The sequence below is a fragment of the Caballeronia sp. TF1N1 genome (genome assembly GCF_022878925.1).
Lineage (GTDB): Bacteria > Pseudomonadota > Gammaproteobacteria > Burkholderiales > Burkholderiaceae > Caballeronia.
In genome coordinates, this window is record NZ_CP084628.1 from 1142416 (window position 1) to 1196012 (window position 53597).

Sequence of the window (53597 nt, forward strand, 5' to 3'; positions counted from 1 at the left end):
CCGGTCGCGCCTGTCAGAAAAATACGCATGGTCAAAGCTCCCTGGTCGTGACCCGCTTACTATCCGATCGTTTCTTATCCCGTTAAAGTAGTGACTTCATCATGGTAAAGCGACTAACAGGGTCTTTATGTCAGTCAACACGGCACGATCGCTGGGCGATTTCCTGAGGAGCCGTCGCTCGCGGCTCGACCCGGCGGGCTTCGGGTATTCCGGGCGCAGACGAACGCCCGGCCTGCGCCGGGAAGAGGTCGCGCAGCGCGCGCATATCAGCCCGACCTGGTACACGTGGCTCGAACAAGGGCGGGGCGGCGCGCCATCGGCGGAAGTGCTCGACCGCATCTCCGGCGCATTGATGCTGACGGATACCGAACGCGAGCATCTCTTCATGTTGGGCCTCGGGCGGCCGCCCGAAGTGCGCTACAAATCGGTCGAAGGCGTTCACCCCCGCTTGCAACACCTGCTCGATTCGCTCGAAGCGAGTCCGGCAATCATCAAGACCGCCATCTGGGATGTGGTCGCGTGGAACCGCGCCGCCGCTGTCGTGCTGACCGACTACGGCACGCTGCCGCCCGGCGAGCGCAATATCCTGCAGTTCCTGTTCCGCAATCCCACCGTCAGGGCCAAGCAGCACGATTGGGAAAGCGTCGCGCGGTTCGTCGTGGGCGCGTTCAGAGCGGATGTGGCGCGTGCCGGACTCGCTTCCGAGGTGAGCGAACTCGTGGACGAACTCTGCGGCGCGAGCCCGGAATTCGAGGCGTTATGGCGCGACAACGATGTGCTGAACCACGGCGACAGCAATGGCATCAAGCGCCTGCTTCATCCCGTGCTCGGTCAGATCGAGTTGGAGTATTCCGCATTCTCCGTCGATGGCCGGCCCGATCTCGGCATGATCGTCTACACGCCAATGGACCCGGTGATAGCCGCGCGCGTCAAGGTCCTCGCTGCCGCGAAGGCGTAACGATCCTATCCAAGTGAGCGCGTTGTTAATTTGCTAAGACCAAAGGCTTCGTTGGTGCGGCATGGCGCGCGTACTAGGATAAAAACGTCGCGGACGCTACGGTCCGCACGCGCATAAACGGAGACCTCCATGCGATACAAGGGATACGACGTGGCACCGTCTGCCCATGCCATGCCGAGCGGCCTGTTCGCGGCAAACCTGACTATCGAGAACAAGGTGTCGCCGCACGGCTCGTCGTTCACGTTCGATGCACTCGATTACTTCTTCGAGGCGGATCACGCGGTCGCGTATGCGTTGCGCTGGGCGCGGATGTGGATCGACCAGCGCAACAAGCGGTTTGCGGCGCTCAGGCGCTAGCAGCAATCTTCACCGCCGCGCCGCGCCATCCGCACCATCTTCTATGCAAATGAATTTTGCTTGGTTCCACTTTCCCACCATGTCTCGCATAGTCGGGATTGATGGCTATAGACGGTTGCCTTTTTGTCGGGCGACTGTCAGGTGACCAAGACGTCGAGCTTCAAACATAGAGGACTGCAACCGTGGCCGTATTCGATATCGATGACATCGTCCAGTCGCTTCAGACGGTGCGCCAGCAATGGCGGGAAGTGCAGCGGCGATCGCTCGAACCGGGCGGGCGCGAACTTCCGGCGCGCGAGGCGCTGACCGATATCGTCGGCGCGATGAAGGGCGCGCTCTTTCCAATGCGGCTCGGACCGCCCGATCTGCGTCAGGAAAGCGAGAACTTTTACGTGGGCCATGCGCTCGACTTCGCGCTGCAAGGGCTTCTCGTGCAAGCAAAGCTGGAACTGCAATATAAGGCGCGTCACGCACCACGCGACGATGCGGCCATCGACGCACGCGCGAGCACCGCGGTGAAGGCCTTCGCGAAGACGTTGCCGCGCATTCGGAGCCTTCTGGACAGCGATATTCTCGCGGCCTATCAGGGCGATCCGGCGGCAGGCAGCGTCGATGAAGTGCTGCTCTGCTATCCCGGCATTCTCGTGATGATTCATCACCGGATCGCGCATGAGTTGTACCGGCTGGAGTTGCCGTTGCTCGCGCGCATCGTCGCGGAACTCGCGCATAGCGAGACGGGCATCGATATTCATCCGGGCGCGAAGATCGGCGCGGGATTCTTCATCGATCATGGCACGGGCGTGGTGATCGGCGAGACGACGGTGATCGGCGACCGCGTGCGCATCTATCAGGCGGTGACGCTCGGCGCCAAACGCTTTCCACGCGATGCCGCAGGGAATCTGGAGAAAGGACTCGCACGGCATCCCGTGGTGGAAGACGATGTCGTCATCTACGCGGGCGCGACCATTCTGGGCCGCGTCACGCTCGGTCAAGGCGCGGTGATCGGCGGCAACGTATGGCTCACGCACGATGTCGCGCCGGGAAGCTACGTGACGCAGGCGCTTTCGCAGAGCGCGGCGGTGTCGCATGCGCAGACGCCGACCCAAACGGTCGTGCAAACGCCCAAGCGCGCGCCGCAAGCCGAACAGGTCACGCCATGAGCACGGTGGTGCGTCACTTCGGCGCGACCGTGCGCGAGTTGCGCGAGTCGTTCGGCTGGACGCAGGAACAACTCGCCGAACATGCGGGGCTCAATCGCTCCTATGTCGGCGAGATAGAACGTGGGACGTGCATCGCTTCCATCGTGACGCTCGACAAGATCGCGCAAGCGTTCAACGTGCCGGCGGGGCGTCTTTTCGGCGCATCGCGTGGAGATCTGGCGTCGCTGATATTGGAGTTCACGCCATCGGCGAAGTGACGCGGGCGCGTCGGGTTCATCGGCCGTATCGCGTGCGATGCATGCACAGACGCTTCTTTTGAAGTGTCTTCGTAAGCCTGCGGCAGCATCGCGCTTGGCGGTCCCGGCGGGCCGTTCCTCAAGACGATCTCAATTCGGAACAAAGGCCGCGCGTCGATGAATCCGCCGATGCCGTCGCCGCATGCGTGGCCATCGGGGTAGGGTGGCCGGCTCGCCAACCCACCCGAATCGGGTGGGTGGTCGTAAGAGGCCTTCGGAATGCATCGACCGGGTCCTACAATCGGGACGAATCACGGCCCCGCTTGCAGAGTCCAGCATGTCCGATCTTGGCGAAACCGCAGTCGAATCCCCCGTGTCTGTCGTGCGTGTGGCGCACAAGTTCGTACCGCCACGCGGCGCACGTCAGTTGATGCCACGAAGCGCCTTGCTGGCCCGCCTGCTCGACGCGCGGCGCCAGCGCTGCATCGTCATTCACGGGCCGGCCGGAAGCGCAAAGACCAGCACGCTCATGGCGTGGCGGCACTCCCTTCTGACGCTCGACTTCGACGTGGCATGGCTGTCGCTCGCGCCTGCGGACGACGAGGTGCGCATATTCTTCGCCGGTCTGCTCGCGAGTCTCGCCTTGGTGGACCGGTCGATCGTCGACATGGCGGAACGCCTCACCGCACGCGATGGCGACGAACTTGCCGTGGAGCATTGGGTCATCGCTCTCGTGCGGGGTGTCGCCCGCCACAAACGCGAACTCGTGCTGATGCTCGACGATGTCCACCATCTCAGGGACGCGCGCATCTTCGAGGCGTTGCGATGGCTGATCGACTACGCGCCGCCGCAACTGCATGTGGTACTGACTTCGCGGCGGCCGTTGCCGCTGTCGCTCGCGCGATTGCGCGCGCAAGGTCTGACCACGGAGTTCGATCAGCAGGACTTGCGTTTCTCCGCCGAGGAATCGGAGCGTTTTCTTCGCGAGCAGTCCGGCCGGATCGGCAAGCGCGACGCACAGGTCGTGCACGAACTCACCGACGGCTGGGCGACCGGCCTCCAGTTATTCGCGAACGACCTCAAAGCCAGACGCGGGGCTCCGCTTGCGCCAGCGAGCGTGTGCGAAGGCGCGGCGTTCGTGGGCTACTTCGAACGCGAGGTGCTGGCCCGCTTGCCCCGCGACGATGTGCTCCTGCTCACCCACGCGGCCCTCTGCGGCCGCTTCTGCGCGCCACTCTGCGCTGATCTGCTGGACCAAGCCGGCGTCGTTGGTGTCGCCATCGACGATATCGCCGCGCAACTCATTCGCCTGGAGGCCGACAATCTGTTCGTCACGTCTGTCGCCCCCGAACAGGAGCGCGATGCGTGGTACCGCCTGCATCCGTTGTTGCGCAGCGTCTTGCTGAACCGCGTGGCAAGTCTGCCAGACGAGGCGCAACGTGGGCTTCATGCAGCGGCATGGCACTGGTTCGATGCGCACGGTCACATGGACGAGGCAGTTCAACATGCCGTGCTTGCGGGAAACAGCGAGGCAGCCGCCAATATGGTCGAGGGATTCGCTCACACGCTGCTCGCGCGCGGCGAATTGCGGCAGCTCGCGAGCCTCATGCGCCGCCTTCCGCCGGGACAAGTGGCGGCGCGCTTCGATCTCCTCGTGATGCAGGCGTATCTGCAAATGTATGCCGGCGAAACCGATGCGCTGCAGCAGGGCATTCGGCAGATTGCACGGCGCAGCGAGCGGTCCGGCCCGCGCGAGCGGTATGCGCTTGCCGTGTTGCGGGGTGGGCTGGCGCTGCAGCGCGACGATACCGACTCCGTGGCCGCCTTGCTGCCGGAATTGCAGCGCGTGCCGTCCGACGCCGACGCCTTCACACGTGCCGGGCGCAGCAACATTCTCTCGTGGATGTTCATCCATCGCGGCGAGTACGCGGAGGCGCGCAAGGTGCTGGAAGAAGGTGCGTCGCGTGAAGGCGCGCCGCGCGGCATCCTGCTCGGCCGATGCATGGGCGGCATGACGCACGCCGCCGAAGGACAGGTGCTGCTCGCGGAGCGCGTTCTGCGCGAGGTGCTGACCGAGGCAGACAAGCAAGGCGCGGCCTATATCGGTATCGCGTGCATGTCGGCGGCGCTGCTGGGCGAGGCGCTTTACGAACTGAACGATGTCGAGGCCGCGCTCGCGCTGCTGGAGAACCGCATCGACCTGCTCGAACGAGTGTCAATTCCCGACACCGTACTGCGCGCGCTGATCGTGCTGGCCGGCGCTCACTGGCTGGGGGGCAGACGCGGCGAAGCGCTCGATTATCTGACGCGTCTCGAAGATTACGCGGCGCGCCGCCAGGTCGACCGGCTGCTCGCCTGCGCGCTCCACTGGCGTTCGCGCTGGCTGCTGGACGACGGCCAGGTCGACGAAGCGGATGCCGCGCTGTCGCGGCTGGAGGCGCTCGCCGTGCGTTACTCGGGCGCGGTGCGCAGCACGGCGTGGGAAATCAGCGTATGCGCCGGTCTTGCCCGTATCGCCATGTGTCTGCATCAGAACGATTTCGACGGCGCCGTCGCGCGTCTGAAGCCGCTCGCCGCGTTGTCCGAGGCGGGCGGGCGGTGGAGCCGCGTGGCGAGCCTGCGCCTGCAGCTGGCCATCGCGGAGCAAGGCCGTTGCAACGACAAACGCGCCCGCGAGCATCTGACCGAGGCGTTGCGCGTGGGCCATCGCCTCGGACTCATGCGCAGCGTGCTCGATGGCGCGGGCGACTCGCAGGCGATGCTCGACGTCGTCGTGTCGGATCCGCACTTCGATCCCGTGCTGGCGTTCTACGCGGAGCGTCTCGTGAATGCGGGGAAAGCACGCGCACGCGTCCCGGCCGGGGCGAGCGGTCCGCAGGCCTCGGGCGATCTGTTGAGCGAACGCGAGAGCGAGGTGCTGAGTCTGCTCGCGCTCGCGCTGCCGAACAAGAAAATAGCGCGCGTCATGGATGTATCGCTCGACACCGTGAAGTGGCATCTGAAAAATATTTATCGAAAGCTCGACGTAACCGGCCGCGATGGCGCTGTCGCCAGAATGCGCGATCTGAACGCCGGCTGACCATGCGCTCGCTGCCCGCTTTCCCGTGCTTTCCACCCTACGCGGGTGGGCTCGTTCCACCCGTTCCCGACGCAGAATGACCTTGTCGAAGCGGCACGCTCCCGCATGCGTGGGCCGCGACAATCCGTCATGAGGAGTGTTCGGTGGAAGTCAAGCGTAATGTCTATCGCGAGGACCATGAAATGCTGCGCGAAACCGCGCGGCGTTTTTTCGAGCGGGAATGCCTGCCCCGTCAGGCCAAATGGGACGAGGCCGGTTGCGTGGATCGTGAGACCTGGCTGAAAGCGGGCCGCGAAGGACTGCTGTGCGTGACCGTGCCGGAAGAATACGGCGGTGGCGGCGGCGACTTCGGGCACTCGGCCATCGTGGCGGAAGAACTGCATCGCGCTGGCGTGTCGGGCTTCAGCTATTCCGTGCATTCGGACATCACCGCGCCGTACATCGTGCGTCTCGGCACCGAGGCGCAGAAACGCAACTGGTTGCCGCCCATTTGTCGCGGCGAGAAGATTCTCGCCATTGCCATGACCGAGCCGGGCACGGGCTCCGACCTGAAGTCCATCCGCACCACGGCGGTCCGCGACGGCGACGAGTACATCATCAACGGCAGCAAAACCTTCATATCCAACGGCCTGAATTGCGACATGGTGGTGGCGGTCTGCAAGACCGACCCGTCCGCAGGCGCAAAAGGCGTAAGCCTCATCATGGTCGAGACCGACCGCGCGGGCTTTCGGCGTGGTCGCAAGCTGGAGAAGGTCGGTCAGGCCGCCGCCGACACGGCCGAACTCTTTTTCGACGACGTTCGCGTGCCCGTCACCAATCTGATCGGTCAGGAAAACGGTGGATTCATCCACCTGATGGAAGAACTGCCGCAGGAGCGCCTGATCATCGCGATCTACAGTGCGGCGAAACTCGAACGCCAACTGGAGCTCACGCTGCAATACGTCAAGGATCGCCGCGCGTTCAATCAGACGGTGTGGGACTTCCAGAACACGAAATTCAAGCTGGCCGATGTCAAGGCGCAAGCGGTGGCCGTACGCACGCTGGTGGACTATTACCTAAGCGAGCATATGGAGCGCAGGCTCACCTTGCAGGAAGCCGCCATCGCCAAGCTGTTCGCGACCGAAACCATGTGGAAGTGCATCGACGAGATGGTGCAGTTGCACGGCGGCTACGGCTACATGCTCGAGTATCCGATCGCGCGCGCGTTCGCCGACATGCGGGTGACGCGCATCTTCGGCGGCACCAGCGAAGTGCTGCGCGACCTGATCTCCAGAAAACTGTAAGCATCCCTACTATTGGCGGGAAACATCATGAGCGAAAAAGTGCTGGTGGCAGGCGTTGGAATGATTCAATTCGCCAAGCCGGGCGCGAGCCAGAGTTACATCGAAATGGGAGCGGAGGCGACGCGCCGCGCACTCGCCGACGCCGGCATTCCCTACGACCTCGTGCAACAGGCCTTTACCGGTTACGTCTACGGCGATTCCACCTGCGGCCAGACCGCACTGTACGAAGTCGGCATGACGGGCATCCCGATCGTCAACGTCAACAACAACTGTTCGACGGGTTCGACGGCGCTTTATCTCGCGCGTCAGGCCATTGCCACGGGCGACGCCGAGTGCGTGCTGGCGCTCGGCTTCGAACAGATGCAGGCGGGCGCGCTGAAGTCGCACTGGGACGACCGCCCGGTCACGCGCGCACGGTTCGTGCCGATCATGCATGGCCTGACGGCGGACCTCGCGCATCTTCCACAGGCGTTGCGAACCTTCGGCGGCGCGGGACGTGAACACATGAAGCGTCACGGCACGACGATGGAAACGTTCGCCGCCGTGCGCGCCAAGGCGAGCCGTCACGCCGCCAACAATCCGCTGGCGCTGTTTCGCAAGCAGGTCAGCACCGAAGACGTCATGAACGATACGGTGCTGATCCCCGGTGTGATGACGCGCCTGATGGCATGCCCGCCAACGTGCGGCGGCGCTGCCGCCATCCTCGTGTCGGAGCGTTTCGCGAAGAAGCACGGACTGCGCAACGACGTGCGGATCGTCGCGCAGGCGCTTACCACCGATCCGCCCGCTTCGTTCGATCCGCCGTCGATGCTCAATTACGTCGGCACGCATATGACGCGTTCGGCGGCCAACAAGGTCTACGAAAACGCGGGTATCGGACCGGAGGATATCGACGTATGCGAACTGCACGACTGTTTCGCGCACAACGAAGTCATCTGCTACGAGGCGCTGGGCTTCTGTCCGGAAGGCGGCGCGGAAAAATTCGTCAAGGACGGCGACAACACGTATGGCGGCAAGGTCGTGGTCAATCCGTCGGGCGGGCTGCTATCGAAGGGACATCCGTTGGGCGCGACGGGGCTTGCGCAGTGTTACGAGCTCACGCATCAGTTGCGCGGCAGCGCGGACCGGCGTCAGGTCGAGGGCGCGCGGCATGCGTTGCAGCACAACCTCGGGTTGGGCGGTGCGTGCGTGGTCACGCTTTACGGCACGAACTGACGCGGCTTCGAGCGTGACCATGCATTCGACTTCGCACTTCGAACACGGGCGCCGTTCATCGGACGTCTGTCATGCAAACACGGGGAGCGAGACGTGAGTAATCTGCTGGATGCCTTTCATCTAACGGCGTTGCCCGCCGAGGCCGAAGCCTTCCGCGCGGAAGTGAAGGAGTTCATCGCGGAACATCAGCCGCACGCCGCGGCCGACGTCCGCGCCCGTTCATGGATGGGCTTCGATGCCGCATTCAGCCGTCGGCTCGCCGCGCGCGGCTGGGTCGGGCTCACGCTGCCCACGCGTTACGGTGGCGCGGGAATGGACGCGTTTCGACGTTTCGTGCTGGTGGAAGAATTACTTGCCGTTGGCGCACCGGTGGCCGCGCACTGGATCGCGGACCGGCAAAGCGGTCCATTGATCCTGCGCTACGGAACTCAGGCGCAAAAGGACTTCTACCTGCCGCGCATTTGCGCCGCGTCGGCGTTTTTCTGCATCGGCATGAGCGAACCCAACGCGGGCTCGGATCTCGCCAGCGTGCGAACCCGCGCGGTACGCAGTGAAGGCGGCTGGCGGCTGAACGGCCGCAAGATCTGGACGACCAATGCACAGCACTGTCAGTACATGATCGCGCTCGTGCGTTCGTCGGGAGCTCCGGAGGATCGCCAGAAGGGTTTGTCGCAGTTCATCGTGGATCTCGCGTTGCCGGGCGTGATTGTGCGGCCTATCGTGGACCTCACGGGCGACGCGCACTTCTCCGAAGTGACCTTCGACGATGTCTTCCTCAACGACGAAGCGCTGATCGGCGAGGAAGGCGCAGGCTGGGAACAGGTGACCGCGGAACTCGCGTTCGAACGTAGCGGCCCGGAGCGGCTTTATTCGAGCGTCGTGCTGCTCGATAGCTGGGTCGCCCATTTGCGAAGAGAGAGTGCGAAACCCGCTGACCTTGCTTTGCTTGGCAGCCTCGTCGCGCAACTGGCGACATTGCGTTGCATGTCCATCGCGGTGACGGCGCGGCTCGCGCGTGGCGAGAGCCCGGTGGTCGAGGCCGCCCTGGTGAAGGACATCGGCACCGAGTTCGAGCAGACCATACCCGCGCTGCTGGAAGCCGCGATCACGGCCGATCCGGCACGGCCCATCGCACCCGAGCTGTACCGGACGCTGGCCTATCTCAGTCAAGTTTCCCCTGCATTCTCGTTGCGCGGCGGCACGCGCGAAGTGCTGCGCGGCATGATCGCGCGCGGCCTGGGCTTGCGCTAATTCTCATGCATCAGGAAAGACTCCCATGTTCACGGAAGCAATCGAGGCCATTCTGCGCGATTACGCGACTCCGGACGCCATCAGGGCCATCGAAAACGGTGGCTCGCCCTCGGCCATCTGGGCTGCGCTGGAAGAAGCCGGCTTTCTGGAACTGCTGACGCCGGAAAGCGCGGGCGGTGCCGGGCTTGCGCTGTCCGCGCTCGCGCCTGTCTTCGTCACGCTGGGGCGGTTCGCCACGCCCGCGCCGGTGGCGCAGAGCATCGCGGCGCGGGCGTTGTTGCGCGAGAGCGGCATTGCGGCTCCAGCCGGCATGATCACGCTGGCGGGCCGCTGCCGACGCCTTGACGATGAGCACCATTCGTTGGAGGCGCCCGCCACGCCGTTCGGGACCATCTGTGAATATGTGCTCGCGAATCTCGATGGCGCTCTGCTTCTGCTCGACGCGAACCATGCCGCACGCGAGCCGGGCGGCGTGCGGGGCAGCCTGTGGGCAACCCTGACATGGCGCGGCGACCGCGTTCCCGCGCCGCTCGGTCGTAGCGGCGAGGAAGTGCCTCTGTTCAGCGCGGCCATTCACGCGGCAGCCATCTCTGGTGCGATGGATCGTGTATTCGGCATGACGCTTCGGTACTGCAACGACCGGTCTCAATTCGGCAAGTCCATCGGCAAGTTTCAGGCGGTGCAACATCAGTTGAGTGTGATGGCCCAGCACACGAGCGCGGCGGCAATTGCAGCCGAACTGGCGTTTTCCGGCGCCGGCCCTGTGCCGGCGCGGCTCGCGACGGCGATCGCCAAGGCGCGCACCAGCATGGCGGTGCCGCTGGTGGCGTCCACCGCTCACGCGCTGCACGGGGCTATCGGCGTGACCGCGGAGTACGATCTGCAGCTCTATACGCGCAGACTGCACGAATGGCGCATGGCCGACGGTTCCGAGGCGTACTGGAATTGCGTGGTCGGCGAGGCGGCGCTCGCGCGGATGACCCCCACGATCGCCGACTTCGCACGAACCGCACCGCTCGAAACGGCCTGAGTGACGGGCCTGAGACAAAACGGCCTGAGACAAAACGGCCGGAGACGACGGCTTCTAATAACGACCGGACATTCCATGAACGACTTTCTGAAGTACGAGCAGGATGGTCATATCGTCACGCTGACGATGAACGAGCCCGAGCGCCGCAATCCGCTGACCGGCAACACGGCGGTGGACGAATTCCTCGACGCGATCAGGCGGATCGAGACGGACCGCTCGGTGCGGGCCGTGATCCTGACCGGTGCCGGAACGGCCTTCTCTTCGGGCGGCAACGTCCATGACATGGAGCGGCATGCATCGGGGTCCATGTCAGGCATGGAGATCCGTCAGGAGTACCGGCGAGGCATTCAACAGTTGCCGCTCGCGCTCTTCAATTTGGAAGTGCCTGTCATCGCGGCGGTGAACGGCGCGGCAATCGGCGCCGGACTGGATCTCACTTGCATGTGTGATATACGCATTGCGTCGGAACACGCAAAGTTCGCCGAGAGTTTTGTCCGGCTTGGCATCATTCCCGGCGATGGTGGCGCGTGGCTCCTGCCACGCATCATCGGACTGTCGCGGGCGGCGGAACTGACCTTCACCGGCCGAGTGATCGGCGCCCAGCAGGCGCTCGAATGGAATCTCGTATCGCGCGTCGTTGCGCATGACACGCTGCTTGCGACCGCGCGCGCCCTCGCCGAGGACATCGCGGCCAATCCGCCGCATGCGGTGCGCCTTGCCAAACGGCTGCTGCGCGAAGGCATGCATTGCCGGCTCGACACGCTGCTGGAAATGTCGGCGGCTTATCAGGCGTTGGCTCATCAAACGGACGATCACCGCGAAGCCGTGTCCGCTTTCATCGACAAACGGCAGCCGTCGTTCAACGGATAACGCGCCGGCAGAGGGAAGACAGCATGCAGTTGACTCAGGGCCTTCATCGCTCGCTTCGGCAGAACCCGGACCGGACGGCGGTATCGTTCAAAGGGCGCAGGCGGACCTTTCGTGAATTCGGCGATCGCGTCGCGCGGCTTGCGTCGGCTCTGGTCGAACTCGGCCTGACGGAGGGCGAGCGAGTCGGCATGCTGGCGCTGAATTCCGACCGCTACCTCGAGTATGCGATGGGCGTTTGGTGGGGCGGCGGCGTGCTCAATCCCGTCAATATTCGCTGGAGCGCCGCGGAGATCGCCTATTCGTTGAACGATTGCGACACGCGCATCCTGATCGTGGATGACCAGCACCTCGAGACCGCGCGCGACGTATGCCGCCTCGTGCGAACCGTTCCAATACTGGTTCACGCAGGCGATGGCGCGGCGCCGGACGGCATGCTGTCGTTCGACGCCCTGATCGCGGCAGCCGCGCCGATGGAGGACATCGGTCGCAGCGGCGCCGACCTCGCTTGCATCATGTACACCGGCGGCACCACCGGTGTTCCGAAAGGGGTGATGCAGACGCATCTGAACATGTGGTCGTCGTGCATCATGCGGATCGCGGAATCGGCGCCGCTCGCCGGGACCGCGGTGCTGCACGCCGCGCCGTTTTTTCATGTCGCGGCTCTGGGGCGTGCGCTCGTGCAGTTCGTTGCGGGCGAGGCGCATGTGATCATTCCCGCCTTCGACGCGCGCGAAGTCTTGAAGGCAATCGATCAGGAGCACGTCAGCGAAACCCTGCTCGTGCCGACGATGATCCAGGCCGTCTTGAATCACCCAGATTTTGCCCAAGCCGATTTGTCGCGCTTGCGGCGCCTCACCTATGGCGCGTCGCCTATTCCCGAGCCGTTGCTGAATCGCGTGATCGAATGCCTGCCGGGTGTCGAACTGGCGCATTCGTACGGCATGACCGAGGCCTGTCCCAGCATCTCCGTCAATCCGCCCGCCAATCACGATGACGCGGCGAGAAAGAGCGGCCTTTATCGCTCCATCGGCCGTGGGCTGCCCGGACTGCTGGTGAAAGTGGTCGATGTGCACGGCCAGGAAGTGCCGCGCGGCACGGTAGGGGAGCTCGTCGTGCGCGGACCGAACGTAATGGCGGGCTACTGGAACAAGCCGGAGGAAACCGCGCGGGCCTTACGTCGCGGCTGGCTGCATACTGGCGACGGCGCGTATATGGACGACCGAGGCTATCTGTACATCGTCGACCGGCTCAAGGACATGATCGTCAGCGGCGGCGAAAACGTCTATTCCGCCGAGGTCGAAAACGTGATTTCACTTCACGGCGCGGTCGCCGCGTGTGCGGTGATAGGCGTGCCGCATGACATGTGGGGCGAAGCGGTCCACGCCGTGATCGTGTGCAAGCCCGGCGAAACGACCAGCGAAGAAGAGATACGCAGGCATTGCCGCGCGTTCATCGCCGGCTATAAATGTCCCAGAACGATCGAGTTTCGGGAGCGGCTGCCGTTGTCGGGCGCGGGCAAGATCCTCAAGCGCGAACTCCGCGCGGCATACTGGGCGGGCAGGGCGCGCGCCGTCAACTAACGAAGTCAGGCAGCGAAGCCTTCCACCCGGCCAGGGGGGTGCCGCTTCTCCTGCATTCTGGCTTACTTCCACTGAATCGAGGCCGTCATCCGGAAGACGGAAAGCCGATCTACCGCGGTGCGCCGAACGCACCGTCATGCAAAATCGACAAGGGAGGGACGATGGGTGTTTTGAGCGGTGTACGCGTGCTGGAATTCGAGGCAATCGGTCCGGGGCCGTTCGGCGCCATGTTGCTGGCCGACATGGGCGCGGATGTCTTGCGAGTCGACCGGCCCCGTCCGCACGCCGATCTGGGTCCGAAGACCAACGGCAACCGTGCGGATGTCACGGGGCGCGGTCGTCGTTCGGTCACGCTGGATCTGAAGCAACCCGAAGCGGCTGAAGCCGCGCTGGATCTGATTTCCCGCGCCGATGTGCTGATCGAAGGCTTTCGGCCCGGCACCATGGAACGCCTTGGGCTCGGCCCGCAAGCCGCACTGTCGCGCAACTCGCGACTCGTGTATGGACGCATGACCGGTTGGGGGCAAACGGGTCCGCTCGCCGCGCGCGCGGGGCACGATCTGAACTACATCGCGCTGTCCGGCGTGCTGTCCGGCATCGGCCGCGCTGACGGAGCGCCGGTGCCGCCGCTGAATCTTGTCGGCGACTACGGCGGTGGCGGCATGCTTCTCGCGCTGGGCGTGGTGGCGGCGCTCTTCGACGTTCAGCGTGGCGGCGAAGGTCAGGTAGTCGATGCCGCGATGATCGAAGGCGCGGCGCAACTGGGTTTGATCTTTTGGGGCATGCTCGCTTCGGGCAACTGGCGCGAGGAGCGCGAGAGCAATCTGCTGGATGGCGGCACGCCCTGGTACGACAGCTACCGCACTCGCGATGGTCAATACATGACGGTCGGCGCGGTCGAGTCGCGTTTCTATGCCGAACTCCTCACGAAGCTCGGCCTCGCAGGCGCGGAATTGCCGGAGCAGCACGATCGCAGCGGCTGGCCGGTTCTGCGCGAACGCTTTGCGGCGGCCTTTCTCGAACGCACGCGCGATGAATGGTGCGCCGTGTTCGAAGGTAGCGACGCGTGTGTCGCACCGGTTTTGAGCTTTTCGGAGGCGCCGGCTCATCCGCAGCATCAGGCGCGCGGCAGTTTCGTCGAGGTGGCTGGCGTGGTTCAGCCTGCACCCGCACCGCGTTTTTCTCGCACGCCTTCGAGAGTCACGCGCGCCGCGCCGCAACGCGGTGAAGGGGGGCTGCGTGCGTTGCACGATTGGGGGTTCGACGACGCCGCCATCGATCGCATGCGCCTTCACGGGGTCGGCTTTCAGGCAGAGGGCTGAGCCCGTCCGAGTCATACGCGGTAGCAAAAAAAACGGTCCGGCTTCGAGCCGGACCGTTGTGCGTTCATGCCACTGCCCGCATCACTGCAGATTGCCGGCTACCGCGACCGTCTGCCCCGTGATGTAGTTCGACTCGGGCGAGCAAAACAGATAGACGCCGCCAGCCGCTTCTTCCGGCGTGCCCCCGCGTCCCAGCGGATTGCTCATCGCATGCGCTTTTAGCCGCTCCGCATTCACGCCCACGCGAATATCGCGCCCTTCGATCCTGACCGTCGCGCCGGAATCCGCATCCGCCTTCGTCATGCGCGTGTGAATCAACCCGAACGCCACGCAGTTGACATTGACGTTCAAGCGCCCCCACTCGCGGCTTAGCGCACGCGTCATGCCGATCACGCCCGCTTTCGCCGACGAATAGTTCATCTGCCCGGCATTGCCGGTGAGCGCCGATACCGACGAAATATTCACGACCTTGCGATATACGTCGCGGCCGGCTTCCTTGTCGGCGGCATGCAACGCCTTCACATGCGGATAGGCGGCGCGCAGAATGCGAAACGGCGCGGTCATGTGACAGTCGATGATCGCGTACCACTGTTCGTCGGTCATCTTCTGGACCACGTCGTCCCACGTATAGCCGGCATTGTTGACGATGATGTCGATGCCCTTGAACGTGTTCATCGCCGTGCCGATGAAGCGGTCGGCGAAGTCGGGCGCGCTTACGTTGCCGACGACCGCGACGGCCTGCGTGCCCATCTTCTTCAAAACCTCGACCGTTTCGTGCGCCGGCTCGGCGTCGAGGTCGTTGATCACGAGACGCGCGCCTTCGCTTGCCAGTTTCTCCGCGATCGCGCGGCCAATACCACGTCCGGAACCGGTGACGAGCGCTACCTTGCCGTCGAGCTTACCCATGTCTATCTCCTTGATGAAACGAAACTACAGTGCGATCGACGCGTCGCCCAGGACGCGCGGCTCGCCGTATTGATTGGTGGTCTGGATCTCGACCTTCACGAGACGTTCGCCATTCGCCTCGGATTTGTCGACGACCCGTCCGCTGCACGTGATCCGGTGTCCCAGTTGCGTGATGCCGACGAAGCGCACGCCGAAGTGCCGCAGATTGCGCTGGTCGGTCCACAGCGTCAGCAGGCGGCCGAGCCAGGCCATCGACAACATGCCGTGCGCAAAGACGTCGGGCATGCCGGCACGCCGTGCAAAATCGAGGTCGATGTGAACCGCGTTGTGATCGCCGGATGCGCCTGCGAAAAGCGCCAGCGTCGTGCGGTCGACGGGCGCCAGCGTGAGCGGCGGCAGTGTGTCACCCACCTCGATGTCATCGAAACTCAATGGTGTCATTCGGGTTTCTCCTCAGCCGTTGCGATGCACGAGCACGCTGCGCAGATCCGCGACATGCTCGCCATGCTGGTTGGTCACACGCGTTTCGCGCACCACGAAATCGAGCGCGCCGCCTTTCTTGTCGTAGATGTCGGCGATGCGGCACTCGAAGCGCAGCACGTCGCCCGCATAGGCCAGACGGTGATAGGTGAACGACTGCTCGCCGTGCAGGATGCGCGCGACCTGAATGCCGATCTCGTCGCGCCAGCTTTTATCGGGCTGCTCGAGTTCCAGTGAAAACAGGAAGGTGGGCGGCAGTGGCAGGCCGGGGTGGCCGGCATCGCGCGCCGCCGATTCATCGAAATAGATCGGGTTGGTCTCGCCGATCGCCTTCGCGAAAAAGCGCAGTCGTCCCGCTTCGGCCACGGTACGAAAGGCCGGAATCACCAGGCCGATGTGCTTCTTGTCGATCATGTCGGATACTCCATCGGAAGGCGCGGCATCAGGCGGCCTTGTACACGGTCGTGACGCACGCGCCGCCGAGCCCGAGGTTATGCGCCAGCGCGACCTTCGCGCCTTCCACCTGACGTTCGTCGGCCGTGCCGCGCATCTGATGGGTCAGCTCGTAGCACTGGGCAAGGCCGGTCGCGCCGAGCGGATGACCCTTGGACAAGAGCCCGCCCGAGGGATTGACCACCCACTTGCCGCCGTATGTGTTGTCGCCGTCGTTGACGAGTTTTTCCGCATCGCCTTCGGCACACAGACCAAGGCCCTCGTAGGTCAACAACTCGTTCTGCGCGAAGCAGTCGTGCAATTCGATCACGTCGATGTCTTCGGGACCGACGCCTGCCTGCTCGTACGCGAGCTTCGCGCCGGAGCGCGTCATGTCGAAGCCGACCACGCGGATCATGTCGCGGCTGTCATAAGTGCTCGGCTCGTCGGTGGTGAGAGACTGGCCGGCGATCAGCACGTCGGTGCGCAAGCCGTGCCGCCGCGCGAACGCCTCCGACACAACGATCGCCGCAGCTGCCCCGCAAGTCGGCGGACAGGCCATCAGGCGCGTCAGCACGCCTTCCCAGATCATCGGCGAGGCCAGCACGTCTTCCGGCGTCACGACATTGCGGAACACGGCGAGCGGATTGCGCGCCGCATGCTGGCTCGCCTTCGCGCGAATCTTGGCAAAGGTTTCGAGGCGGGTGCCGTACTTCTCCATGTGCGCCCGGCCCGCGCCGCTGAATTGGCGGATGGCAGACGGCAGATCGGTTCGGTCGACCAGTTCGTTGACCAGATCCAGCGCGCGTTCGAGCGCCGGTGCGCGGTCGCTCCACTTCGATGACAGCGCGCCCGGCTGCATGAATTCGAAGCCGACCGCAAGCGCGCAGTCCACCGCGCCGCTCTGGACGGCCTGACGGGCGAGGAACAACGCCGACGAACCGGTTGCACAGTTGTTGTTGACGTTGATGACCGGAATGCCGGTCATGCCCACGCGGTAGAGCGCTTTCTGACCGCAGGTCGAATCGCCGTAGACGTAACCGGCGTAGGCCTGCTGGACGTCGGCGTAGTCGAGCCCGGCATCGGCCAGTGCCTGGCGAACCGCGCCGGCGCCCATCACGTCGTAGGTGTCGCTGGTGCCGGGTTTCTTGAACGGGATCATGCCGACGCCGGCGACGAAGACGTTACGAGTCATATCACTGCTCCGTGGGAAAGAAGGTTCGACTTACAGCTTGCGGGAGATGAGGTCGCGCATGACCTCGCTCGTGCCGCCATAAATGCGGTTCACGCGCGCATCGGCGAAAGCGCGTGCGACGGGGTACTCGAGCATGTAGCCGTAGCCGCCGTGAAGCTGCACCATCTCGTCGAGCGCCTTGCCAAGTGTCTCGGTGGCGTAGAGCTTGGCGATGGCGGCTTCTTCGAGCGTCAGGCGACGGCGCACGTGCTCGGCCAGATAGTGATCGACCATCAGGCGCACGGCCGTGGCCTGGGCCTTGATGTCGGCAAGCTTGAACTTCGTGTTCTGGAAGTCCCATACGGTCTGATTGAAGGCGCGGCGGTCCTTCACATAGTTCAGCGTATGTTCGAGACAGGCTTCGAGCTTCGCCGCCGCGCCGATGGCGATGGACAAACGCTCCTGCGGCAGTTCACCCATCAGGTAGGCAAAGCCCTGACCTTCCTCGCCGAGACGGTTGGCGACCGGAACGCGCACGTCGTCGAAGAACAACTCGGCGGTGTCCTGCCCGTGCATGCCGACCTTGTCGAGCTTGCGGCCACGGCGAAATCCCGGACGAGTTGCCTCGACCACGATCAGGCTCACGCCCTTCGAACCCGCGCTCGGGTCTGTTTTGCAGATCACGATGATCAGGTCGGCATTCAGACCATTGCTGATGAAGGTCTTGCTGCCGTTGATGACGTACTCGTCGCCATCGCGCACGGCGCTCGTCCGCACGGACTTGAGGTCGCTGCCAGTACCCGGTTCGGTCATTGCGATGGCGAGAATTGCCTCGCCCGAGCAGACTTTGGGGAGCCACTTCTGCTTTTGCTCTTCGCTGCCGATGCGCGCGATATAAGGCGCGATGACGTCCGAGTGAACGCCGAAGCCCAGCCCGCTCAGGCCTGCGCGATTCACTTCCTCGTTGAGCACCGCCGCATGCCCGAAATCGCCGCCGCCTCCGCCGTATTCGGCTGGCAGCGTCAGGCACAGCAGTCCTTCACGGCCCGCCTTCAGCCAGGTTTCGCGATCGACGCGGCCGGTCTTGTCCCATTCGGCCTGTTTCGGAACGCATTCCCGTTCCAGAAAGCGGCGCACGCTGGTGCGCAGCATTTCGTGATCGTCGCGGAAGACGGTTCGAGTAATGTGCATGACTAAGTTCCTGAGAAAAGATCCGCCTGATCCGGGTGTGAGGCTTACCGTGCGCAGGCGATATGCGCGGCCGGCTCGGCGTGAAAGAGAGGCTCGATCAGATGAGCGCGCCGCGCGCGGGTGACGGCCTGATTGACGTAGCCTTTTTCGGCGATTTCGTTGGCGTCGATGGAAGGCGGTTCCGCCATCAGCATCACGCGTTCGATGGTGCGGCTGGCGCCACCGCCTCGCTGAGTGACGAGGCGTTCGCGCAGCGCGGCCACCACGAGCGGATGCCGGGCGAGCGCTTCCGCGTCCAGTTCGGCAAGCTCGGGGGCGAGCCGTTTGCAGGCGGCCACGTTCGGCCATGCAAGCGCGGTGAGATAGTCGTGATCGTGACCGCAGATCACCGCGTCCGAAATGAGCGGGGCGCACAGTTCGAGCAGACCGAGACGGACGGCGCCCGTGCGTACCCAGGTGCCGTTGGTGAGCTTGAAGTCTTCGACCACGCGGCCGGCGAAGAGCAGGCCTTCGCCCGCGTCTTCCGGATTGGCCAGACGGACGGCGTCGCCGAGGCGGAAGAAGCCTTCTGAATCGAACGCGGCCGCGCTCAGTTCCGGATTGTCGAGATAGCCGCCGAAGACATTCGCGCCGCGCATGCGGATCTCGTAGCGTCCGTCGCCGCCGTCGAGCGGCACCAGCTTCACTTCGGAGCCGGGCACCGGGCCGCCGATGTTGCCGAGGTCCTTCGACGGCCAGCCACAATACGTGCCCATGCCACTCGTTTCCGTGCAGGCGAGACCGGTCGAAAAGACGATGCGCCGGCCGATGGTATCGACGGCGACGCGCTGGATGCGATTCCACACGTCGGCGGGAAGGCTGGCCCCGCCATAGCCGAAATACTGGACGTCGGCGAACAGGCTCCGCGCGAGCACGGGGTCACGTTCGAGTTCGCCCGCCAGTACGGCCCACGCCGAGGGAACGCTCGTGAACACGGTGGGCGAGACGTCGCGCAGATTGCGAACCGTGCGCTCGATCAGCCCCGGAAGCGGCCGGCCGTCGTCGATATAGTGGGTCGCGCCGAACTGGATCGAACGGCCGAGATTGAGCACGCCGCCCAGACCGTGATGCCAGGGCAGCCAGTCGAGAAAGACCGGTGGCGATTCCAGCAGCCAGCCGAGGTTGTCGGCGTAGTAGGACGCGACTGCCCTGAAGTTGCCGTAGGTGAGCGGCACGCCCTTCGGAACACCGGTCGAGCCCGAGGTGAACAGCACGCGAACGGTGTGGGCGCCGTCGATCGATGCATGCGCTGCCGCGACGGCGGCGCTGCGCGCGTGCGTCAATCCGCTGGCGAGCAAGTCGGCCCAGGTGCGGTGGCCGGGCGCGGCGTTGCGCACGGTGATGATCGATGTGCCCGCGACGCCCGAAGCGGCGAGAGCGGCAAGCGCGCGCGCGAACTGCGCCGCATCCTGCACGAACACCGTGGCGGGCGGAACCATTCGCAGCACGCCTTTGAGACGCGCGAAGTCCCGGCTGACGAGCGAATAAGCAGGCGACACCGGCGCACTTGGAATGCCGACGTATTCGGCCGCGAGCAGCAATACCGCCTGCTCGATCGAATTGCCTGATAGCAGGATCACGGGACGCTGCTGACCCAGTCCCATTTCGAGCAGCGCGGCGGCAACCGTCTGGACTTGTACCCACAGTTCGCGCCAGCTAATGGTGCGCCATGCGCCCGTTGCATCGCGCTCGGCGAATGCCGTGTCGTCGCCGCGACGCTCGGCCCACGCGGGAATGAACGCGGCAAAGCTGCGCTCGGCAATGACCGGCGGCGCGCTCGCCGAACTGAGGATAAGCGTGCCGTCGGGACGGTGCTCGATGTGCGGCCGGCGCTCCGGGAAACGCACGGGACGATAAGGCGCTACTACAGATACGTCATCCATCAGCGTACTCATTTACGCCTGTCTCCTTGGCTTCAGTGCGCACCGCGGCGCGCACCGGCGTTATTTCGTGGAGTTTTGTGTGCGCAATGATTACGCACTACCCCTTGAATCGAAGGATAGTGCGTTGCGGCTGCGACGGAACCACCCAAGGCGGGTGGCGTGGCTGCGCAAGAACGAGTCAGGGCTCGTCAGCCTGCTCCACTGGCGGCGCTGCCTAGCGTCGCATTGCTCAGTTCGAGATCGCGCACGCGGGCGACTGCTTCGTCGCGGCTTGCCACGCCGAGCTTCCCGTAGATGTTTTTCAGATGCCACTTGACGGTTTCGGGCGAAATGCCGAGCGTGCGCGCGATTTTTTTATTCGGCAGCGCGTGCGCCAGCAATCCGACCACGCGCGTTTCGCGTTCGCTCAACGTGTCGATGCTCCCGCCCGCGTTGTTGAGCCGCGCGGCTGGCTTGGCACCGCTGCGCGGCGTGCCTTGTTGCGCGGCATGCAATCGGTCCACGTAAAAGGAAAGCACGGGATCGTGCGGTTCACTCTGCTCGACATGAGTGATGAGATCGAGGGCGCCGGGGTCCGTATCGAGCAAACTGCGTATGAGACCGAGCCGGTGTCCGCGCCGCAATGCGGCCAGCACGGCCACGCGCGCCGCGTCCGGTCGGCCGCGCCGCTCATCGACCAATGCCGACTGCATCTGCAGACAGGCAACGTGCCGCTGCCAGCCGTGCGCTTCGTAAAACGGAATGAGCGATTGCAGACGCAGTGCCGCGCTTTCCCAGTCTTCGTGCGCCATGCACCAGTCGATCTGCCCGCGTGCCGCCATCGCCCGAATCTCCGCGACGGTCGTGGAAGGGGCGGCGTCGCTGTGCGCGGCCATCGTGTCGAGGCGGGTCAGTCCCGCTTGCGCCGCGTCGAACTGTCCGCATGACAGATGACGCCGCGTCTGTTCGGCCACGGCATGAGCGACGAGCCGCACGAGGCCGTGTTGCGTCGCGTATCGTTCAAGCCGTTCGAGGTATGCGAACGCGTTCAGCCGATGCCCGGTCGTCCAGTGCGCCGCCGAAAGCACGGTGAACACGCGCAGCACGGAGTCGGGGATGGAGACACGCTCCAGCACGTCGATACGCTCTTCAAGCAGCTTGCGCGCGGCGCCGGGTTCGCCGAACTCGTAGAGCGCTTCGGCCAGCAACGCGGCGGCGAAACATGCGGCTTCGGCGGCCGCACTGCCGAGTCTGTCGGCCTTGCATAGTACGTCGCGGGCAATGCGCTCGACCTGTACGAACCTGCCTTCCAGCGCATGGCTGAATCCGATCATGCAGCGGCCGTTCAGCGCGCCCGCTGGCGTGCCGGAAAGCGGTGCGCCTTCGAAGAGCAGTTGCGCCGACTGCGTCTGCACGCGCCGCGCCTCTTCGTACGCGCCGTGGCGCATGTGGATCCACGAGAGCAGGTTGGTGCGCGCGCCCGTCGCGAGACTGTCCGCGTCGGCGGGAATGTCCAGCAGTTGCGGCAACATCGAGGCGGCGGCGTCGGGGTCGTCGCGTTGCACGGCGAGCGCCGTGCGCAAAAGAGCCAGGCGGTAGCGCGATTGAGTGTCGGCGAAAGGAATGTCGTCGTGCAGTCGCGCGATGGCCGCCGCGCAGGCGCCGAATTCGCGCGCATACAGATGCAGATGCGCCATCAGAAGCCGCAGACCGATGCGAGCCTGAACCTCGACGCATGGGAGCAGCCGCATGAGCCCGACGAGCTTGCGCAGTTTCCCGGCGACCTGCATGGTGCGGGCAACGCACTGGACGAGATCGGCCGCGGCGGCCGCTTCGCCCGCGAGCAATGCGTGGCGCACCGCCTCGTCGGGATGATCGTGATCGCGAAACCAGGTCCATGCCGCCCGATGCACGGCACGTCGATGCACTTCGCTGCGCGCCTGAAAGCGTTCGAGCAGGGTCTCGCGAAAGAGCGGGTTGAGCCGATACCACGTTTCGCTGCCCGCGCTTTCGATGCGCGCAATGAAGAGGTTGTCGCTTTCAAGTCTCGCCAGCCGCACGCGCACTTCGCCCGCTGTCTGTTCGTCTCCAAGCAACGCAATACACAGCGGCGCGCAAAACAGCGTGCAGGCCGAAATTCGAATCAACAACTCGACCTCGGGGAGCGCAAGGCGCGACAACACTTCCCGCTCGAAGTATTCGGCCAGGCCGCGCGCGTCCTGAAGCCTACCGTGCGTCGAGAGATCGGCTCCGGCGATATCCGCCGCGCCTGGTTTTCTCTTTTTCAAGCGCATCGCGCACAGTTGCAGGCCGGCGACCCAGCCATCCGTCTGCTCATGCGTGTAGCGGGCATCTCGCGGATTGATTTCACCGAGCTGCTCTCGCAGGAATTGTTCGGATTCCGCAGCGGTGAAGCGAAGATCGCGCATGTCCAGTTCGAGCACGAGTCCCTCGTCGCGCGTCCGGCCAAGCGAGAGTGGCACGCTGCCACGCGAAACGAGCACGAGGTGAAGGTTGGGCGGCGCGTAATCGAGGAGCCACTGCAACGCTTCGTGACTGCGTGCGTTGGCGAGATGATGCAGGTCGTCGAGCACCAGCACGACGTCTCCGGGATGACCGGCGATGCCGCGCACGAGCGCGATGACGGTGCGTTCGACGGCTTCGTCATCCAGTCCACGACCGCCCAGCAGCCCGGCTTCGCGGGAGATGGCGGGATCGACGTGCGCGAGGCTGGCGACGAGGCAATCGAAAAAGTGGGCGAGGTCGTTGTCTTCCGGTGCGAGGGTGAGCCACGCGATGTCGAAACTGAGCGACAGCAAGGCCTCGCGCCACGCAATCACGACACTCGTTTTGCCGCAACCGGCAGGACCTTGAAGAATCACGCAACGACTGCGGCGCGCGTCGAGCAACCGGGCGAGCAAGCGCTCGCGCGCAACGATGCGTGCGGCGCCGCGCGGTGCGACCAGACGGGATTCGGTGTTGGGTTCGATCCTGCCGTTTTGCAGGCGGCGCGAGAGCGGACGGTCCTCGAAAGGAGAATTCTGCGGCATGCTGACCTGCGCCTTGCGCGTTCCGGTTAGGCGCCTGAGCGGCGCCCGCCAGAAGACAAAATGATGACCGGCTTATTGTAGCGCAGCGCTAGTCGCGGATTTTCACGCCGGGGCGGGGCGGTCGAGATGGTGCTACTACGATGTTTTACCGGCGCGTGAAGGAGCAGTCCGAGAAGCTTCGCGCTCGCGCTTGCGCCGGGAGACGAAACGCACGACCTCGCCGTCCGCGCGCCACGCATGGCAGGTATCGAGCATTGGCATGTCGGCTTGGTCGGACTGCTCTTGACGGACCTTTCCGCTGGCGCGCAAGCCTATGAGCGTCTGGATCGCGGTCGTCGCAATTGGCCCGAGCAGTTCGCTCAGATGCGTGCAACCGCTTGTCCCGGCAAGGCGGCGTCTTACTTCCTTCATGAATCCCGCGCCGATTGCCACGCCCGCGAGGCACGCGTAGGCCGCGTTGATCTCCGCGCAATAGCGGCTTGGCGCGGCCTCGGTGCGAGCCTCTATGCGATGGATCACGAGCCTGCTGTCGACGGTCACGACGATACGCATGTCGTGAATTGGCGAGCCGGCCGGCACGACCTTGAAGATCAGATTGGCGTCGTCGGCCTTGGTGTCGATCATGTGGCCTTCAATATCGAACAGGCCGTCGCTTCTTTCATAACCCGCACACTCGATGCGTCGGGTATGCACAGGCCGCCGCGTGACGGGCATGGATCGGATCGCGGACATTGCCACCTCGCTCAAGGATAAGTGCAGCAGATCAACGCATGGGTCATGCAGAAACCAATGCCCGGGAGCATCGGCACGCTGATGACCGGTTCTGTCGAGCGTAACGGCGCGGCGCGCTTTTGCCGCCCCCTCTTTCGGGTAGGCGTCGAGTGCCGCTTGCCCTTGCCTCGCTCGGGGTATTCCCGTCCCCCCTCGGTTCGGGTAGTGGTTCCGTCCGGCGGTCCCCGCAATATTGACTCGCGACAACAGAGACGTCGATCTTGGGCCCGCGCGCCGACGTGGCGATCGCGGCATCGGCTCGATGCGTGTTGGCTGGCCACGGTCGACACACCTTGGCATTGCTCATGTTCACCGGATTCAAAACAACAAAGGGAGACATGCATGCGTTTCAGGATCAGACCTGTATTCGGGGCTGTTTTGATGCTCGCCGCCGGGGCGGCTTCCGCGCAGTCGAGCGTGACCCTGTACGGCGTCGCGGACGTATTCGTACAGTATCTGGATAACGGTGGACGGCATTCATATGCCGAGCGAAGCGGCGGGTCGACAGGTTCGCTGGTCGGCCTGAAGGGTTCGGAAAACCTCGGCAACGGGCTGAAGGCGGTGTTCGATGTCGAGAGCGGGTACAACACGAATAACGGCACTTACTTCGCCGACAGCACCGCCATGTTCTACCGGCAGTCCTGGGTGGGATTGAAGCACGACACCTACGGCCAGTTGAGCTTCGGGCGTCAATATCAGCCCAGCTTCTGGGCGGTGTATTTCACGGACCCGTTCCGCGGCAACGAAGCGTTGTCGCCGCTGGCCGCAGCCGATCTCGCCGGCGCCACCGATCGCGCCACTCTCGCGACCCAGTACGTGTCCGGGCGAACCAGCAGTTCGATCGTTTATCTCTCGCCCGACCTGAGCGGCGTTCACCTCTATGCGATGTACGCGCTGGCGTCTGCCACGACCCAGCCAGTGGCCGTCACTTCAGGCAACATGCTCGACCTGGCCGCGAGCTATTCCGGTTACGGCTTTTACGCGGGCGTCGGCTATCAGTATCAGCACGGCTCGAACGAGACCGCGCCGCTGGTGCCTGCCGCGCCTTCCCTCTTGACATCGTTCCCATTGATGGCGACCGAGCATTTCACCGGGGCGCTGGCGTATCGGCTGGGCATCGTGAACTTCCAGTTCAACTATTCCTACAACCGCCCCAAGGATGTGCCCGATGGCGCGCTGGTAATAGTGACGCCCGCGGTGAGTCTGCCGCTCGAGACTCTGGTGCATTCGTACAGCATCATGGAGCTGGGCGCGACGATTCAGGCCACGCCTTTCGATACCGTTGAACTTGCGGGCTTTCAACGCGTCGTGCGCGGCGTTCACGACAATAGCCTCGGTGTCGAGGTCGGCGTCGACCACAACATTTCGAAGCGCACCAGTTTTTATATGCGCGCCGGGTACGTGAAGGACAACGGCAGCGCAAACATGAGCTGGCCCGGCGTGGCGGGAGTCGTCAGCGGCTCGAAACAGGTTCTGGGACTCGTTGGCATGACACATCGTTTCTGACGATGGGGTTCGTTCACGACAACCAAAGAGAGAAAGGAAATCCTGATGCAATCGATTAAAGCGATGCGGCTCGTCGGCGCTGCTTTCATGCTGGCGGCTTCCATAGGCGGGTCTTCCGGTGCGCATGCTCAGGGTAGTTATGCCGCGTCCTCCGTGCCGGCATCGGATGCGAAGGCAAGCAAAGCAGCCAGCAAGGCGGCCGACCGGGCGTTGCAAAAGAGCGTGCTCCGCGCACTCAGCAAGACTCGGGGGCTGCGGGTGGCCAGCATCACGGTTCGCGCGTCTGAAGGGGCGGTGATACTGGAAGGCACCGTACCGGAAGAGGCGCAGATCGGACTGGCCACTCAAGTGGCCGAAGGCGTGGAGGGCGTGAAGTCAGTGAAGAACGCGCTGACCTTGTCCACGATTTGAGGGCGCTTCGCGACGCCATGAGAAAGGCCTCGTGCTGCAGGCCTTTCTTTTCACCGATTCACGTGTTCCGTCAGGCAGTGACCGACTTGCATTCCAGAAACTCGGCCAGCCCTTCCGCTCCGCATTCGCGCCCGTTGCCGGAAGTTTTATAGCCGCCGAAGGGCACGGTGATGTCCATCATGGCGCCATTGATCCGCACCGATCCCACGCGCAGCCGCGTTGCGATGCGCCGGGCCCGTTGTGCATCGCCGGTGGCGATATAACCCGCAAGCCCGAAGTCCGTGTCGTTGGCGATAGCGATGGCTTCTTCCTCATTGTCGTAGGCGATCACCACCAGCACAGGGCCGAAAATCTCTTCACGCGCGATCTTCATGCCGTTGTGAACATCGGCAAAGACGGTGGGGCGCGCATAGAAACCTCGCGAGATGCCTTCCGGCCGGCCCACGCCGCCCGCCGCGAGCCGCGCGCCTTCTTCGAGCCCGGTGCGAATCATTCGCTGCACTTTGTCATACTGGGCGCGGTTGGAGATCGGTCCCATCTTCGTGGCCGGATCGGCCGGGTCGCCAACCGTCACTGCGTTGGCAACGGCGGCGGCAATCGTCACGGCCTCTTCGTAACGGTCGCGCGGCACCAGCATGCGGGTAGGCGCGACACACGTCTGCCCCGAGTTGGCCATGCATTGTGCGACGCCGCTCGTCACTGCGGCCTTGAGGTCGGCGTCGTCGAGGATCAGGAGCGGCGACTTGCCGCCAAGCTCCTGAGCGACTCGCTTGACTGTCGGCGCGGCGCTCATGGCGACTTCGATGCCGGCGCGCGTCGAACCGGTGATCGACACCATGTCCACGTCGCGATGCGCGGATAATCGCTCGCCCACGACCCGTCCTTCGCCGAAGATCATGTTGAAGACGCCTGCCGGCGCGCCCGCTTCATGCATGATTTCCGCGAAAATGACGGCGTCGAACGGGGCGATCTCGGAAGGCTTCAACACGATGGTGCAGCCCGCCGCGAGCGCAGGCGCGACCTTGGCGGTGATCTGGTTCAGAGGCCAGTTCCACGGGGTGATGAGCGCGGCAACGCCGATCGCTTCGCGGCGTACATCGCTCTTGCCGTGATTCGTCTCGAATTCGAAATGACGCAGGGTTTCAAGGGCCGCCTGAAGCTGCGCGAGGCCGATCGGCGCCTGCAAGTGCCTGCACAGTGCGATGGGCGCGCCGATCTCGCGGCGCACGGCGTCGGCAAGATCGTCGAGACGGGCGCGATACCTTTCGATCACCCGTTCGAGCAAGGCGATGCGTTCCTCGCGGCTCGTCGCTGACCACGCCGGGAACGCAGCGCGTGCCGCGGCCACGGCGCGGTCGGCATCGGCTGCCGTGCCCATCGCGAGCTTGCCGGTTGGTTCCTCGGTGACGGGATCGACGATATCCATCAGCGTGCTGCCGGCGCACGGCTCGACCCACGCGCCGCCGATGTAGAACGTGTTCAATATTGTCATGCCGTCTCCTCAGGCTATGCCGACCGGACGGTCGCCGATTACCGTGGCGCGCATCATATGGCGCGGCGCGGGGAAGTAGTCCTGCACGGCGTAGTGCTGACAGGCGCGGTTGTCCCAGAAGGCGATCGTGTTGGGCCTCCACTTGAGACGAACCTGGTATTCGGGCGCCTGAGCTTGACGGAACAGGTATTGCAGCAGATCCATCTCGGCGAGCTTGTAGTCGAAGCCGACGCGATAAGCCTCAGCCGTCACGTGCCCGTAGTTCGATAGATGCGTGGTAAAGGCCTCATTGACGTAGAGAACTTTCTCGCCGGTTTCCGGGTGCACGCGCACCACCGGATGCGTGACCGGCGGAAACTTCTGGCGCATGACGGGATGCTGGTCCTTCGGCAACGCCGTGCCGAACAGCGGCAGAATGTCGTGGACGGCTTCGAGATGAGCGATGCGTGCCTTGATCTCCTCGGGAAGGTTCGCATAGGCCGCGACCATGTTGATCCAGATCGTGTCGCCGCCCACGTCCGGGCATTGCACGCAGCGCAGCATCGAACCCATGGACGGAATGTCACGCCACGATACATCCGAGTGGTAGATGTTTTCGCGTCCACGGCGCGTTTCGTTGCGCCCGAGGATCACCAATTCGGGATGCTCCGGGTGATGCGGAAACGCCGGGTGGATCTCCAGTTCGCCGAAGCGCCGCGCCAGCGCCACATGTTGGGCCGGCGTGATGTCCTGATCGCGGAAAAACAGGACCTTGTATTCGAGCAGCGCGCGGCGCAAGGCGAGACAGGTGTCGTCGTCGAGCGGATCGCGCAGGTCGACGCCTTCGATCGTCGCGCCGATCGTCGGCGTGTGACGCTCCACCGCGAAGGGCCATCTCTCGGGTACGGCGTGCGTCGTGTTGAACGCGGGTGCGGTTTCGATTGCTTGCATGTGATGCTCCATTTGAAGCTGTCCGAATCTATCTGTTTGCGGCGCGGATCAAGTCCGCCGCCTTTTCGCCGATCATGATGGCCGGCGCGTTCGTGTTGCCGCCGATGAGCGTCGGCATGATCGACGCGTCCGCCACGCGCAGACCGTCGATGCCGCGCACCCGCAGGCTTGGATCGACGACCGCCTGCGTGTCGATGCCCATCTTGCAGGTGCCGACCGGGTGATAGACGCTGTCGGCCTGACTGCGCACGAACGCACGGATCGCGTCTTCGTTCGAGCCGTCGGGTCCGAAGTCGTCGGTGAGCATTTCTTTGCCGCCTGCATCGGCCAGAGCGGGTTGCGCATAGATGCGGCGCACGATTTTGACGCCCGCAACGAGCGCGTCCATGTCTGCTTCGGCGGAGAGAAAGCGCGGGTCGATCGACGGAGCATCGCGCATGTCGGCCGTGCGCAGACGAACATGACCGCGGCTCTCGGGCCGCAGGACGTATGCATGACAGGAATAGCCGTGTCCGAGCTTCGAGCGCTTGGTTTTGTTGCGATCGCCGAGCAGCGCCAGCACGAAGGCCAGTTGCACGTCGGGCACGGCAAGGTCGTGACGCGTCTTGACGAACGCACCCGCTTCGGCGAAGTTGGAGCTGACCATGCCCGTGCGGTTGCGCCGGTATCGCACGATCTCGGACATGAGACGCAGGAAGCCGCCGGCTGAATAGCCATAGAGGTCCGTCGACCTCACCTGCTTGTTGACGATGACGTCGAGATGGTCCTGCAGGTTTTCGCCGACGCCGGGCAGGTCGTGAATCACGTCGATGCCTACGCTGCGCAGATGTTGGGCCGGACCAATGCCGGAGGCCATCAGCAGTTGTGGCGAATTGAACGCGCCGCAAGCGAGCACGATCTCGCGGCGGGCCCGCAAGGTTTGCTCGACGCCCGCACGCACCACGTGAATGCCGCTTGCACGCTTGCCCTTGAAGACGAGACGAAGCGCCTGGGCGTCGGTGAGCACGGCAAGATTCGGCCGGCCTCCGTTGAGGCTCGGGTCGCGCTTGTCGCCACGATGCAGATACGCGCGCGCGGCATTCCACCGTTCGCCATTCCATTGCGTGACCTGGTAGAGCCCTGCGCCTTCCTGCTCCGCGCCGTTGAAATCGTCGTTGGGGCGATAGCCGGCCTGCAGCGCGGCCGCGACGAAACGCCGGGAGAACGGATTGGGCGTGCGCAGGTCGCTGACGTGCAGAGGGCCGGTGCCGCCGTGCCAGGGATCGCCGCTGTCGTCGAGGAAGCGCTGGTTGCATTCGCTGCGACGGAAATAGGGCAGTACGTCGTCGTAGCTCCAGCCGGTGCAGCCGAGCTTTGCCCACGCGTCGTAGTCGCTGCGGTGCCCGCGGATGTACACCATGCCGTTGATCGACGAACTGCCGCCGAGTCCCCGGCCACGCGGCTGGAAGGAGGGGCGACCGCCGAGACCGGGCTGCTTCTCGGAGTGGTAGGCGTAGTTGCGCGGACCGTGCTTGCGCACCGTGGCCGCAAGGCCGATAGGCGCCCATACGCTTAGGTGGTGGTCATGGGGACCGGCTTCGAGAAGCGCGACGCTCACCGACGGATCTTCGGCCAGTCTGGCCGCCACCGCACAACCGGCCGATCCCGCGCCCACGACGATGTAGTCATACTCCGCAGCGCTCGTATCGGGCTGCTGATTTCTCTCAGGTCTGTTCATGGCTCGGTTTGCGGTTCAGATGAGCACGGTGTTTCGCTGCTTGTTCGCCGGAAGGAAGTGGGGAGGCCTCGGGGCAAGGTCCATCAGGCGGGGGCGCGGGCGGCCACGTGCTGCAACGTCTTCACGGACTGCTCGGGACGAAGCCAGCGCAGCGCGGCGAGCGCGGCGGCAAGCAGCAAAACGGCACTCACGACGAAGCCGAGTTCATACGCATGGCTAGTGCCGCCGCCGTGGGTCTGCACGATCCGCCCCATCACCGCCGGTGCAATGGCGGCGCCGAGACTTGCGAGCGCGGTGTGGATCGCGACCAGCGCACCGCGTTGACTGTCCGGCACTATCTCCGCGAGCAGGGCGGGCGCGAGCGTGAAGCTCAGTGTCGGCAGCGCGCAGGCGATGGCTAGCAGCGCGACTTTCTGAATGGGCGGCGCATTCAGCAGGATCAGCAAGACGAACACCAGCGCGCCGGCCATGGCGCTCAGGCAGATTGGATGCACCCGCGCCCGGCGGCTCGATGCGCCGCCTGCCAGCATGCGCTGCGAGATCCAGCTGAGGCCAAGGTTCACGGGCGCCGCCGTGGCGACCACTGCCGCGAAGCAGCGGCCTGCCTCGACGCCGGAGAAACCAAGCCCTTTCTCGAGATAAGTGGGCAGCCAGGTCAGGCTGAGTCCGAGTGTCCAGTAGGCCGTGAAGCCGAGCGCGAACACGGAGAGGACCGAACGGTCCGTCAGGATGCGGCGATACGAAAGCCGTTGCGATGAGGCAAGCGCGGATTGATTAGCGGTACGCTGGTTGCCGCGCGCTGATCGTCGCTCGTCGATCGGTCCTTCGCGGCCGAAGCATAGCCAGAGCACGCACCAGATCATGCCTATTGCGCCGAGCAGCACGAAGTTCATGCGCCAGCCCCATTGCTTCGTCACGAGCGGAATCAGCATGCCGGCCAGCAACATGCCAGCGGCGGCTCCCTGATTGATTACAGCCACCGGCAGATTGCGTCTGCGATCGGGAAACCATTTGTACAGCGCGTGCACGGAGACCGGAAACGACGGTCCTTCCGCCGCGCCCAAAATCACCCGGCAAGCCAGCAGCCCGAGTGCGCTTGTGGTCAGCGCCTGCGGCACTTGCAGCACCGCCCAGGCCAGCCCCATGGCGAGCAGAATCCAGCGCGTCGCAATGCGGTTGGAGAGAAACCCGACGACGACGGTCGAAGCCGAAAACAGCCAGAAGAAGCTGCCGGCGACGAGGCCGTACTGCTGCGGCGACAGATGAAGTTCCGCCGTCAGCGGCACGGCCACCAGACCCAGCACGATCTTGTCGAGAAAATTGATGAGGGAGAGGGCCGTCAGCATGACGGTCATGGTCCATGCCGGGCGCGACTGGAAATCGGGCGGAGACATCATGCTCAGTCCCGCCGGTTGACGCTGTCGCCGGCGCCTGAAGCGGCCGTGAGGAACCTGGGTTGCATTGTTGTCTCCTTGGTATTTTTCTGGCCTCGCCGCATACGGCGGCAGGCCAATGACGGTCTCGTAACGTCACGGTAATACCTAGGAGTGGGAGGCAACCCACCCGGAACAGGTAGGGGAGGGAAAACCTTGTTGATGGCCGGCGATGAGCGGTGGGCAGAAGGCCGCACGTGGGTTTCCGGCTTCCACAAGAGGAAGTGACCTTGCACCGGTGTCTTCCGCGAATCTTCAAAGAACGGCCAATGGCTGGCGTGTATGCAAGAAAGTATCAGTCTGCGGTCTCGTCGTTCGGATACGCGGCTGAATTCCTTGCTCGACCCTCACGCTCTGAACGTCTTTCCGAGTTCGTGATCGGCGAGTCTGAAGTAATGGCGGAAGTTATAGACCAGCGGTGACCATGTTTCGGCATCGATATGGTGCATGTTCTTGACGAAGGCTTCGTCTGCATGCACGCGAACGATCTCGACTTCTGCGGCGACGCCACCGCCAAGCGCTTGAAGTTTCTCGCCGCCCATTCGGTGAATGTGACGCACGCGCGCCTCCAGATGCATGGGACACTCGGCAACGCGATAAGGCTTCACGCAATCACTGGCGAGCTGAGTGAACCCCGCTTCCTCGAACTTGCACTTCTCGAAGCGAAATTGCTTTTTCTTCAACTCGGGGACGGGGTTCTTTCCAGTCAGAGGCGCGAGTTTTTCGACCTGCTTCCACATTTCCGGCGACGGAAGATTGATCACACATTCCGCATGCCGTTCGAGATTTTCAGCCGTCTTTGTCTCGTCCAGCAAGCCGAGCATGAGCGTCCAGCCGAGCGCCCAGAACGACGACATCGGCGCGAGATTGGTCGTGCCGTCCTCGTTGAGCGAGCTGATCAGAGCGACCGGTGTGCCGAAGTAAAGAATCTTCGGTTCGATCGTCTGGAAGATGCGTTGAGCCATCGTGTCCTCCTTCGGGTCAAGGGACAAGCAGATGATGCTCAAGTCATTTTGCGACAGTCGACTGCGGCATGTTTCAGCGTCATGTGAAATGTCGACCGTCAACTCGGCACAGGCGTTCGCGTCATCAAGACGATCCCCATCGCCACCACGACGGTTCCGGCAAGCATCGACCAGGAAAGTGGTTCGCCGAACATGGCCCATGCCCATACGAGCGTGACCGATGGGCTCAAGAAAAGGACGCTCGATACTCTCGCCGCTGACGAACGCTTCAGACATAACCAGTACAGACCATATCCGCCAAGCGTGGAGAGGAGCGCCGTCCAGACCACGCTGGCGGCGAATCCCGTGGTGGCAACCGGCGCGATGCTTCCTTTAAGTGTCTGCAGGCCGAGAAAAACCACGCACGTCACGCTGCAATGCAGCCAAAGGGTGGCCAATAGACTTAGCGAGCCAAGACGACCGGACGCGCGTTGCTGCCACACCGTAGCCACGGCCAGGGACGCCATGCCTGCCACCGGCAGGCCGTACGCCCACACAGGAGCAGAACCAAGTGTAAAAGCATCGCGACTGACGAATAGCACGCCTGCCACGCCCATCGCCATGCCAAGCCACGTCCGGCGTGAACTACGCTCGCTGAAAAACACGGACGAAATCACCACCGTACCGACAGGCAGAAGGTTTGCGATCAGCGCAGAAAGTCCCGCCGATACCCCGAGTTCAATGCCCTTTCCGATGCCGGCGATATAGCCCGTCATCGCGAATAAGCCGATCACGCCGTGCCGCAGTAACACGGCGGGCGGCGTGCGCATGATTTCGCGCGCCACGAACGGAAGCAGGCAAAGCGAGACCGCCGCGCAACGCCATAACACCACGAGGAAAACTGGTGCGTAGTCGGCGGAAAAGCGCATGCCGACGAAGCCGGAGCTCCACGCGACGATCATCAACGCTTCCAATGCCGGTAAAGGCAAGCGCAGCGGCCGCGTCGCGAGCGGGCGGGATGTCGGGCAAGGTGTCGAGAGCTTGGTCATGCACCTAGCGTAGACAGTGCACGACGATTCGAAAATCAAAATATACTGAGCATCTCGTTCAATTCGGTTAAACCACCATGGAAGCGGTCCTCGACATCGAACTGTTGCGCACGTTTCACGCGGTAGCGCGACTCGGGAAATTTCGCTCGGCGGCCGAGTTCGTGCACAAGAGCCCGGCCGCGATCAGCATTCACATTCAACGCCTCGAAGCGATTGCTGGCGGCCGCTTGCTCGATCGGGACAATCAGGCGGTGACGCTCACCGTGCTCGGCAAGCGGTTACTTTCCAGTACGAGTGAGCTACTAAACGCGCACGACCGTGTTTTGCAGGATTTTCATGGGAAAGCGCTGGCGGGGAGGGTCGTGCTGGGCGTGCCGGATGAATATGCATCGCATGTGATTCGCGACATTCTCCCCGGCTTTTCGACAACGTGGCCTAACGTCGTGCTCGAAGTGAGGACCGCCCCGAGTCTTAAACTTCGTGACCAGGTGGGCCGGGGCAAGCTCGATGTGGCGCTATTGGTTCAGCCTATCAAGGCAAGCAGGCCCGCTGAGGTGCTGACAGTGACTACGCCGGTATGGGTCGGAAGCGCGGCGTTCACGCTGGACGAGAGCCGTCCGCTTCCGTTGGCTCTTTATGCCGAGCCTTGTCCCTATCGTGCAGCGATGACCAATGCGCTGGAACGCGCCGGGCGAAAATGGCGCGTCATACTCGATAGCGCTTCGAGTCAGGCCATCAAGGCATGCGTCGAATCTGGGCTTGCGGTCACGCTGTTGGACCGCGCGCGCGTGAGCGAAGAGATGAGAGTGTTGGACAAGCTGCCGCGCGTCGTGGACCACGAAGTGGTTTTGATGCGGGATGCCGGCGGCCGTGGTAGCGAAGCGATCGACTTGCTCATTGCCACCCTCCGGGAGAATTTCCGGCTCTAAGGAATGGGATGGCTTCGAGGCGTGGGCGTTGTCGGTTTCGCCTTAAGTACTTGGACATGCGCTCGACTTCTCAAAGCAGAGGCTTGAGCGGCGAACGGGCACGCGCCAACAGGAGCATGCCCGCCTGATTCTCGATGCGCGATTGAATCCGCGACTAAATTGCCTTACTGCGGCGCGGCGTTCGTCGTCGTGCTGCTGCTCTTCTTGGCCTTCGAGTGCTTCTTGGGAAACGTCGAGTGCTTGCCGGTCGGGCCCGAAGGCGAGCCGGTTTCGCCGTCGCCGTTGGGCGTACCGACGCCGACGCCACCCCGACCCGCGCCGTTGCTGCCCGGCTCGCCCGCGCCATTCCCTTGCGCGAACGCGCCGCACGACAAGCCAAGCGTCAGTGCCGAGACAAGAATGCCTTTAGTTACGATCTTCATATTGTCCTCTTGATGTTGATAGTCGGCCGCGAGCAGATCCCGCGGCATGGAAGCGTCTAAGGCAATCCGCGTGCCGAGAAATCCGGCGTCGAATTGAGACGAACGCTTGTGCGTCAACGAGTACGGGACTTGATGCTTTCAAGCCACCGTCGGGGAGATTAACACTCTTGTTCGAACCATTGACGTTTGCGTGACGTCGGCAGGGCGAGGTCATCCGCGTGCCGCGAATAATCGAACAAACAACATGTCGTGGCGCGAGAACAACTCGACGCTTTCTTCGTTTTCAACGTGAACATTTGGGCCGCATCGCCGCTCGGCCCTTGCTGGCGGCCTATCTAACCGCGTGCCGCTGGTACGTTGCGAACACTCCTGGTGCGCTAACGAACCCAGCGACATCGTTTTCAGCGGAAGCAACAAAACAACCCGGTTATTGTTCTTACGATTGCTGAAGGAGGCGGCGCCGTAATTCTTTAGACCGCGCCTCGATCCATCCAGACCTTAGAAAACGAATCCATGCAAACAACGAGAATGCCCGCCGAGACGGGCCTTGCTGGCGAACGGCGCGCGGAATCCGCCGTCCGCACGGCGTTCCGCTACGACATCAATGGCCTGCGCGCGTGGGCAGTGCTTCCCGTCGTCCTCTTTCACTTCGGCATTCCGGGTTTTTCCGGCGGCTTCGCCGGCGTCGATGTGTTCTTCGTCATTTCTGGCTTTCTGATGACTGGAATCGTCGTCGCGGCGCTCGAGCGCGGCCGCTTCTCGCTGGTCGATTTCTATCTGTCGCGCGCGGTGCGTATCGTGCCGCCGCTTATCGCGTTGTGCGTAGTCTTGCTCGGAGTCGGTTGGTTCTGGCTCGTGCATGTCGATTATCGGGAGCTCTCGCTCAACGCGGCCTCCGCGCTCACGTTCGTTTCCAATGTCCTTTTCTGGAGACGCTCCGGCTATTTCGATTCGGCGTCGCATGAGAAGTGGCTCCTGCACACGTGGTCGTTGTCCGTGGAATGGCAGTTCTATCTGTTGCTGCCGCTCGCAGCCGCATTCGCATGGCGCTGGCGGCGCAGAGCCGGGGTCATTGCGCTGTTGTCCGCTGCAGGCGTGGCGTCGCTGAGTTGGTCGATTTATGCCACGTGGCGCTGGCCCGACGCCGCGTTCTATCTCCTGCCAAGCCGCGCGTGGGAAATGCTCGCCGGAGGCATGGTCTGGCTTTACGCCGGACAGCGCAAGTTGCCCGCCGCGCTCACGCGTGTGCTCGAAGGCGTCGGACTTGCGTTGATCGCGCTGGCGGTCGTGCGCTTCGATTCCAGCCTCAGTTGGCCCGGCGGCTTTGCAATCGTGCCCGTGCTCGGCGCGGCGTTGGTCATCGCAGCATCGAGACAGCGCTCCATGTTCACGGGCAACGGCATCGTGCAATGGCTCGGCACGCGTTCGTATTCGCTCTACCTTTGGCACTGGCCGGTCGCGGTGTTGCTGGTCTACTCCGATCGTCTGCACGATCCCATGAGTATCGCGGGCGGTATCGTTGCGGCCGTGCTGCTTGGCGAGGCGTCTTATCAACTCATCGAACGGCCGACGCGCGCATATTTCGCTCGCTCGACGAAGCCTGCACGCTTGCTGTATCTGGGCACGGCGATGGTAGGCGTGACTCTCGTCGCCATTGGCGCGCGATATCAGCACGTCCCCAACCGCGTGCCGGAGTTGTGGGACATGGCCGCGAACGAGCAACTCGATTTCAGCCCGATGCGCGACCAATGCCTCGCGTCGTCCGGAGGCAAATCGCCGGCTTGTACGTTCGGCAGTGGTCCACTTCGGGCGGTCGTGCTCGGCGACAGCCACGCCGATGCAATGGTGAGCGCCGTCCAGAAAGCACTGCCCAACGGCTCGATCATGGAGCTGAGTTACTCGGGCTGTCCGACGATCTACGGTGAGCATGCGGTCCCGGGTTCGCGCGATGCCGACGAGCAATGCGCCAACTTCAACGCTTGGGCCTTGCGCAGGCTGACATCGATCGACTCGGCCATCCCCGTGTTGATCGTCAATCGCACGTCGGACTATGCGTTGGGTCCGATCGATGGCAGCGCACTCAGTCACCATCCGCTGGTCTATTTCTCGCGCCTGTACGATTCGCCGACGCCCGCGTTCCTCGCGGAGTATGCGCAGCATCTCGTGGCATCGGCTTGTCTGATCGCGAAGTCGCATCCGGTCTATCTCGTGCAGCCGGTGCCGGAGATGCCATTCGAGGTGCCGCAAGCCGTGTCGCGTCAGTTGATGTTCAAGCGGGGCACCAACGACCTGTCCATTCCGCTCGACGATTACGACAGGCGTAACCATGTCGTGCGGATGGCGCAGGAAGCGGCGGCGGCGCAATGCGGCATCAAACTTCTCGATCCCAAGCCGCGCCTTTGCGATCACGGGCGATGCTGGGCGAGTCAGCAACTGAGACCGCTGTACTACGACGCGGATCACCTGAGCGAATTCGGCAACAAGCGCCTGGTTCCGATGTTCCGTGAAGCCTTTGCGCAATCCATTGCTACGCGTTAGAAGAGACGAGCTAAGCCTCGACCGCAGATAATTACAAATACATTCGGTAAATTAGAAAATCGTAAGATTATGTTCTGCACGAGTATCGGGACACCGTACTCCACCGCACTTTTCAAAATTTTCACGATTGGTAAATTCGCGCAAACCTAACAAAAAAGGCAGCGGGGGATTAATGGCAGAGACCAACAATAGATATGAGGCGCTGGACGGCCTCAGGGGCGTGGCCGCGCTCGCGGTCATGATTTCCCACCTCAGTCAGGAAATGCTTTTCAAGAACGCTTATGAAGCGGTCGATTTATTTTTCGTGCTGAGCGGTTTTGTCATCGCGCATTCTTACGGCGCGCGGTTGCAGAACGGCATGACCAACGCGGAATATATAAAGAGGCGCATTATCCGGCTTTATCCGATGCTCGTATTTTCGCTGCTGATCGGGCTACCCGTTTTCATCGAGGCGGGGCGCGAGGGGCTCACGAATTTTTCGTCGGGGAACATCATCTCTTCGACGCTCTATAACTCGTTTCTCGCGCCGTATATCGGCGAGCTGGGCGGTCCCATTTTCCCCAGTAATCCGCCCGCGTGGTCGCTCTTCTTCGAAATGGTGGCCAGCCTTTCGTTCGTGTTGATCGTCAGGCTGGAAATGCGCTCGATATTCAAGATGATTCTTTTGAGCGCGGCGGCATTCCTGACGACGAGCGCGCTGACGACCATCGACCTGCATGGCCACGGTCTATTCGATTTCGAGCAGGGCTGGTCCGGCAGCCGGTTCGACGGCGGATTTTTCCGCGTGGCTTTCGGTTTCCTGGTGGGTGTATTTCTCTACAACAAGAAAGATTCGATCACGAGAATCGCGACGGCGATCGTACCTCGCGCGTTCGCCAATATTTACTTTCTGTTCACGCTCGTACTCGTTCTGTTTTTCTTTCCCATGTCGCTGCATGGGATTTACCCGATGTTCGTTATCTTCGGCGTCGCGCCGTGGCTGGTGGCGTTCGGATCGACTGTACGCTGCACATCGGCGGTGGATACCAATATCGCGCGTTTTCTTGGCTGGATTTCCTACCCGATTTATCTGATCCACTATCCTATCGGGCAGGCGGTCTTTATGTACTTCGGAAAAGCGAACCAGTATGCAATAGCGCCCATGCTGGCGACTTGCGCGATTACCATCGTGTGCGCCGTGCTCCTGACGAAGTTCGTGGAAGAGCCGATTCGCGCGTTTCTCGCCAATCGGTTCATTCGCTCTTCCAAGACTCAGGCGAGCGTAACCGAGCTCGGCATGCGAACGGATCAGCATCCGGTTTGAGGCCGCGCGCGAACGCATACCGTTCGCGCGTCGGGAAACTACGTAGAAAAGAGATGCTTCGCGGAAAGCATTCAGAAGGGCGCGGTTTCTTATACTCCTCGACATCATGACGCCTGCGACGACAGGCGCCCAGATAACAAGGAGACTTCGATGCCGCGTCGTGCAGGACCGCTTGGCCGCGCACTCATTTGCCTGATCGCGTCATGCGTGGCTCAGGTGAGCCTCGCGCAGCCGATCCGGCTCATGACCGGCGGCGCGGCCAAGCTCATCTATCTGCCTGTCGTGCTCGCGGATCGGCTTGGCTACTTCCGCAGGGAAGGGCTCGACGTGCGCGTGCTGTCCGTGCCGGCCGGCATCGATACTTCCACCGAACTGGTCGCGGGCGCGATCGAAGGCGCGGTGGGCTTCTACGATCACACCATCGGTCTTCAAAGCCGCGGCATGGACGTGCAGTCGGTCATCGTTCTCGGGCAGTCGGCCGGACTCATCGAGCTTGGCACGAACGGCATGCGCAACATGGCCGATGCCAAAGGCCGGCGCCTCGGCGTCACGGGCTTCGGTTCATCGACTTACTTTCTCACGCGCTACCTCGCCACGCGCGCCGGCCTCGCGCCCGACGCCTACACCATCGTTCCGCTGGCCAATGAAGCCGCCTTCGACAAAGCGCTTTCGAGCGGCGATGTCGATGCCGTCATGACCGAGGAGCCCACCGCCACGCGCCTCTTGTCGCGCGGCGCGGCAAAGCCGCTCGTCGACTTACGCAGTGTCGCCGATACGCAAAGCCAGCTGGGCGGCCCATACGTCGGTGCCTGTCTTTACATGCGGCGCGACTGGATCGACGCGCATCCGGATGAAACCGGCCGGCTCGCGCACGCGTTGCTCGACGCGCTGCGCTTCATCGGCACACACAGCGAAGCCGATATCGATGCCGCCATGCCGGCATCGCTCAAGGGCAACGACCCGGCAATCTACCGCCAAGCCTTGTCCGTGATGAAGCCGGCGTTCTCCTCGACAGGCCGGATGCCCGCCGGTGCGCCATCGACCGTGCTCGCGACCCTTGCGGACATCGATACCGAGGTATCGGCGCGTCACGTCGATCTCACGCGAACCTGGACCGACCGTTTCGTCGCCAACGCGCACTGACGCGCCGCGACCTTCATCTCAACGGAGACATGCCGATGCGAGCCATTCAAATTCACGAGTACGGCGGACCCGAAGTGCTGCGGCGCGTCGATATCGAGATTCCGAAGCCGCGTGCGGGAGAAGTGCTGGTGCGCGTCGTCGCGGCCGGCATCAACTTCATGGACGTTCATACGCGACAAGGCAAGTATCGCGATTCGCGGACCTATCCCGTGAGCATTCCATGCACGCTCGGCATGGAAGGCGCGGGCGAAGTGGTTGCCGTGGGCGCGGGCGTGACCTCGTGCGGCAAGGGCGACCGAGTCGCGTGGTGCATCTCGTGGGGCGCCTACGCCGACTATGCGATCGTGCCCGCTGCGCGGCTCGCACGCATTCCGGACGCGATTGCTTATGACGTCGCGGCCGCGTCGATCTTCCAGGGTTCGACCGCGCACTATCTGCTCGAAGACGTGGCAAGGCTCGAAGCGGGAATGACTTGCCTCGTGCATGCGGCATCGGGCGGCATCGGCCAGTTGCTCGTGCAGTTGGCAAAACGGCGCGGCGTGGAAGTATTCGCGACGACGAGCACCCCGGACAAGGCGGCCATCGCAAAGGCGCGCGGCGCCAATCACGTGCTGCTCTACGAGAACGGCGGCTTCGCGGATCGCACCCGCGAGTTGACCAACGGCCGTGGCGTCGACGTCGTGTTCGACGCGGTCGGCAAGACTACCCTGCGCGACAGCTTCCGGGCAGCGCGTGTGCGCGGACTCATCGTGAACTACGGCTCCGTCACCGGTCCCATGCGTGACCTCGATCCGTACGAACTCGGCGAGGCCGGTTCGCTCTTTCTCACGCGCCCGCGCCTGGCCGACCATCTCGCCGATGCGGCCACCGTGCAGCGACGCGCCGACGACATCTTCGCCGCCATCGTCGAAGGCGCGTTGCGCGTGGAGATCAACGGGCGCTACACGATGGATAACGTCGAGGCGGCGCATGCCGCGCTCGAAGAACGTCGTCAGTCCGGTAAGGCGGTCATGGAAATCGGTTGACCGCTTCACTCACAGGCATCGCATGACTTTTTTCTTCCGGCGCTCGCCGTGCCGCGCCGGTGACGCAACTCGTCCTTTTGCAGAAGGGGACCTCATGGCATCCGTTATTCAAGGCCATACCGAATCGCCGTTTCGATCAGTGTTCCGCGTGGTCAGCGGCAACTTTCTCGAGATGTTCGACTTCACCGTCTACGCTTATTACGCGAGCGCGATTGCGCACACGTTCTTTCCCTCGGATAACGAGTTCGTCTCGCTGCTTCTCTCGCTCTCGGTGTTCGGCGCGGGCTTCGTCATGCGTCCGGTCGGCGCGCTCGTGCTCGGCGCGTATGTCGATCGCCACGGGCGTCGTCGCGGCCTGATCCTCTCGCTATGGCTCATGGCCGTGGGCACCGCGTGCGTGGCGTTCGTTCCCGGCTATGCGTCGATTGGCGTGGCGGCACCCATCGTCGTGCTGATCGGGCGGTTGCTGCAGGGCTTTTCGGCCGGTGTCGAACTGGGCGGCGTGTCGGTTTATCTCGCCGAGATCGCGACGCCGGGCAAGCGTGGCTTCTTCTGCTCGTGGCAATCCGGCAGCCAGCAAGTGGCGGTGATCTTCGCGGCTTCGCTCGGCGTGCTGCTGAATCAGTTGCTGCCGGTCGCCGACGTCAACGCATGGGGCTGGCGTATCCCGTTTATGATCGGCTGCCTGATCGTGCCGTTCCTGTTCATGATTCGCCGCACGCTGCGCGAGACCGACGAGTTCGCCGCGCGCAAGCATCATCCGAGCATGGGCGAGATCATGATGTCGATGGTCGAGAACGCCGGGCTGATCTTAGCGGGCATGGGGCTCGTCATCATGACGACCGCGTCGTTCTATCTGATCACGACCTACACGCCCACTTTCGGCCGATCGGTGCTGCATCTTTCGTCGCTCGATTCGCTTATCGTCACCGTCTGCGTGGGCGTGTCGAACCTCGTGTGGCTGCCCATTTCCGGCGCCGTGTCCGACCGCGTCGGCAGGCGGCCCATCCTGCTCATCTTTACCGCGCTGACCATCCTGACCTCGTATCCGGCGATGCAATGGCTCGTCGCGGCGCCGTCGTTCGAGCGTCTGCTCGCGGTGGAACTGTGGCTCTCGGTGCTCTATGCGTGGTACAACGGGGCGATGGTGGTCGCGCTCACCGAGCTGATGCCGGCGAACGTGCGCACGACCGGTTTTTCGATGGCGTACAGCCTCGCCACGATGGTGGGAGGCTTCACGCCGGCCATATCGACGTCGCTGATCCACTTCACCGGCGACAAGGCGGCGCCCGGCGCATGGATGGCCGTGGCCGCGCTGTGCGGCGCAATCGCGACGCTCGTCCTTTACCGGTCGCGCGAAGCCCGCAATGGATACCGGTGGCAAAGCGTTCCGGAGCAATGAAACTTCTGCTGATCGAAGACAACCGCCAGCTGGCGCACTGGCTGAGCAAGACGCTGACCGACGAGGGCTTCCTCGTCGAGCATGTGCCCGATGGCGAAACCGCCGGCGCGGCGCTCGCCGGCACGCGCTATGACGTCGTGCTGCTCGACCTCAACCTGCCCGGCATGTCGGGCAAGGCGGTCCTGCGGCGCATGCGCGACCAGGCCAACGACACGCCCGTGCTGGTTCTGACGGCCACGGGCGATATCGGCGAAAAGGTGATTTGCCTGGCCGATGGCGCCGACGATTATGTCGTGAAGCCGTTCGACGAACGCGAACTGATCGCGCGCATCAAGGCGCTTGCGCGGCGGCACGCGCCGGTGCGCTCGAACCGCTTGCGCTGCGGCACCTTGCTCTACGACATGGACCGGCGGCAATTCTTCGTCGGCGATGACGCGCTGTCGCTCACGCCGCGCGAACACGCGGTACTCGAAGCGCTCATTCTGCAAACCGGGCGGACGGTCTCGAAGGCCGTGCTCGCCGAAGCCTTGAACGACCGCGACGCGCCACCGAGCGGCGACGCCATCGAGATCTACGTCTCGCGGGTCAGGAAGAAAATCGAAAAGAGCACGGCGGCGATCATTACGTTGCGCGGGCTCGGCTATCTGCTGGAACATGAAGAGCCGCAAGCATAGCCTGCGCGCGCGGCTCCTGATCTGGCTGATCGTTCCGACGACGATCTTCGGGATCGTCGCGGGATGGGCCACGCACTTGAACGCGCGGCGCACGGCCGACCTGCTGCAGGACGCGGCGTTGCTTGCCGCAGCACGCGTGATGGCCGCCGATGTGCGCTGGAACGACAACGATCTGGTGGCTTCGGTATCGCCGAGCACGATTCAGATCGTCGGCACGCCCGAAGGCGATCAAGTGTTCTATCGCATCGAGATCGCGGGCGGCGCGGTGATCGCGGGAACATCCGACTTTCCGCGGACGCGTCTGAGCGCCTCTCCGCAGTGGTACGACGCGCAGGTGGCAGGCTCGCCCATTCGCGCCGTATCGCTTAAGCGCGCCATGTTCGACAATGGCAAGACCATCGAACTGGTCGTCTCCATAGGCCGCACGCTCGTTGCCCGCGACGCGCTGGTTGCATCGCTCTGGACGCCGCAGATTGCTTATATTCTCGGCAGCATCGCGGTTGCCATGATCCTGATCTGCACCGGGCTCGCACTCGAGTTGCGACCACTCGAGAAGCTTGCGAGCGGCTTGGCCGTTCATCCGCTCAAGAGCAAGGAGCGAATCGACGCGACAGGTCTTCCGGTGGAACTGCATCCACTCGTCACGGCGTTCAATGCATCGCTCGATGTCATCGAACGGCAAGCGGCGACGCAGCGCCGGTTCATCGCCGATGCCGCGCATCAGATACGCACGCCGCTTACGTTGCTCGGGTCGCAGCTTCAGTACGCGCGCCGCCAGCACGGTCTAGACGAAGTGAGGGAGACGCTCACTGCTATGCATCAAAGCAACCGCGCAATGGTGACGCTGATCAATCAGCTTCTCATGCTCGCCCAAGCCGAAGCCGCCGACTACACCGCTTACGAAGGCGAGGCGGTGGACTTACGCGCGGTCATCACGCTGGCCGTCGAGAAGCTCGCGCTCGTGGCGCGGCGGCGCGATATCGAACTGGCTGTAGCGTTCGAAGGTGCGCTCGTCGTGACGGGAAGCGAGCCGCTCTTGTCGGCCGTGTTTTCCAATCTCATCGATAACGCCATACGCTACTCGCCGCGCGGCACGCGCGTCACGGTCGATGCCAAGGAAACGCACGTGAACGTGACCGTCAGCGTCGTGGATGAAGGGCCGGGCATTCCGGCGACGTTGCGCGAGCGCGTTTTCGAGCCGTTCTTCCGGGCATCGGCAGAAGAAGGCAGCGGACTTGGACTCGCGATTGCCAAGGAGATCGTGCGGGTGCACGGCGGCGTGGTTGCGATCCACGACGCGCCGGGAGGCGTGGGAGCAATGGTGGAGGTGGTTCTGGCGCGCGAACAGGAGCCGAGGCGGCCGTCCGCGCGCACCCCCGTATAATTCGGCATGAATCGCACAATCTGCCCTTTGGCTGCGCCGCTCTTTTCCATGGCGTCGGTCCGTCAGTCTTCCGCTCGCGGAACGTTACGCATCTCGAACGCTCGCGCCACGAGCCCCATCCGAGGCTCGCATGAAAACGCCTAAACGCCTCATACCGCTTCTCGAAGAAGGACTTATCGACGAGGTCATCAGCCAGCTCATGAGCGGCAAGGAAGCTACCGTCTACGTCGTGCGCTGCCAAGACGCGACGCGTTGCGCCAAGGTCTACAAGGACGCGAAGCAGCGCAGCTTCCGGCAGGCATCGTCGTATCGGGATGGCCGCAAGGTCAAGAACAGCCGGCAAGCGCGCGCGATGGAAAAAGGCACGCGTTACGGCCGCGAAATGCAGGAAGCGTTGTGGCAGAACGCCGAGGTCGATGCGCTGTTTCGCCTGGCCAATGCGGGCGTGCGCGTGCCTCAACCCTTCATCTGCACCGACGGCGTGTTGCTGATGGAACTCGTCGTCGATGAATCGGGAAACGTGGCGCCGCGCCTCAACGACGTTCACCTGACCGAAGCACGCGCGCTGGAACTGCACGCAATGCTGCTCAAGCAAGTCGTGCGCATGCTGTGCGCGGGCGTGATTCACGGCGACTTGTCGGAATACAACATTTTGCTGGCGGCCGAAGGTCCGGTGATCATCGACTTGCCTCAGGCCGTCGATGCGGCGGGCAACAACGAAGCCGCGCCCATGCTCAAGCGCGACGTCGACAACCTCGCGAGTTACTTCGGTCAGTTCGCGCCAAAACTTCTGCGCACCGACTACGGAACGGAGATATGGTCGCTGTTCGAAGCGGGCGGCCTGCATGTCGATGTCGCATTGACCGGTCACGTCGAAGCGCCCACTGGCCCTGTCGATCTCGATAGCGTGTTGCAAGAGATCGAAGACACTCGCCTGGAAGAAGACGCGCGCGTGCGGCGAGAGCTGGACTGAGCGCAGATCGGGTTCGGCTATCGCTCAACGCTTACCGCTTACCGCTTGACGCTGAGGTAAGCGCGGCTCACCAACGGCCGGCTATGCACCCACATACGCGAACGAAGCCACGATGCCGGGCGATCTCTCACCTCGAGACGTCGGATCGATCCACGCGCTTCGTTCGATGCCTCTTGTCCGCGCGAATTGGTCCCGGGATGACAGGTATAAAAGTGGCTAAAGCCCGCGTCCAGTGCGACTTCGCGATAGTCCTCGTCATAATAGCCTTGCGGCCAGCATAGATGGTCCGATACCTGGCCCAGCCGCGCGTTCAAGGTCGCGCGCGAAGTCTTCAAATCTTCACTGAGGCGCTGCCGCTTCTCATCGGCCGATGCGGTCTTCTGGTCCCAACGAACATGCGTATGCGTATGGCTATGAAATTCGAACGTGCCGGCATGGCGCATCGCATCGATTTCTGACCAGCGCAGGATCGTGTCGTCGGCGCGTCCTTCTTCAATAGCGCGTTCGCCCGCGTGATGGTCGAGCAGTGCGGGCAACGCATGGGCTGGCGCGTTGGCTGCATTGGGCCGCACGTTGCCATCGCCCGGCCAGCTGCTGACGAGAAAGCACAGTGCGGTAAAGCCATGACGCTGCAGCACCGGATGTGCATGGACCCAGTTATCCAGATAGCCATCGTCGAAGGTAATGACGAACGAGCGCTCGGGCATCTCTTCGCCGCGTAGAAACGCAGCGAGTTGCACGGCGCCGATCGTGCGATACCCCGCGCTCGCGAGATACGCCATTTGCTCCGCAAAATGCTCGGGCTTGACGGTGATCATGCCCGGCGACGGACTGACGTGGTGATACATCAACACGGGAATGGCGCGCGCTTGTTGTTTCATCGGCGAGATTCCCTCTCTTTCAATGCGCGCCGGTAGAAGAGCGCGGTTTCGTATGCCATGTTTGCAATGGTGAAGCCGCGCTCGGTGATACGCATGCCATTGGTGCGCAGACGTTCACGCAAGCCGGGTTCGTCGATCATGCGAGCGATAGCCGCGCGCAATGCCGGCGGATTTCGCGGCGGTACCAGCAGACCATTTACATCGTCTTCGATCAATTCGGGCACGCCGTCCACACTCGTGCCGATGACGGGCAGGCCCGCGGCCATCGCTTCGATGAACGCTTGGCCGAGCGCTTCCTGATGCGTCGGCAGCACGAAGAAATCACTGCCTCGCAAAATGTTGGGGACGTCGGTACGAAAACCGAGCAGATGGATGCGACTCACAAGACCCAGACGCGTCACGATGCCTTCTATGCGTTCGAAAGCGGGACCGTCCCCGGCCATCACGATATGCAGGTGTGGATGCGTGTCGAATAAAGGCCGTACCGCGTCGATCAGATCTTCGTGTCCCTTCTCGTCGCGCATGATCGCCACCATGCATGCGATGGTCGCATCCGGCCCGAGTTGGAGTTCGTCTCGCAGCGACGAATGCGTGGCGCGCTCGGTCGCGATGCCGTCGTGGATAGTCTCCACGCGCTTCTCGGAGACCCCAGCCGAGATCAGATAGCGGCGCACGAAATGACTGACCGCGATGACGCGATGAGGAATCCACGTATAAGTTGCGAGGGAACTGATAGGCAATGCGAGATGCCGCGTACGCACGACGAGAGGCGTTCCCGCCAATCGGGCGGCCGTGCCGGCAACCAGACTGTCGTGACCGCTGTGCGTGTTGAGCACATCGTAGGCACGGCGTTGCAACAGCGCCTTGATTCTCATCATGGAGCGCACGTCGCCGCCGCTTCGCATGCGCGCGTGGTGCACGGCGAAGCCAAGCTCGGTTGAACGAATGCCGAGACGTGCATCGCTCGGACACAGCAGTTCCACGCTATGGCCGCACTCACGCAGCGCGACCATCTCCTTGAGCGTACGGATTTCCTGACCGCCCCATCCCTTCGAGGACTCGCTATGTAGGATCTTCAACGCACTAATCTCCAAGGCCTTTGCGTCATTAAAAAAACGCTTAGGAAATTTTTGGTAATAATTCGATTGGCTTTCTGCCTTCATGTCTTTAGTAAAGGAAATGAAGGGGAGAAAAGAAAAAGTCTTTGAGGATTTTCTAGCCGAGGGATGAGACAGGCCGCTTCAAACGAAGCAGGTCTGGATCCTCTGCAGAGAATTCGGCTCGATGTCCATCACGGCAAGCGAAGAGGTCGCTACCATGCGGATGCCTGGCATCGATAGCTAACGGGGATGTCTTACTTGCGGTTGACCAACAGCATGCAAATTTTTTGCTATAGCGGAAATAGCTTAACGTGCTTCTAAAGAGGTCGTTAGTTCTTTTAGGTGACTATAGGTCGACATTCGCCGTTGAGACGGTGGCAAACGTATGCGAGTAGCTTTTGGCTAAGAAAGTCGTGATGCCGAAGCTCAAGGGCTTAGTTCCTTGCAATTTTTCTCTACCTAAGCGTGAGAGTCTCATTCGCTTGCAATGGACAATGCCGCAAAGAACGATGCGTCGTTAAGCAAAAGCTAAAAAGATGCGTCCATCAGTTAATGACAAACGACTTCAATTGGTTTCGGCTTTGACAGCGGCGCAATCGTTTGCTCATCGACAGGGCGCTTATCGCTTATGCGCTCGGAACACGTCGATGCCGATCAGCCGGACGGGCCGTCCTCTGCCCGTCGCGTCATTGAAGGCGGTCAGTGCGGAATATTCTCGACTCCGCTTGCGCTTAGATCGCTCGGGAAGCAGTGAGGCTGTTCGAATCCCATCGGCGAGGCTCCGGTCGAGTATTTGATATTGTCCGTGTTGTTCGGTCCTTCGCCAGCAGGCACGGAGCCAAGTCCTGCAAGCTTGCGCATGCGATAGGCAATCGCATGGTCCGCGCACGAACTGTCACCGCTCACGCCAAGGCCGCCAATTACTTTTCCACCGGCGTAGAGCGCCACGCCGCCGCCGAAAGTGATCACGCCGCCTACGCTATGGTTGATCCCGCTGCCTTGTTCCAGGAAGCGCGCGTCGAAGGGATTGGAATTGTTCAACCCATAAAGCGATCCGCCCGGCTGCGTGGCGGCATAGAGATTTGCGGTGGAAAGCGCAAGCGCATCGTTGCTAAAACCGTTTGCGGTGTACGCCTTGGCTATTGCTATGGCGCGACTGCCAGGCCATGCATCGCCGGTCTTGGTGACCGAACATAGATGACCCTCGCGGTCGACGATGGCGGCCCACATCCGGTTGGGCTTGAAAATTCCGCCGTTCGAGTCGGATAGATTGACGACGGTGTAAAGCTGTCGTTCGACGAGAGAAATCGTTCCTTGTGGAAGCGTGCACCGGCCGGTAGGGACATCGTCGTAATCGTGTGCGTAGATAAATGAGGAAGCCGAAATAAGCACACCCACGGCCAAGCACTTCGCGACTTTTTCAAGCATGGCGATTCTCCCGACAAGAGACGTTTAAGGAAGGAACAAGAAGGGGGTTATGAATTTTTATTTTGGTAAACCGTAGTAGGCCGAATGGAATAGAACGAGCGTTTAATCGCTAAGGAATATGGTCTTTCGAACATTCAAGAATGCGCCATTAATTTATGTGTAATGGATTCGTATGTGTGAGCTTGGGCCGTGTCGGGAAGGGTATGTAGGCGACGGAAGTGTCGGCTGAAGAATGAATCGCTTGGCACGAGCCGCGCGGCTTGTATCAATACGCTCTGGAAGTGCCTCGTTAAATTGCCTATGCTTTTTCTCGGATTCCGCGCGTTTCGCGACGCGCATCTCGAATCCAGCCCACAGGCGCAGAAGAAAACGAATAAGGAGACCGTCATGGCAGGCTATCCCCGTGCTTTGCTTGGTTCAGTCGCGGCTCTTGTCGGCGCTTTCGGAATGATTACAGCGCCTGCGGCTTACTCCGCCGACGAAATCCAGAACGCCAACACGACGGCCACAGCGCCGGTTCCCACGTCATTGCGGCCTATATCGCAGGCGCAACTCGATGCCGCCGCGAACGACAGCGCCTCATGGCTGCATTCGAACGGATCGTATGCCGAGACGCGTTATGCGCCGGCAGCGCAGATCAATCGTTCAAACGTAGCCAAGCTGAAGCCGGCATTCATCTTCCAGACGGCGGTGATGGAGTCGATGGAAACCGCGCCGATCGTATCCAACGGCGTCATGTTTCTCACGACCTCCTACAACCACGTCTATGCAATCGACGCGGTCACCGGCAAGGAGTTCTGGCATTACAAGCACAAGATGGGACCGGTTACGACCTTTTGCTGCGGACCGAATAATCGCGGCGTCGCCATATCCGGCGACCGCCTGTATATGGGCACGCTCGACGCCAAGCTCGTTGCGCTCGATGCAAAGACCGGCAGCGTCGTGTGGACCTCGCAGATCGCGGACCCGGAGGACGGCTATTCGGAAACGATGGCGCCGGTCGTCGTCGATGGCAAGGTGTTGATCGGCACGAACGGCGGCGAGTACGGCATACGTGGTTTCGTCAAGGCATTCGACGCGAACTCAGGTCAATTGCTCTGGACCTTCTACACCATTCCCGACTCCGGCAGCGAAGGCGTGTGGGCCGAGAACGACGCCGTGGGCCGCAACATGAAGCGCGATATCGAGGCGGAGAAAAAGACGCTCGCGGAAAAAGGCCACGACTTCGAGAAGACGCTTGGCGGCGGTGTGTGGATGGCGCCTGCGGTCGATCGCGCGACACGTACGGTGTATTTCGTAGTGGGCAATCCCTCGCCGGACCTTCATGGCGCCATTCGTCCTGGCGACAATCTCTACACCGATTCGCTCGTCGCCATCGATCTCGATACCGGCAAGTACAAATGGCACTACCAATACATCGCGCACGATGTGTGGGATCTGGATGCAGTGAGCCCACCAATCCTCATCGACGTAAAGGACAAGAGCGGACAGATGGTTCCAGCCATCATTCATGGCGGCAAGACCGGATTCGTCTATGTGCATGATCGCCGCGACGGTCACATCATCCGCATTTCCGAAGCGATGATTCCTCAAGAAGGCGTCTGGACCTTGCCGACAGCGACCGGCGCGCGCATGCTGCCGGGCGCGAACGGTGGCGTCGAATGGTCGCCCATGGCATTCAATCCGAAGACGCGCATGGCGTATGCGGCAAACTTGCATCAACCGATGACGTATCAGGTTGAAGACGCCGCTTATCCCGGCGGAAAACTATGGCTCGGCGGCGCATTCAAGACCATTCCAGCCGAGCAACAGTGGGGCAAGCTGGTTGCGGTGAATGTCGATACCGGCAAGATCGCATGGGGTTACAAGACGGACCAGCCCTTGATTGGCGGCGTGCTCGCGACTGCGGGAGGACTTGTCTTCAACGGTGAGGGTAATGGCCTCTTTCGCGCCTTCGATGCGAGTACCGGCCGCAAGTTGTGGGAGTTCCAATGCGGTGCGGGCGTGAACGCACCGGCCGTGTCGTACATGGTGAACGGCAAGCAATACGTCGCGGTCGCGGCGGGCGGCAACACGCAACTGGACTTCAAGCGTGGCAATAGCCTTCTCGTGTTTGCGCTGCCTTGAGGTGACGATGCGTCCATCGAAACGCAAGAGAGACGAACGCATTCGTGTAGCGAGAATGGTCGCTTGCCTATTGTTTTTAGTGCCAGCGTTCGCGCGCGCCGATGCGCAGGCCGGCGCCGCAAAAGCCGTCGTATGCGTTGCATGCCACGGGCAGAACGGCAATTCGACGAGCGGCGATTATCCATCGCTCGCGGGTCAGACATCGCGCTATCTGTTCCTTGAGTTACGCGATTTCAAGGCAGGCCGTCGAAGCGATCCACGCATGTCGCCGATGGCCGCCAATCTGTCGTCGGAAGACATGCACGATCTCGCCGATTACTTCGCGGCGCAGACACTCGTGTCGACCGATTTCAAGGCCGACCCGGTCAAGGTGGAGGCGGGCAAAAAGAAGTCCGATGAAGTGCTCTGCACGATGTGCCATCTCGGCGGCATGAAAGGGCAGAACGAAATACCGCGGGTCGCGGGTCAGCAGTATCCGTATATCGTGAAGCAACTGCAGGACTTCCGCGCGAAGAAGCGCACGAACGATGCGGGCAACATGACGAGCGTGACGAAGAACCTGACCGACGCGGACATCGAGAATCTTGCGAACTACGTCGCTAATCTGCAATGACCTTTTCCATACCGATTAGCAAAGCACTCGTGTTCGCATGCATGACGCTTGCGTTGCTCGACTCCGTTCATGCCGATGACGATGCCTATGCGCTCAACGAACGCTTGCTTAACGCGACTCGCAATGGCGACACGCATGCTGTGGTCGAGCTACTCGATCAAGGCGCGAAGATCGATTCGCGTAACCGTATAGGCGACACGCCGCTCATCAGCGCATGCAAGCGCGGCATGACGCCGATGGCGCGCTTGTTGATCGAGCGCGGCGCTAATGTGAGCCAGGCTGACGTGCAGGGCATCACACCGTTGATGGCTGCCGCGTTCGACGGCAACGATGAAATCGTGGCGTTGCTTATTGCGCGACACGCGGATGCGGCGGCGACGGATCGCGTAGGCAAGACAGCGATGGAATATGCGGCTGGACTCGGGCAAACCGCGATCGTGCAGCGTCTATTAGACTCGGGTGTCGACGTGAACGCCGCGTATCACAATCATCTGACGGCGCTCATGTGGGCGGCGGGATACGATCGAGCGCAGACTGCGTCGATACTGCTTGCTCGTGGCGCGAATCGGGATTTGAAGGATGACCGCGGCAAAACTGCGCGGGAAATTGCCGATGAGACGCGCTCGGCTCATGTGGCGAGCTTGCTTAGCGCGCCATGATTGCTTTCGCTCGTGAGCGTGCATTGCGATTCAATGGTTAGTCGATTTGCGCAGTGCGTCGTTGCGCGGATGCATGTCCAATTTCGTTGCGGTCCAAGTCGCCGTGTGAATCGTCTCTTCTGCTCTCAAGCTTGATATGCACCGCTTTGCGAGAAGGCGTCGAGTCCTCTCTCAACACGCGCGGGTCTTGTCTCGAGAGTGGCATTCGCAAGATATTGCTCGATGTGGACCGTATGAATTCTCGGTTATTCGGACGGCTATGCTGGACGGTGTCTGTTAGATCAGTGAAGGAGCTGGTCCATAGCGTTGTTTGTTTAGTCGGTTGACCATGGCGTCCAGATCAGTTCACCTGCGTTCCTGCCTGCCGAGCGTCCGTTCTCGCGTTCTCGGCACCTCGCCGTTTCCATAGCAAAAGCCCTTACTACTTCCGGCAAAAAAAAGCCGCCCGCAAAGCGGGGCGGCCAGAATGAACATGTCTTTAACCCGAGGACCATGTTCTTTGAGAGAAACTGAGTTAACGGATGCCCGTCTTGGTTCTTAAGCGTCAATTTAACGATACTGGCCATTTTTTTTGGAACATGATTGGGCATTTGTTGGACAACAACCTTGCTTTTGCCTTGGGCGGCGAAACGGTGTTTCGTCTTGACGCTAGAAGGCAGGGCAGGAGTGGTCCACCAGCAGCGTAGCGCGACAGACAAGTGCGTGACCGGTGTCCGCCGATATAGCGCTCGCGGATGAGCGCTTCTGCCAGGCGAACGCTCGCACTCGAGTTAAGAACCGAGACAGTCGTCTTTTGGTAACCTCCACGCGAAACGAAGCGAAACCGACGTTTCGGCCACGCTAGGAAAGAGTCAAGGAATTGAGGTTTGTCTGGCAGGCTAAGGGACGTAACGGCTGTAGCAAGTAACGAACGCCTTTTTTTCGCCGGCAAGTAAAGAGCGAATAGCTTCAGCTCGAAGAGACAGTGTAGGACTGTTCGGAGAGTCATCAGCTTCCAACTTAATACCGTGCGACAGCCAACGAAAAAAAGCCCGCTAAAGAGCGGGCCAAAAAAAGCAGTTCACCCAGAGGGCCGCAAGGAGATACGGTCCTCTCGTTGAGGCTCGGACGTTATCGGCAAGAATCAACGAGAGAAGAAGGCACGTGGTCCTTCCCTCTCTGAGCCTGCGAGCCCTTAGGCCTTCATACCGACGAACATGCTGCCGAGCGCATCGACCGACTTGGTGATGCTCTTGACGTCCACGTTCGTGTGTTGCGAGGCATCGACC

General features: G+C 62.5%; 45 protein-coding genes (1 of these 45 running past the window's edge). 26 read left to right on the forward strand and 19 right to left on the reverse strand.

Going from position 1 to position 53597, the window contains the following annotated elements; translation table 11 throughout:
* Positions 1-29, reverse strand: partial view of an SDR family oxidoreductase gene (locus LDZ28_RS25930; protein WP_244830268.1) — the start only. 859 nt of this gene lie to the left of the window's left edge; 29 of the gene's 888 nt are visible here — the first part of the coding sequence; it begins with the start codon at positions 27-29; its stop codon lies beyond the left edge, outside the window.
* Positions 30-127: 98 nt separating this feature from the next.
* On the opposite strand from LDZ28_RS25930, the gene LDZ28_RS25935 reads away from it, so the two are divergent.
* The 12 genes from LDZ28_RS25935 to LDZ28_RS25990 all read left to right on the forward strand — a co-directional run bounded on the left by LDZ28_RS25935 (position 128) and on the right by LDZ28_RS25990 (position 14341).
* Positions 128-958, forward strand: coding sequence for a helix-turn-helix transcriptional regulator (locus LDZ28_RS25935; RefSeq protein WP_244830269.1), 831 nt, complete (start codon positions 128-130; stop codon positions 956-958).
* A 129-nt stretch (positions 959-1087) separates the two neighbouring features.
* Positions 1088-1315 carry a hypothetical protein gene (locus tag LDZ28_RS25940; protein WP_244830270.1) on the forward strand — a complete coding sequence of 76 codons (228 nt, stop codon included), beginning with the start codon at positions 1088-1090 and terminating at the stop codon, positions 1313-1315.
* Positions 1316-1497: 182 nt separating this feature from the next.
* On the forward strand, positions 1498-2475 hold the full coding sequence (gene epsC / locus LDZ28_RS25945; RefSeq protein ID WP_244830271.1) for a serine O-acetyltransferase EpsC: 978 nt from the start codon (positions 1498-1500) through the stop codon (positions 2473-2475).
* Entirely contained in the window at positions 2472-2732 is a 261-nt protein-coding gene (locus LDZ28_RS25950) for a helix-turn-helix domain-containing protein (RefSeq protein ID WP_244830272.1), read from the forward strand. Before epsC ends, LDZ28_RS25950 begins: the two co-directional genes overlap by 4 nt.
* Before the next feature lie 316 nt (positions 2733-3048).
* Positions 3049-5790, forward strand: coding sequence for a LuxR C-terminal-related transcriptional regulator (locus tag LDZ28_RS25955; protein ID WP_370652241.1), 2742 nt, complete (start codon positions 3049-3051; stop codon positions 5788-5790).
* Positions 5791-5933: 143 nt separating this feature from the next.
* Positions 5934-7073: an acyl-CoA dehydrogenase family protein gene (locus tag LDZ28_RS25960; protein WP_244830273.1), complete on the forward strand. Its 1140-nt coding sequence runs from the start codon at positions 5934-5936 to the stop codon at positions 7071-7073.
* A gap of 27 nt (positions 7074-7100) precedes the next feature.
* On the forward strand, positions 7101-8288 hold the full coding sequence (locus LDZ28_RS25965; RefSeq protein WP_244830274.1) for a lipid-transfer protein: 1188 nt from the start codon (positions 7101-7103) through the stop codon (positions 8286-8288).
* Between the two features lie 93 nt (positions 8289-8381).
* The gene (locus LDZ28_RS25970; protein ID WP_244830284.1) at positions 8382-9539 is read left to right on the forward strand and encodes an acyl-CoA dehydrogenase family protein; all 1158 of its coding nucleotides are present in this window, start codon (positions 8382-8384) and stop codon (positions 9537-9539) included.
* A gap of 25 nt (positions 9540-9564) precedes the next feature.
* Complete coding sequence (locus LDZ28_RS25975; protein WP_244830285.1) at positions 9565-10569, forward strand: acyl-CoA dehydrogenase family protein; 1005 nt, start codon at positions 9565-9567, stop codon at positions 10567-10569.
* 75 nt (positions 10570-10644) lie between these two features.
* Positions 10645-11439, forward strand: a complete 795-nt coding sequence (locus LDZ28_RS25980) for a crotonase/enoyl-CoA hydratase family protein (RefSeq protein ID WP_244830286.1) — start codon at positions 10645-10647, stop codon at positions 11437-11439.
* Positions 11440-11462: 23 nt separating this feature from the next.
* Positions 11463-13019: a long-chain-fatty-acid--CoA ligase gene (locus LDZ28_RS25985; protein ID WP_244830287.1), complete on the forward strand. Its 1557-nt coding sequence runs from the start codon at positions 11463-11465 to the stop codon at positions 13017-13019.
* A 161-nt stretch (positions 13020-13180) separates the two neighbouring features.
* On the forward strand, positions 13181-14341 hold the full coding sequence (locus LDZ28_RS25990; protein WP_244830290.1) for a CaiB/BaiF CoA-transferase family protein: 1161 nt from the start codon (positions 13181-13183) through the stop codon (positions 14339-14341).
* Between the two features lie 81 nt (positions 14342-14422).
* Here the strand turns inward: LDZ28_RS25990 and LDZ28_RS25995 are convergent, their stop codons facing one another.
* The 8 genes from LDZ28_RS25995 to LDZ28_RS26030 all read right to left on the reverse strand — a co-directional run bounded on the left by LDZ28_RS25995 (position 14423) and on the right by LDZ28_RS26030 (position 24207).
* Positions 14423-15247 carry an SDR family NAD(P)-dependent oxidoreductase gene (locus tag LDZ28_RS25995; RefSeq protein ID WP_244830292.1) on the reverse strand — a complete coding sequence of 275 codons (825 nt, stop codon included), beginning with the start codon at positions 15245-15247 and terminating at the stop codon, positions 14423-14425.
* A 24-nt stretch (positions 15248-15271) separates the two neighbouring features.
* The gene (locus LDZ28_RS26000; protein WP_244830293.1) at positions 15272-15688 is read right to left on the reverse strand and encodes a MaoC family dehydratase; all 417 of its coding nucleotides are present in this window, start codon (positions 15686-15688) and stop codon (positions 15272-15274) included.
* Positions 15689-15700: 12 nt separating this feature from the next.
* Complete coding sequence (locus tag LDZ28_RS26005; protein ID WP_244830295.1) at positions 15701-16141, reverse strand: MaoC family dehydratase N-terminal domain-containing protein; 441 nt, start codon at positions 16139-16141, stop codon at positions 15701-15703.
* 28 nt (positions 16142-16169) lie between these two features.
* Entirely contained in the window at positions 16170-17354 is a 1185-nt protein-coding gene (locus LDZ28_RS26010; protein ID WP_244830297.1) for a lipid-transfer protein, read from the reverse strand.
* 30 nt (positions 17355-17384) lie between these two features.
* The gene (locus LDZ28_RS26015) at positions 17385-18524 is read right to left on the reverse strand and encodes an acyl-CoA dehydrogenase family protein (protein WP_244830299.1); all 1140 of its coding nucleotides are present in this window, start codon (positions 18522-18524) and stop codon (positions 17385-17387) included.
* Positions 18525-18568: 44 nt separating this feature from the next.
* Positions 18569-20458, reverse strand: coding sequence for a feruloyl-CoA synthase (locus LDZ28_RS26020; RefSeq protein WP_244830301.1), 1890 nt, complete (start codon positions 20456-20458; stop codon positions 18569-18571).
* A 176-nt stretch (positions 20459-20634) separates the two neighbouring features.
* Positions 20635-23475 carry a LuxR C-terminal-related transcriptional regulator gene (locus LDZ28_RS26025; protein WP_244830303.1) on the reverse strand — a complete coding sequence of 947 codons (2841 nt, stop codon included), beginning with the start codon at positions 23473-23475 and terminating at the stop codon, positions 20635-20637.
* A gap of 135 nt (positions 23476-23610) precedes the next feature.
* A complete protein-coding gene (locus tag LDZ28_RS26030; protein ID WP_244830305.1) occupies positions 23611-24207 on the reverse strand; it encodes a DUF2889 domain-containing protein in 597 nt (198 codons plus the stop codon).
* A 381-nt stretch (positions 24208-24588) separates the two neighbouring features.
* Here LDZ28_RS26030 and LDZ28_RS26035 point away from each other — a divergent pair, with 381 nt between their 5' ends.
* Both LDZ28_RS26035 and LDZ28_RS26040 read left to right on the forward strand, forming a co-directional pair.
* The gene (locus tag LDZ28_RS26035; RefSeq protein ID WP_244830306.1) at positions 24589-25752 is read left to right on the forward strand and encodes a porin; all 1164 of its coding nucleotides are present in this window, start codon (positions 24589-24591) and stop codon (positions 25750-25752) included.
* A 45-nt stretch (positions 25753-25797) separates the two neighbouring features.
* The gene (locus LDZ28_RS26040; RefSeq protein WP_244830307.1) at positions 25798-26163 is read left to right on the forward strand and encodes a BON domain-containing protein; all 366 of its coding nucleotides are present in this window, start codon (positions 25798-25800) and stop codon (positions 26161-26163) included.
* A gap of 70 nt (positions 26164-26233) precedes the next feature.
* On the opposite strand, the gene LDZ28_RS26045 is transcribed toward LDZ28_RS26040, so the two are convergent.
* The 6 genes from LDZ28_RS26045 to LDZ28_RS26070 form a co-directional block, all read right to left on the reverse strand.
* Positions 26234-27655 (reverse strand): aldehyde dehydrogenase family protein, encoded by a 1422-nt coding sequence (locus LDZ28_RS26045; RefSeq protein WP_244830308.1) that lies wholly within the window; start codon positions 27653-27655, stop codon positions 26234-26236.
* A 9-nt stretch (positions 27656-27664) separates the two neighbouring features.
* A complete protein-coding gene (locus tag LDZ28_RS26050) occupies positions 27665-28585 on the reverse strand; it encodes a TauD/TfdA family dioxygenase (RefSeq protein ID WP_244830311.1) in 921 nt (306 codons plus the stop codon).
* A gap of 28 nt (positions 28586-28613) precedes the next feature.
* Positions 28614-30302 (reverse strand): GMC family oxidoreductase, encoded by a 1689-nt coding sequence (locus tag LDZ28_RS26055; RefSeq protein WP_244830312.1) that lies wholly within the window; start codon positions 30300-30302, stop codon positions 28614-28616.
* An 83-nt stretch (positions 30303-30385) separates the two neighbouring features.
* Positions 30386-31699 carry an MFS transporter gene (locus LDZ28_RS26060; protein ID WP_244830313.1) on the reverse strand — a complete coding sequence of 438 codons (1314 nt, stop codon included), beginning with the start codon at positions 31697-31699 and terminating at the stop codon, positions 30386-30388.
* A 383-nt stretch (positions 31700-32082) separates the two neighbouring features.
* Positions 32083-32700, reverse strand: a complete 618-nt coding sequence (locus tag LDZ28_RS26065) for a flavin reductase family protein (RefSeq protein ID WP_244830314.1) — start codon at positions 32698-32700, stop codon at positions 32083-32085.
* Between the two features lie 98 nt (positions 32701-32798).
* On the reverse strand, positions 32799-33767 hold the full coding sequence (locus tag LDZ28_RS26070; protein WP_370652242.1) for a DMT family transporter: 969 nt from the start codon (positions 33765-33767) through the stop codon (positions 32799-32801).
* Positions 33768-33805: 38 nt separating this feature from the next.
* Between LDZ28_RS26070 and LDZ28_RS26075 the strand changes: the two genes are divergently transcribed.
* Entirely contained in the window at positions 33806-34657 is an 852-nt protein-coding gene (locus LDZ28_RS26075; protein ID WP_244830316.1) for a LysR substrate-binding domain-containing protein, read from the forward strand.
* Positions 34658-34821: 164 nt separating this feature from the next.
* Here the strand turns inward: LDZ28_RS26075 and LDZ28_RS26080 are convergent, their stop codons facing one another.
* Entirely contained in the window at positions 34822-35079 is a 258-nt protein-coding gene (locus tag LDZ28_RS26080; RefSeq protein WP_244830318.1) for a hypothetical protein, read from the reverse strand.
* A 513-nt stretch (positions 35080-35592) separates the two neighbouring features.
* Between LDZ28_RS26080 and LDZ28_RS26085 the strand changes: the two genes are divergently transcribed.
* The 8 genes from LDZ28_RS26085 to LDZ28_RS26120 all read left to right on the forward strand — a co-directional run bounded on the left by LDZ28_RS26085 (position 35593) and on the right by LDZ28_RS26120 (position 45521).
* Complete coding sequence (locus LDZ28_RS26085; RefSeq protein ID WP_244830320.1) at positions 35593-37617, forward strand: acyltransferase family protein; 2025 nt, start codon at positions 35593-35595, stop codon at positions 37615-37617.
* Positions 37618-37789: 172 nt separating this feature from the next.
* Positions 37790-38920: an acyltransferase gene (locus LDZ28_RS26090; RefSeq protein WP_255784750.1), complete on the forward strand. Its 1131-nt coding sequence runs from the start codon at positions 37790-37792 to the stop codon at positions 38918-38920.
* A gap of 150 nt (positions 38921-39070) precedes the next feature.
* Positions 39071-40063, forward strand: a complete 993-nt coding sequence (locus LDZ28_RS26095) for an ABC transporter substrate-binding protein (protein WP_244830324.1) — start codon at positions 39071-39073, stop codon at positions 40061-40063.
* Between the two features lie 35 nt (positions 40064-40098).
* A complete protein-coding gene (locus LDZ28_RS26100) occupies positions 40099-41088 on the forward strand; it encodes a quinone oxidoreductase (protein ID WP_244830325.1) in 990 nt (329 codons plus the stop codon).
* 94 nt (positions 41089-41182) lie between these two features.
* Positions 41183-42490 carry an MFS transporter gene (locus LDZ28_RS26105; protein ID WP_244830327.1) on the forward strand — a complete coding sequence of 436 codons (1308 nt, stop codon included), beginning with the start codon at positions 41183-41185 and terminating at the stop codon, positions 42488-42490.
* The gene (locus tag LDZ28_RS26110; protein ID WP_244830328.1) at positions 42487-43164 is read left to right on the forward strand and encodes a response regulator transcription factor; all 678 of its coding nucleotides are present in this window, start codon (positions 42487-42489) and stop codon (positions 43162-43164) included. The genes LDZ28_RS26105 and LDZ28_RS26110 overlap by 4 nt, the downstream gene beginning before the upstream one ends.
* Positions 43145-44548, forward strand: a complete 1404-nt coding sequence (locus LDZ28_RS26115) for a sensor histidine kinase (protein WP_244830329.1) — start codon at positions 43145-43147, stop codon at positions 44546-44548. The genes LDZ28_RS26110 and LDZ28_RS26115 overlap by 20 nt, the downstream gene beginning before the upstream one ends.
* Before the next feature lie 130 nt (positions 44549-44678).
* Positions 44679-45521: a PA4780 family RIO1-like protein kinase gene (locus LDZ28_RS26120; RefSeq protein WP_244830330.1), complete on the forward strand. Its 843-nt coding sequence runs from the start codon at positions 44679-44681 to the stop codon at positions 45519-45521.
* 38 nt (positions 45522-45559) lie between these two features.
* On the opposite strand, the gene LDZ28_RS26125 is transcribed toward LDZ28_RS26120, so the two are convergent.
* The 3 genes from LDZ28_RS26125 to LDZ28_RS26135 all read right to left on the reverse strand — a co-directional run bounded on the left by LDZ28_RS26125 (position 45560) and on the right by LDZ28_RS26135 (position 48930).
* Positions 45560-46402 (reverse strand): polysaccharide deacetylase family protein, encoded by an 843-nt coding sequence (locus tag LDZ28_RS26125; protein ID WP_244830331.1) that lies wholly within the window; start codon positions 46400-46402, stop codon positions 45560-45562.
* Positions 46399-47481 carry a glycosyltransferase family 4 protein gene (locus LDZ28_RS26130; protein ID WP_244830332.1) on the reverse strand — a complete coding sequence of 361 codons (1083 nt, stop codon included), beginning with the start codon at positions 47479-47481 and terminating at the stop codon, positions 46399-46401. Before LDZ28_RS26130 ends, LDZ28_RS26125 begins: the two co-directional genes overlap by 4 nt.
* 720 nt (positions 47482-48201) lie before the next feature.
* Complete coding sequence (locus LDZ28_RS26135) at positions 48202-48930, reverse strand: heme-binding protein (protein ID WP_244830334.1); 729 nt, start codon at positions 48928-48930, stop codon at positions 48202-48204.
* A gap of 387 nt (positions 48931-49317) precedes the next feature.
* On the opposite strand from LDZ28_RS26135, the gene LDZ28_RS26140 reads away from it, so the two are divergent.
* The 3 genes from LDZ28_RS26140 to LDZ28_RS26150 are packed head-to-tail and all read left to right on the forward strand — an operon-like array spanning position 49318 to position 52329.
* On the forward strand, positions 49318-51057 hold the full coding sequence (locus LDZ28_RS26140) for a PQQ-binding-like beta-propeller repeat protein (RefSeq protein ID WP_244830335.1): 1740 nt from the start codon (positions 49318-49320) through the stop codon (positions 51055-51057).
* Positions 51058-51112: 55 nt separating this feature from the next.
* Positions 51113-51670 carry a cytochrome c gene (locus LDZ28_RS26145; protein WP_244830336.1) on the forward strand — a complete coding sequence of 186 codons (558 nt, stop codon included), beginning with the start codon at positions 51113-51115 and terminating at the stop codon, positions 51668-51670.
* A gap of 41 nt (positions 51671-51711) precedes the next feature.
* On the forward strand, positions 51712-52329 hold the full coding sequence (locus LDZ28_RS26150; protein ID WP_244831046.1) for an ankyrin repeat domain-containing protein: 618 nt from the start codon (positions 51712-51714) through the stop codon (positions 52327-52329).
* The last annotated feature ends 1268 nt before the right edge of the window (positions 52330-53597 follow it).

Coding starts and splice junctions, on each gene's coding strand:
- LDZ28_RS26145 (WP_244830336.1), top strand. CDS start 51,113: ATGGTCGCTTGCCTATTGTTTTTAGTGCCAGCGTTCGCGCGCGCCGAT.
- LDZ28_RS26100 (WP_244830325.1), top strand. CDS start 40,099: ATGCGAGCCATTCAAATTCACGAGTACGGCGGACCCGAAGTGCTGCGG.
- LDZ28_RS26080 (WP_244830318.1), bottom strand. CDS start 35,079: ATGAAGATCGTAACTAAAGGCATTCTTGTCTCGGCACTGACGCTTGGC.
- LDZ28_RS26065 (WP_244830314.1), bottom strand. CDS start 32,700: ATGGCTCAACGCATCTTCCAGACGATCGAACCGAAGATTCTTTACTTC.
- LDZ28_RS25990 (WP_244830290.1), top strand. CDS start 13,181: ATGGGTGTTTTGAGCGGTGTACGCGTGCTGGAATTCGAGGCAATCGGT.
- LDZ28_RS26095 (WP_244830324.1), top strand. CDS start 39,071: ATGCCGCGTCGTGCAGGACCGCTTGGCCGCGCACTCATTTGCCTGATC.
- LDZ28_RS26035 (WP_244830306.1), top strand. CDS start 24,589: ATGCGTTTCAGGATCAGACCTGTATTCGGGGCTGTTTTGATGCTCGCC.
- LDZ28_RS26090 (WP_255784750.1), top strand. CDS start 37,790: ATGGCAGAGACCAACAATAGATATGAGGCGCTGGACGGCCTCAGGGGC.
- LDZ28_RS26135 (WP_244830334.1), bottom strand. CDS start 48,930: ATGCTTGAAAAAGTCGCGAAGTGCTTGGCCGTGGGTGTGCTTATTTCG.
- LDZ28_RS25955 (WP_370652241.1), top strand. CDS start 3,049: ATGTCCGATCTTGGCGAAACCGCAGTCGAATCCCCCGTGTCTGTCGTG.
- LDZ28_RS26005 (WP_244830295.1), bottom strand. CDS start 16,141: ATGATCGACAAGAAGCACATCGGCCTGGTGATTCCGGCCTTTCGTACC.
- LDZ28_RS26030 (WP_244830305.1), bottom strand. CDS start 24,207: ATGTCCGCGATCCGATCCATGCCCGTCACGCGGCGGCCTGTGCATACC.
- LDZ28_RS25935 (WP_244830269.1), top strand. CDS start 128: ATGTCAGTCAACACGGCACGATCGCTGGGCGATTTCCTGAGGAGCCGT.
- LDZ28_RS26115 (WP_244830329.1), top strand. CDS start 43,145: ATGAAGAGCCGCAAGCATAGCCTGCGCGCGCGGCTCCTGATCTGGCTG.
- LDZ28_RS25985 (WP_244830287.1), top strand. CDS start 11,463: ATGCAGTTGACTCAGGGCCTTCATCGCTCGCTTCGGCAGAACCCGGAC.
- LDZ28_RS26110 (WP_244830328.1), top strand. CDS start 42,487: ATGAAACTTCTGCTGATCGAAGACAACCGCCAGCTGGCGCACTGGCTG.
- LDZ28_RS26140 (WP_244830335.1), top strand. CDS start 49,318: ATGGCAGGCTATCCCCGTGCTTTGCTTGGTTCAGTCGCGGCTCTTGTC.
- LDZ28_RS26040 (WP_244830307.1), top strand. CDS start 25,798: ATGCAATCGATTAAAGCGATGCGGCTCGTCGGCGCTGCTTTCATGCTG.
- LDZ28_RS26055 (WP_244830312.1), bottom strand. CDS start 30,302: ATGAACAGACCTGAGAGAAATCAGCAGCCCGATACGAGCGCTGCGGAG.
- LDZ28_RS25995 (WP_244830292.1), bottom strand. CDS start 15,247: ATGGGTAAGCTCGACGGCAAGGTAGCGCTCGTCACCGGTTCCGGACGT.
- LDZ28_RS25950 (WP_244830272.1), top strand. CDS start 2,472: ATGAGCACGGTGGTGCGTCACTTCGGCGCGACCGTGCGCGAGTTGCGC.
- LDZ28_RS26075 (WP_244830316.1), top strand. CDS start 33,806: ATGGAAGCGGTCCTCGACATCGAACTGTTGCGCACGTTTCACGCGGTA.
- LDZ28_RS26010 (WP_244830297.1), bottom strand. CDS start 17,354: ATGACTCGTAACGTCTTCGTCGCCGGCGTCGGCATGATCCCGTTCAAG.
- LDZ28_RS25975 (WP_244830285.1), top strand. CDS start 9,565: ATGTTCACGGAAGCAATCGAGGCCATTCTGCGCGATTACGCGACTCCG.
- LDZ28_RS26025 (WP_244830303.1), bottom strand. CDS start 23,475: ATGCCGCAGAATTCTCCTTTCGAGGACCGTCCGCTCTCGCGCCGCCTG.
- LDZ28_RS26120 (WP_244830330.1), top strand. CDS start 44,679: ATGAAAACGCCTAAACGCCTCATACCGCTTCTCGAAGAAGGACTTATC.
- LDZ28_RS26085 (WP_244830320.1), top strand. CDS start 35,593: ATGCAAACAACGAGAATGCCCGCCGAGACGGGCCTTGCTGGCGAACGG.
- LDZ28_RS26015 (WP_244830299.1), bottom strand. CDS start 18,524: ATGCACATTACTCGAACCGTCTTCCGCGACGATCACGAAATGCTGCGC.
- LDZ28_RS26000 (WP_244830293.1), bottom strand. CDS start 15,688: ATGACACCATTGAGTTTCGATGACATCGAGGTGGGTGACACACTGCCG.
- LDZ28_RS25980 (WP_244830286.1), top strand. CDS start 10,645: ATGAACGACTTTCTGAAGTACGAGCAGGATGGTCATATCGTCACGCTG.
- LDZ28_RS26105 (WP_244830327.1), top strand. CDS start 41,183: ATGGCATCCGTTATTCAAGGCCATACCGAATCGCCGTTTCGATCAGTG.
- LDZ28_RS26060 (WP_244830313.1), bottom strand. CDS start 31,699: ATGATGTCTCCGCCCGATTTCCAGTCGCGCCCGGCATGGACCATGACC.
- LDZ28_RS26020 (WP_244830301.1), bottom strand. CDS start 20,458: ATGAGTACGCTGATGGATGACGTATCTGTAGTAGCGCCTTATCGTCCC.
- LDZ28_RS26125 (WP_244830331.1), bottom strand. CDS start 46,402: ATGAAACAACAAGCGCGCGCCATTCCCGTGTTGATGTATCACCACGTC.
- LDZ28_RS26050 (WP_244830311.1), bottom strand. CDS start 28,585: ATGCAAGCAATCGAAACCGCACCCGCGTTCAACACGACGCACGCCGTA.
- LDZ28_RS26045 (WP_244830308.1), bottom strand. CDS start 27,655: ATGACAATATTGAACACGTTCTACATCGGCGGCGCGTGGGTCGAGCCG.
- LDZ28_RS25965 (WP_244830274.1), top strand. CDS start 7,101: ATGAGCGAAAAAGTGCTGGTGGCAGGCGTTGGAATGATTCAATTCGCC.
- LDZ28_RS26150 (WP_244831046.1), top strand. CDS start 51,712: ATGACGCTTGCGTTGCTCGACTCCGTTCATGCCGATGACGATGCCTAT.
- LDZ28_RS25940 (WP_244830270.1), top strand. CDS start 1,088: ATGCGATACAAGGGATACGACGTGGCACCGTCTGCCCATGCCATGCCG.